This is a genomic window from Roseovarius confluentis (genome assembly GCF_002917925.1).
In the GTDB taxonomy this organism is placed as follows: Bacteria; Pseudomonadota; Alphaproteobacteria; order Rhodobacterales; family Rhodobacteraceae; genus Roseovarius; species Roseovarius confluentis.
The window spans coordinates 339,614-392,834 of the sequence record NZ_PPFE01000004.1 but is presented as its reverse complement, the minus strand read 5'-3'; the positions used below and the strand labels follow the sequence as shown (position 1 = coordinate 392,834).

Genomic DNA, 53,221 nt, shown 5'->3' with positions numbered 1-53,221 from the left:
GTTGCTTTCCATCGACAATTCCTCGTCAGCGACGACCTCGATACCCTTCTCCTCAAGAGCAGGGATCAGCGTCTCATGACGGTCACGACCCCATGCATCATGCTGGGCGACGACCGCGACAGAGGTCGCGCCGACATCAGCCAGGTATTGGGCCTGCAGCGCGCTTTCGAGATTCGAGGTCAGCATCGACGTGAAGATGTTGTCTTCTTTCGGCGCCGAAATCTTGTTCGAAGCGGCCGCGAAGTTGATGTAGGGAATCCCAGACTCGACAATGTCCTCTTTCGCTGCAAGCACGCCGTTGGAGCACGATCCGCCGACAATGGCGAAGACTTCTTCGTTGAAGATCAACCGCCGCACGGCGGAAATGGCCCCAGCCGGGTCGCACTGGTCATCGACGCGCACCAGTTCGATTTGACGGCCGTTGATGCCGCCAGCTTCATTCACGTCAGCAAACAGGGCCTCCATGCCGTTCATCGTAAGGCGGCCGAAGGCGAAATAGGGGCCCGTAATCGGGCCGTAGGTCCCGATCTTGATCGTGTCTTCGGTCACACCGGGGGCCTGAGCGGATCCTACCGTGGGCATTAGTGTAGACAGAAAGAGCCCCGCTAAAAATGCGAATTTCTTATTAATGATTAACCTCTCCTGGTTTCTTGGTCGCGCCATGCGCTGACATGTGCACAAAACACACATGCAAATCACAAACTGTCAACACTTTTGATAAATCTTCTCCCTTAAAGGTCCAAAAAATTAATATTTGCACTCTAATCTATCCAAAATCACCGGAGCACTTGCTTAAATTTTAGAACTGTCGTCACTCTTCCAGCGCCCCGAGCGCACTGAATCGGGCGCTGCGCAAGTGCTCCCGCATGGCGATCTCGGCGCGCTCCGGGTTGCGTGCATACAAGGCATCCACGATAGCGCGGTGCTCACTCAAGGCTGCGCGCGCACGCCCCGGTTGGGTGCCTGATCGCCTGCGATGAAGGCGAAGCTGAAAATAGACCTCGTCCATGAGGATACGCTTGAGCGTTCCGCAGCCCGACGCACTCACGATGGATACGTGAAAATCTTCATCCCCAATTCCCTGAAGATAGCCTCCCTGCGCATCCCCCTGGATCACCCGCTCATGCTGCTCGAGCAACCCCGTAAGTCGCTGAAGATCTGTGTTTGTGGAGTTTTCTGCAGCCAGCCTTGCCGCCATACCCTCCAAGGCCTCGCGCACGCGGAACAACTCTTCCAGCTTCTCGCGATCCATCTCGATCAGCCTCACGCCGAGGTTTGGACGACGCTCGACCACGCGGCCCTCCAGCCTCCCAAGCGCCTCGCGAATCGGTCCGCGGCTGACACCGAGCTGACGCGCGAGCTCCGACTCGCTAATCCTCTGGCCGGGCGCGAAATGCCCTGACGAAATCGTCTCGAGCAGGCGCGGCAGCAATCCATCCGGTGACTGCCCCGTCGCGCTATCTGTGTCCCGCTTACCTTCCGACATAAATCAACTCCCTGACTTTGCTGCTCCAACAGCCCTCACATTAAGCGACGACGACGCGGCGTTCCATAGAATTTTCTCAAAACTGTTGACAGTAATGTAATTCTGTAGACAGTTTGGGAAAATTTTGCGGGCCAGTCGTTCTGTGCCCGACAGCAAGGGACAATCCAATGACTACACGCAAGGCCCTCAAACAGCTCGCCTCGGAACGGCGCGCCATCGTTGTACCCGGGGCACCCAACGCGCTGTTCGCCCGCGCAATCGAGGACGCCGGGTTCCCGGTCATCTACGTAAGCGGCGCCGGTGTCGCCAATATGCAGCTCGGTCTACCCGACATCGGCCTCGGAACAGTGACCGAACTGGTGCAGACCGTTTCCGCCATCGCCGATACCGTGGACCGGCCGCTGATCGTGGATGCCGACACTGGGTTCGGCAATGCCATGAACATGTACCGCACGGTACGCCAACTGGAACGTGCCGGAGCCTCGGCGCTGCAGATCGAGGATCAGGTCTTTCCCAAGAAATGCGGCCATTTCGAAGGTAAGGCCACCATTCCAGCCGCCGAGATGATCGAGAAGATCAAGGCCGCGCTCGACGCGCGGCAGGACGAGAACCTCCAAATCATCGCGCGTACGGATGCCCGCGCCGTCGAGGGACTCGACGCAGCCATTGAACGGGCACAGATGTACCAGGAGGTGGGTGCCGACATGACGTTCGTCGAAGCACCACGCAATGTGGATGAACTCGGCCGCATTGCACGCGAGCTCAAAGCGCCTCAGGTGGCAAATATCGTATTCGGCGGGCATACACCCGATCCGGGACAGGCCGCTCTGGCGGAAATGGGGTTCGCCTTCACGCTCTACGCCAATGCCGCGCTGCAGGCGTCACTCTTGGCGACGCAGACAGTCCTCGGCTCGCTAAAGGATCACGGATCACTGCAAGAAGTCTCAAAGCTTCTCGCAGGCTTCAAGCAGCGGCAGGATGCGGTGAAAAAGCCGGAATGGGACGCGCGTGAAGCGCTCTATGCAACTAAATCGGAAGGGGCTCAAAAATGAGTGTGCCATGGGAAGGACTTATTCCAGAAGAGGAAATCCGCCGCTATGAGGCCGCGGGCTTTGGACGCAAGGCGCGCCCGGGAAAACGGCCGGGCCTGCTCATCATCGACGTTCAGTACCGAACCATCGGCACGGAGCCGAAGCCCTTTTGGGAAGCGGTCGAGGAATTCGCGACGTCGTGCGGACAGGTCGGCTGGGACGCGATGGCAAACATCCAGCGGCTTCTGAAAGTCTTCCGCGACAATGAATGGCCTGTGCTGTATCCGCATGTCGCACCCAAGGAAAAGTTCGACCAGGGTCGCTTGGCCGAAAAGAATCCCGCCCTGATGAAGGTCGCGGCCAAAGGTTATGAATTCCCGGAAGAGATTGCTCCGCAGCCAAACGATGTCTTGCTTCCCAAGAAGCACCCTTCCGCCTTTTTCGGAACACCGCTGACCAGCTACCTGATCGAGCGCGGCATCGACACTTTGGTCGTCACGGGCTGCACCACTTCGGGGTGTGTCCGAGGCTCCGTTGTCGATGCCTTTGCCAACAACTTCTCCGTACTGGTGCCTCATGACGCTGTTTACGACCGCTCGCAGGTCTCTCACGCCGTCAACCTGTTCGATATGTCCGAGAAATACGCCAACGTCGGCACCACTGACGAGGTGCTGGGAACTCTGAAGGATATCGAAAATGTATGATCTGCTGATTCGCAACGTGACCGCAATTTTGCCGGGACGAGGGCCCACGCAATGCTCCATCGCGGCCAGCGGCGGGAAAATTTCCGCCTTACTGGCGCCCGACGCCACGGACGCGGCGGCTGAAACGATCGAAGGCAAGGGGCTCCACGCCTTTCCCGGGGCCATTGACCCGCATCTGCACCTCGGCCACGGCAATAGCATCGCCGCTCCCGAAGAACCTGCGGACGCGGCGGCCGAAACCGCCGCCGCCGCTCTTGGCGGCATCACGACATTTATTCCATACCTGCTGTCGACCAAGCCATACAGCGGGGTCGCGCAGGACATCATCGACGTCACGCAAAAAGGCGCACGTATCGATTTCGGGTATCATTTCATCATTTCGACTGAGGATCAATTGACCGAGGTCCCTTCGTATGTGACCGATTTCGGTGTTTCCAGTTTCAAGATTTTTCTCAACAACCGAGGTGGCGAAGGATCCCGACTGGGTCTTCCGGACATTGACGATGGCTTCCTGTTCCGACTGTGTGAACTTGCGGCGAGCAAGGGGGCGGTCGTGAACCCGCATCCCGAGAATATCGAAATTGCCTGGGTCCTAAGGGACCGTGCGATGAAGGCTGACCCCGAGGGCACTGGTGGACTGGCCAGTTGGGACGACAGCCGTCCCGACTTCATCGAGGCCGAAGCGGTGAGCCGTGTCGCATATCTTGGCCAACAGACAGGTTCGCGTGTCTATGCTGTCCATATCTCTTCGGCAAAGGCACTTGAGGCCGGTCTCCTGCAACGCGGGGCCGGTGCGGCACTGACGATGGAAACCTGTCCGCATTACTTGACTCACGACGTCGAATGGGAGGGCGGTGAGATTGCAAAAATCAACCCGCCGGTCCGCAAGGCCGCCGATCGGGAACGGCTGTGGCAAGCCCTCGCGCGAGGCGAGATCGACACGATCGGCACTGACCATGTCCACCGCCCGCTCTCGTCCAAGGATGGCGGCATCTGGAAGGCATCACCGGGTTGCCCCGGTATGGAAACGATGCTGCCAATTCTACTGAGCGAGGGCCACCACAAACGCGGCCTCGGTCTGGAACGGATTGCAGAGCTGACTTCTGCCAACTCCGCCAGGGCGATGGGCCTTGCGCACCGAAAGGGCGCGATCTCGATCGGGCTTGATGCGGATATTGCCTTGATAGACCTCGACAGGGAATGGAGTCCGTCCAACGCAACGACAGCCTCTTCGGCGGGTTACACGATCTATGACGGTTGGACCCTGAAAGGCGCTGTGAACGACACCTTCCTGCGCGGAAACGCGATCGTCCGCGATAGCGAACTCGTCGCGAACACCGAGGGTCAAGGCCAATTCCTCAAGCGCCTTCCGCACTGACCACACCCAGGCAAGACAGGTCCGGTTCTTCGGCCATTCGCGGGCACCCGTGGCCAGGGACCGGGCCTAAGCATATTGCAATTCAGTGGTTTGCCGGTCCTTGGATCAAGTGCGCTACCAAGAATCCCATTTTGCGATCGGCCATGCTGCCTTTGACCTGATCATTTTCCACAGGGCACAAAAACCAACGGATCGAAAGCCAGGCCTGAGGGCTGAAACCAACCACCCGGCATTCTCGGCCGGAAACCTGCAGCCAAAGCGGTCAAGCCGACGGTAGCATGACCGCCCTTAAGCGGAAAATCGAAATCGCAAACGGCCGACAGCGCCCCGCCGCGCTCGGCGCCTCAGGTGTTGAACAGAAAGTGCAGCACGTCGCCATCCTTGACGACATAGCTCTTGCCCTCGGCCCGCATCTTGCCCGCTTCCTTCGCCGCCTGCTCGCCGCCCAGCCCGACGAAATCATCGTAGGCAATCGTCTCGGCCCGGATGAAACCCTTCTCGAAATCCCCGTGGATGACGCCCGCGGCCTGCGGTGCCGCCGTGCCGGTGCGGATCGTCCAGGCGCGCGCTTCCTTGGGGCCCACGGTGAAATAGGTCTCGAGGTGCAGAAGGTCATAGCCTGCCCGGATCAGCCGGTCCAACCCGGCCTCCTCCAGCCCCATCTCCTCGAGGAACATCTCGGCTTCCTCGGCATCCAGCTGGCTGATCTCTTCCTCGATCTGGGCCGAGATGATCACGTGCGCCGCTCCCTGCGCCTCGGCCATCTGCGCCACCGCCGCCGAATGATCGTTGCCATCCGCCGCGTTGGCCTCGTCCACGTTGCAGACATACAGAATCGGCTTCGAGGTCAGCAGCTGCAGGTTCTTCCAGGCCTTGGCGTCCTCGGCATCCACCTCGACCAGCCGCGCGGGCTTGCCCTCGTCCAGCATCGCCTGCGCCGCGGCCAGAAGACGGTCGGCCTGCACCGCCTCCTTGTCATTGCCCTTCAGCTTGCGCACCAGCCCCGCGCGGCGCTTCTCGATGCTTTCCAGGTCGGCCAGCATCAGCTCCGTCTCGATCACCTCGGCATCTTCCACCGGGTTCACGCGGCCCTCCACGTGGGTCACGTCGCCATCCTCGAAACAGCGCAGCACATGGGCGATCGCATCGACCTCACGGATATTGGCCAGGAACTGGTTGCCCAGCCCCTCGCCCTTGCTGGCGCCTTTCACGAGGCCCGCGATATCGACAAAGGTCATGCGCGTAGGGATGATGGATTTCGACTGCGCGATCGCCGCCAGCTTGTCCAGCCGCGCATCGGGCACCGCCACCTCGCCCACATTGGGTTCGATCGTGCAGAACGGAAAATTCGCCGCCTGCGCCGCCGCCGTCCGGGTCAGCGCGTTGAACAGCGTCGACTTGCCCACGTTGGGCAGCCCCACGATTCCCATCTTGAAGCCCATGATGCACCTCTTTGCTCTCGTTCCGGCGCCTTCTATGCCCAAGCCGCGCCCAGCGCAACGTCCCTGCTTTTTCTTGCTTCAAATACTCATTTCCGGCGCCCGCCGTATGCACATGCCATTGCATTTCCGCGCCGCATTCGCCAAACCATGCCGGAACATCACGACGGGAACGCGACATGACACGCATCGACGCCAAATTCGAAGAGCTTCGCAAGGCAGGCAAGAAGGCTTTCGTGGCCTACGTCATGGCCGGCGACCCCGATTTCGACACCTCGCTCGAGATGGTCAAGGGCTTGCCCGGCGCCGGTGTCGACATCATCGAACTGGGCCTGCCGTTCACCGATCCCATGGCCGATGGCCCGACGATCCAGCTTGCGGGCCAGCGCGCGCTCGAAGGCGGGATGACCCTGCAGCGCACGCTCGACATGGCCGCCGAGTTCCGCAAAGGCGACGACACCACGCCCATCGTGCTGATGGGCTACTACAACCCGATCTACAATCGCGGGGTCGAGACGTTTCTGAAGGACGCCAAAGAGGCCGGCATCGACGGTCTCATCGTGGTCGACCTGCCGCCCGAGGAAGATGACGAGCTTTGCGTCCCCGCGCAGAAGGCCGGGCTGAACTTCATCCGTCTCGCCACCCCCACCACCGATGACAAGCGCCTGCCCAAGGTGCTGACCAACACCTCGGGCTTCGTCTACTATGTCTCGATCACCGGCATCACCGGGGCGGCGGCGGCCGAGGCCGCCGATGTCGGCCCCGAGGTGAAACGCATCAAGTCGCATACCGACCTGCCCATCGTGGTCGGCTTCGGCATCCGCACGCCGGAAAGCAGCCGCGAGATCGCCTCGGTCGCCGATGGCTGCGTCGTGGGCTCGGCCATCGTGGGCAAGCTGGCCGACGGCGAAAGCCCGGCGCAGGTGCTCGACTTCGTCAAGGGCCTCGCCGACGGCGCGCATTCCGCCTGAGATCCACGCCGCCCGCGCGGCGCGTTAATCCTTTCGCGCAACACGATTGCCGCGCCGCGGCGGTGCACGCCCGGTGCATGCGGGGTGCACGCATGTCACCCCCCGTCTGCCACCCTCCCTTGCCGCGTTAACCCCTCCCCCGCAGGACCGTCCGCCGCATGGACAAGCGCACCCGATCCGGGCTAGTGGTCAGCAGACCTGACCAATGTCCGAGACGTCCGCCATGCCCGTCATCACCAATATCGACGACCTGAAAAAGATCTACCGCCGCCGCGTGCCCAAGATGTTCTACGACTACGCGGAATCGGGCAGCTGGACGGAGCAGACCTTCCGCGAGAACACCAGCGATTTCAGTGACATCTACCTGCGCCAGCGCATCGCCGTGGACATGTCCAACCGCTCGACGGCGACCCAGATGATCGGCCAGGACGTCTCGATGCCCGTGGCGCTTGCCCCCGTGGGCCTGACGGGCATGCAGCACGCCGATGGCGAGATAAAAGCCGCCCGCGCCGCCGAGAAATTCGGCGTGCCCTACACGCTGTCCACCATGTCGATCTGCTCGATCGAGGACGTGGCGGCCCACACGGAAAAGCCTTTCTGGATGCAGGTTTACACCCTGAAAGACCATGATTTCATGCAGCGGCTTTTCGACCGCGCCAAGGCCGCCAACTGCTCGGCGGCGGTCATCACCGTCGATCTGCAAGTGCTGGGCCAGCGCCACAAGGACCTCAAGAACGGCCTCAGCGCGCCGCCTAAACTAACTGTTAAGTCCATTGCCGACATGATGACCAAGGTGCAATGGGGCCTTGGTATGCTCGGCACCAAGCGGCGGTTCTTCGGCAATATCGTCGGACACGCCAAGGGCGTGACCGATCCGTCCTCGCTCAGTTCCTGGACGGCCGAGGCGTTCGACGAGGCACTCAACTGGGACCGCATCCGCGAGTTCCGCAAGATGTGGGACGGCCCGCTGATCATCAAGGGCATCATCGACCCGCGTGATGCCAAGGAGGCGCTGAATGTCGGCGCCGATGCCATCGTCGTGTCCAATCACGGCGGGCGGCAACTGGACGGTGCGCTTTCCGCCATCCGCGCCCTGCCCCAGATCATGGACGCCGTGGGCGACAAGATCGAAGTCCACCTCGACAGCGGCATCCGCTCGGGGCAGGACGTGCTCAAGGCGCTCGCCCTCGGGGCGAAAGGCACCTATATCGGCCGCGCCTATGTCTACGGCCTTGGCGCCATGGGGCAGGAAGGCGTCACCAAGGCGCTCCAGTGCATCCACAAGGAACTGGATGTCTCGATGGCCTTTTGTGGGCACACCGACATCAACCAGGTCGACCGTGATATCCTGATGGTGCCCCGGAACTTCTCGGGCGACTGGCAGTAACCCCGGAACATCGTCCCCCCCCCTGCGTTCGCCTGTCATGCAAACGTAGGAGTCCGGACATGCCCGATACCGTCCTTCAGACCGTCGTGGCGGTCGCCGTCATCATCCTGCTGGCACGGGTCAATGGTCTGCGCTCCTTCTCCAAGATGTCCAGCTTCGACTTCGCCCTGACGCTCGCCAGCGGCTCGGTCGTCGCCACGCTGATGACCACATCCAACCGATTCCTGCCGGGCATCCTCGCGCTCGCCGCGCTCTTTGCCCTGCGCTTCGCCATCTCGGCCCTGCGCGTGCGGTTCCGCGCGGTTGAACATCTTGTGGACACCCGGCCCATCATCCTGATGCACGAGGGCCGCATACTCGACGAGAACCTCAGCCTTGCCCGCGTCACCCGTGCCGACATCCGCGCCAAGCTGCGCGAGGCCAACGCGCTTGAGCCCGATCAGGTTCGCGCCGTTGTGATGGAAGCCACCGGCGACGTCAGCGTCCTGCACGGCGACCGGCTCGACCCGTCCCTGCTCGAAGGCGTCTCCTGGGGCCGTGTGACGCCGCCCGCCCAGACCGCGCGCACCTGACCCGCTGAATCCCGCAAAACCTTGCATATTTGGGCTTTTCAAGCCGCCCTTATTCCTCTAAAGCGACGGCTTCACGCGGGGCTACAGCCTTGGAGGAGCCCCGCCTTTGCATATGGAGAACACACATGGCTGGAGAAATTCCTGATCTTCACGCCCAGGAACGCACGGGGACGGGCAAGGGCGCCGCTCGTGCTGCACGCCGCGACGGCATGGTTCCGGGGATCGTATTCGGGGGCGACGTCGATCCGCTGCCCGTCAACATTCCGTTCAACGTCCTGTTGAAACGGCTGAAACAGGGCCGGTTCAAGTCCACCCTCTTCAACCTCAAGGTTGACGGGCACGACGACGTCCGCGTGATCTGCCGCGACGTTCAGCGCGACGTGGTCAAGGACCTTCCGACCCACTTCGACCTGATGCGCCTGCGCCGCACCACCAAGATCAACCTCTTCATCCCCGTCGAGTTCATCAACGAGGAAGAGTGCGAGGCACTGAAAACCGGTGTTCTGACCGTGATCCGCAACGAGATCGAGCTTGTCGTCACCGCCGGCGACATCCCCGAAAGCATCACCGTCGACCTCAGCCTGATGGAAAACATCGGCGACACGATCACCATCAGCCAGGTCGAACTGCCCGAAGGCGCGAAACCCACCATCGACCGTGACTTCGTGATCTGCAACATCGCGGCCCCGTCGGCCCTGAAATCCGACAGCGATGAAGAGGAAGACGAAGACGTCGCAGCCGATGAGGTCCCGGCAACCGAGCAAGAGGCCGGCCCGGACAGCGTCGAAGAGGCGGAAGGCGGCGAAGACTAAGCTCTTCCCCCACTTACGAAAAAACCAGCGCGAGGGCTCCGGCCCTCGCGTTTTTTTATGCGTGCCGCAAGCGTCGGAAGCACAGGATCCGTCCCCGCGACGGCCCCGGATCGTAGGTCAGGTTCGAATCCGACATGCAATCCACGATCTGCTTGATCACCGCGTCAGGATACTGGTTGGGGTGCAACTCCATCATCACCGCCCGCACATGCGCGGGCCAGGGCGCACCGAACAGATGCCGCTCGGCGCCTTCCACGTCCATGATCACCAGATGCGGGCGATACTCCTTCAGCAGCCCCGCCACCGGCAGCATCGGCACCGACACCAGCTTGTCGGGGTCGGTCTCCTCGTCGGCGATCCGCCCCGCCCAGAACACTTTCTTGGGATCGAACGCGATCTCGTCCGCATCGCCATCCCCGGTCACCGCCCCGTGGACAAGTCGCGTCGCCTGATGCCCGTTCCGATCAAGGTTGTCGCGGATCACCGGCAGCATTGCCGGGTTGGCCTCAACCGTGACCACGTTCGCAGCGCCGGCCACGCCCGCACAGATCGAGGCGATGTACCCCACACCCGCGCCCAGCTCCAGCACGCGCATCCCCTCGCGCAGGCGCATCTGCGCCGCATGGGCCTCGTGCGCCTCGTAGGTGCCGCTTGCCAGCTTGCCCGCGACCCGCTCGTTCAGCATCTCGTCGGGCACCACCAGCGTGACACCGTTCACCGCGTATTCGCCCATGTCCCCTGCCCGTCCTTGCCGCTCTCGTGTTGATTCAACGCGCCCCGCCGCGTAGACCATCCTCACCAAAGAACGGGTGATCGGCAATGCTGCTTTTCGTGGGCCTGGGAAATCCGGGCGGCAAATATGAGAAGAACCGCCACAATATCGGCTTCATGGCGCTCGATCGCATCGCCTCCGATCACGGCTTCGCGCCCTGGCGGTCGAAATTTCAGGGCCAGCTGACCGAAGGCAAGCTCGGCTCTGAAAAAGTCCTGTTGCTAAAGCCCGAAACCTTCATGAACAAGTCCGGCCAGTCGGTCGGCGAGGCCATGCGTTTTTACAAGCTGGAGCCTTCGGACGTCATCGTCTTCCACGACGAGTTGGACCTTGCCCCCGGCAAATGCCGCGTCAAACAGGGCGGCGGCCACGCGGGCCACAACGGCCTGCGCTCTATCCACGCCCATATCGGCGAGGATTACGGCCGCGTCCGCCTCGGCATCGGCCACCCGGGCCGCAAGGATCTGGTGTCGCATTACGTGCTTCAGGATTTCGCCAAGGCCGATGCCGACTGGCTCGACGACCTTCTGCGCGGCCTCTCCGACGGCGCACCCGAACTGGCCGCAGGCCATAACGACAAGTTTCTCAACGCCGTTTCCCTGCGCACCGCGCCCGCCCGCTCCTCGAAATCCACGCCGAAACCCCAAGCCGAAGCGAAACCGGCTGCAATGCCGGACGCGCCCCCCGATCCCTCCGACACCGAAGACCGCAGCCCGCTGCAAAAGCTGATGGACAAGTTCCGGTAACGCCGCGTTCTCCTTGCCGCCCGGCGCACCGGGTGCTTTCCTGCGCCAAAGGGAGGATTTCAACATGCGCGGCATCCTGAAATGGACGCTCCGGATAATCGGCGTCCTGGCGATCGTCGCCATCGGTATCGGCCTTTGGAAACGCGAGGAAATCGCGCGGCTCATGGCGGTCAACACGCTTTTCGAGTCCGAGCATATCGTCCAGAACTTCTCGAACATGGACAGCGCCTTCCTGCACACGCCCGTGCCGCGCGGCGACGCGCCTGTCATGCCCTTGCCCCCGGGGAATCCCATCACCCTGACCCAAGGCACACAGGATTGGATCGAAGATCGCGCCGTCACCTCGCTGCTGGTCCTGCACCAGGGCGAAGTCGTCCACGAAAGCTATCACCTCGGCACCGCACCGGATGATCGCCGCATAAGCTGGTCAGTGGCCAAGTCCTTCCTGTCCGCGCTGATGGGCGTCGTGGTGGACGAGGGCCAGATCGCCTCCCTCGAGGACCCGGTCACGCAATACGCGCCCGCGCTGAAAGACAGCGCCTATGACGGGGCCACGATCCGCAATGTCCTGCAAATGACCAGCGGCGTGCGCTTCGACGAGGATTACCTTGATTACGATTCCGACATAAACCGCATGGGCCGCGTGCTTGCTCTGGGCGGCACGATGGACGGTTTCGCCGCCGGGCTGGAGGCCCGCGACACGCCCCCGGGGCAGCGCTGGCAATACGTCTCCATCGACACGCATGTCCTTGGCATGATCATCCGCGGCGCCACGGGCCGCGACATCCCCTCGCTTCTGTCGGAAAAGATCATCGCGCCGCTCGGGCTCGAATCCGCGCCCTACTATATCACCGACGGCAAAGGCGTCGCCTTCGTGCTCGGCGGCCTCAACCTGACCACGCGCGACTATGCCCGCTTCGGCCTGATGATCGAACAGAACGGACAGTTGGGCGGCCAGCAGGTGGTGCCCGCCGACTGGATCGCCGCGTCCACGGAACCAAGCGCCCCGACCGAGCCGGGACAAATCGGCTACGGCTACCAATGGTGGATCCCCGAGGGCTCGGAGCCGGGCCAGTTCATGGCGCGCGGCATCTACGGGCAGTATATCTATATCGACCAGGCGCGCGACGTGGTCATCGTCACAACCGCCGCCGACCGCGCCTTTCGCGAGCCGGGCGTGAACGATGCCAACATCGACATGTTCCGCCGCATCGCGGGCGCGCTCTGACGCCGCGACACACCGCCTCCCTTGCCCCGCTTCCGCCGGGCGTGCAGGATGTGGCCAACCGGATCAGGGAGCATCGCATGGCAATCGAAATGGACACCTCCGTCAACGTGCTGGGCGGCAAGCTCGAAAGCTGCTCCACCGCGCCGATGACCGGCTTTTTCCGCGACGGGCATTGCAACACATGTTCCGAAGATCAGGGCAGCCACACGGTCTGCGCCCTGATGACCGCCGAGTTCCTCGCCTATTCGAAATACGTCGGCAACGATCTCTCCACGCCGCGCCCCGAATTCGGCTTTGACGGTCTCAAGCCCGGCGACCACTGGTGCCTCTGCGCCGGCCGCTTCCTGCAAGCCCATGACGAAGGCTGCGCGCCCAAGGTGCGGCTCGAGGCGACCCACGCCCGCGCGCTCGACATCGTGCCCATCGACGTGCTGAAGCAGCACGCCTCCGGCGAGACTTCGTAAGGCCCTCTCGCGCTACTTCAGATGCGCTTTCAGGGGTCCGCCTGCGATCCACACGGTGATCGAATGCTGCGAAAGCCTGCACGGCGTTCGGCAGAAATTCAGGAACTCACATCGCAACGACACGTTCTTTCTCCGGGACGTCAATACCGGAGGAGTGACGCCACACCCGTCCTCTCGACCGTTTGAAAAAACGAAAGGAGACATGACGATGAAAACCCTGACAACAACCATCCTGACTTCCGCCGCGCTGGCCACAGCCGCCCCCGCGCTGGCGCAACAGAGCGACGGCGAGACCGACATGTCCGCCTTCTGCGAAACCGCCTTCATGCCGGCCGACCAGAACAAGGACGGCTTCATGAGCGAACAGGAAATCAAGGACGCGCGCGACGCCGAATTCGCTGCGCTCGATCTCAACAAGGATGGGTCGGTCGACCGCGAGGAAATGGTCAACTGCATCGGCAAGGCCGAGCAGAACAACCGCGAAGCCATGACGCAGGCGGGCAACGACAAACCCGACTGGGCTGATCTCGACGCCGGCGACAAGACCGAACTCAGCGTCGAGGAATACCAGGACCTGACCAACAAGGCTTGGCGCACCGATGACAGCGACATGAAATCGGCCGTGTCCACCGACACCGACAATGCCGAGGAGTTCGCCAAGACCGCCGTCGGCCGCTTCAAGATGTATGACAGCGACGGCGACGGCATCATCACGCAGGCCGAATATGAAGGCGAAATCGACAAGGACTGGAGCGAGAAGGCCCTGCAAAAGCGCTTTGACGCGATGGATGCCGACGGCTCCGACTCGCTGTCGCCACAGGAATACCGCGGTGCCGGGACCAAGGCGCTCGACATGACCGCAGGCACGTCCGAAAGCAAAAACATGGACAGCGGCGACAGCGCCGATGCCTCGGACAGCAGTGACACCAGCGCGAGTGAAACGCAAAACGCCAGCGACGAGACCACCGTTCCCGTCGTGATCTACTACTACTCGCTCGTTTAGGCTGACGAAGATCTGCGATCCGAATGACGATGGAACGGCGCGCCGGACCTCACCCTCCGGCGCGTTTTCTATCTCGCGGCGCCAAGCGTCGTCGAGAGGACCTGTGTGATGTGGTTTCGCCCATGGCAACCTATCGCCAGAATCGCGTGCCCCGTTGGTGCTGACTTGCTCTGCATCCTCACGGCGCTACCTCTACGGCTTGTACTGCGCCAGTCGGCGCGTTCGTACCAGTAAGCGAAGGAATCCCGCATGCAACGCATTATTGCTTTCTCCGCTACCGCTATCCTGCTTTCCAGTGCGGCCATGGCCGACGATACTGTCGCTGACTCCAGTTCCGGGACCACGCCGGAACAGCTGGAACTCAACGCGGCTGGTTTTCTTTTCGACGACTCGATTCGCGAAGACGGCGAGGCCGATCCAGACGGCGACGAAGCCGCAGACGGCGATCGCGGCAACGATGAAGACAGCTCGGACGACAAAGACCAGGAAACCGAGGATGAAAAAGACGACGACTGACCGTCCTCACGCCTTGCCCGGGGGTGTGGCGCCCTAGTCGCCTTCACCCATCTCGAAGCCCAGGTGCCGCGCGACCGTGAAGATGTCCTTGTCGCCCCGTCCGCACATGTTCATGCACAGGATGTGATCCTTCGGCAGGTCAGGCGCGATCTTCATCACGTGGGCCAGCGCGTGGCACGGCTCCAGCGCCGGGATGATCCCTTCGGCCTCGCAGCACAGCTTGAACGCCTCCAGCGCTTCCTTGTCGGTGATCGACACGTATTTTGCGCGCCCGATCTCGTGCAGCCACGAATGCTCTGGCCCGATCCCCGGGTAATCGAGGCCCGCCGAAATCGAGTATCCCTCCAGGATCTGCCCGTCATCGTCCTGCAGCAGGTAGGTCCGGTTGCCATGCAGCACCCCGGGACGCCCGCCGGTCAGTGACGCGCAGTGTTCCATCTTCTCGTTCACGCCCTTGCCGCCGGCCTCGACGCCGATGATGTTGACCTCTTTGTCGTCAAGGAACGGGTAAAACAGCCCCATCGCGTTCGACCCGCCGCCGATGGCCGCGATGATCGTGTCGGGCAGACGGCCCTCGGCCTCCTGCAATTGTTCCTTGGCTTCCTTGCCGATGATCGACTGGAAGTCGCGCACCATCGCCGGATAGGGATGCGGCCCTGCCACCGTGCCGATGCAATAGAACGTGTCGCGCACGTTGGTCACCCAGTCGCGCAGCGCGTCGTTCATCGCGTCCTTCAGCGTGCCGCGACCGCTGGTCACCGGGATCACCTCTGCACCAAGCAGCTTCATGCGGAACACGTTGGGTCGCTGGCGTTCCACGTCATGCGCGCCCATGTAGACAACGCATTTCAGCCCGAACTTGGCACAGACCGTGGCGGTGGCGACCCCATGCTGGCCCGCGCCCGTCTCTGCGATGATCCGGGTCTTGCCCATGCGCCGCGCCAGCAGGATCTGCCCCAGCACGTTGTTGATCTTGTGTGCGCCGGTGTGGTTCAACTCGTCGCGCTTCATGTAGATCTTTGCGCCGCCCAGCCGCTCGGTCAGACCTTCGGCATGGTACATCGGGCTCGGCCGGCCGACGTAATGCTTCCACAGGAAATCCATCTCGTCCCAGAAGCTCTGGTCGGTCTTGGCGTTCTCGTACTGCTCTTCCAGTTCCAGGATCAGCGGCATCAGCGTCTCGGACACGAAGCGCCCGCCGAAATCTCCGAAACGGCCCTTCTCGTCCGGGCCGGTCATGAAGGAGTTGAAGAGATCGTTCATGGTCATCATCCCTGTTTGCTTGCGCCTCAATATGGCACGGGCCCACCGTTTTCCAGCGCATTCCTGTGCGACACGCGGCCCCGAGAATATTCGTACGAATATTCTCGGGCGCTCACCTCATCCGAACGACATAGCCCGTGCTCAGAAATTCCGGCTCGGCCAGCAGGAAGGGCCGGAACGACGGCGTGGTGTAAATCACCTCCCACGCGCCCGAGGCCGCAAGCTTGTCCAGAACCGGCGGAAAGCCCTGCTCCTCGTACGTCGCATCCAGCAGGTTGAACACGCCAATGCCCCCGGGCCGCGTCACCCGAGCCAGATGTTCCAGCGTCCCCGGCGGCGCATGGCCCGGCCCGAACGCCCCGACGCAGACGAACCCTGCAAAGGCATCATCGTCAAAGGGCAACCCGACGCCGGTATCGGCCACCTCCAGTTGCTCGTAGGCCCCGGTCCTGTCGGCAAACGTCAGCATATCCGGAGACAGGTCGCAGCCGACGACCCGGCCATATCCCATCAGCCGCAGCGTCTCGCCCACCAGCCCGGTGCCACAACACGCGTCCAGCACCGGCGCGTCCGTCTCGCCCAGATACCGGCCCAACAGCGCCGCGCCCAACCCGGGCAGGCGGAAGCCCTGGCTCAGGCAATCGGCATCATAGCCGGTCGACCAATTGTCATAAATCGCCCGCGATTCCTCGGGCGTCTTGGCTCCGTAAACATCGTCCAGATCCTGCTTGTCCATGCGTCTCTCCTTTGCTTCAACTTGGGCAAAGCGAACCGAAGCGTCAATCCAGTGTCAGCTTGAACCCGGTATGCGACGCCACGAAGCCAATGCGCTCGTAAAATCGGTTGGCATCGTTCCGGGTGGCGTTCATCGTCAGCTGCACCAACGTGCACCCCGCGGCCCTCGCCCGCGCCTTGACGTCCTCGAACATCGCCTCACCCACGCCCTGCCCACGCTTAACGCCCGCCACGCGCACGCTTTCCACCTGCGCCCGCCGCGCGGCGCGCAGCGACAGCCCGCTGATAAAGGTGATCTGGTAGGTGGCGACGATCCGGCCCGCTTCGTCCTCGCCCACGATCAGATGGTTGTTGCCCTCGTTTCGCATCCGCGCAAAGGCGGCCTCGTAAAGCGCGGGCTCGGCACCCTCGCGCCCCTGCCCCAGCATGTCATCGGTCAAAAGCGCCACCACGGCAGCGACATCCGCCTGTCCCGCCTCACGGAACCGGATCATGCCCGCGCCGCGTCGGCGAAGGCGCGCATCTTGCCGTGGTCCTTGACACCCGGCGCGCTTTCCAGCGCCGACGAAAGATCAAGCTGCCGCGCCCCCGTCACCCGAATCGCCTCGGCCACGTTGTCCACGGTCAGCCCCCCGGCCAGCATCCACGGCACGGACCACTCCCGCCCCGCGATCAGGCTCCAGTCAAAGCTCTCGGCATTGCCGCCCGGGCGGGTGGCGTCCTTCGGCGGCTTGGCATCTAGCAGGATCTGGTCCGCCACCGCCGCGTACCGGTCGATCGCCTCCAGATCCCCCGCCTCGCGCACGCCCACGGCTTTCATCACCGGCAGGCCATAGCGGGCCTTGATCTCGGCCACGCGTTCGGGGCTCTCCTGCCCATGCAATTGCAACATGTCCAGCGGTACGGCGTCCGTCAGCTCGTCCAGCAACGTGTCGTCCGCATCCACCACCAGCGCCACCTTGGCCACGCCGGGCGGCACCGCCAGCGCCATCTCGCGCGCGAGCTGGGGCGTCACGTATCGCGGCGATTTCGGGAAAAACACGAACCCTACATAGGCTGCCCCCGCCGCCACCGCGGCAGGGATATCCTCGGGCCGGGTCAGCCCGCACATCTTGATCCGAATGTCCTGCGCCATGACGCAGCGGGTTAGCTGGCCTCGTCCAGAAGCGCAAGCACCTCGTCCTGGTCCTTGTGCTTCTCGCCTTTCAGCCGCCGCACCTCGGCCCGCAGACGCGCCATCTCCCGCGCCTGCCGCGCGGCTGCCGCGCGCTCCTTGGCCTCGCGGATCCATTCCCAGATGAACCCGATTACCAGACCCGCAAGAATGCCGCCGAACATCACGATGAACAGAGGAAGCTCGTAGGACGGGTTCAGCGCCGCCATGCCGCCCAGTTCCTCGGGAAGGATCTGCACCTCGACAAACTGCCGGTTGGCCAGCGCGATCAGGATAAGCGCCAGTCCGAAGATGGCGATCGAAAGGTAACGGATATAACGCATCAGGATTTCCCGTTCAGCCGTTCACGCAACAGCTTGCCGGCCTTGAAGAACGGCACATGTTTTTCCTCGACCTGCACCGACTCGCCGGTGCGCGGGTTGCGCCCGGTCCGGGCATCGCGCTTCTTGACCGAGAACGCACCGAAGCCGCGCAGTTCGACACGGTTGCCTTCGGCCATGGCATTGGTGATTTCATTGAAAATCGTGTTCACGATGCGCTCGACGTCACGCTGATACAAATGTGGATTCTCGTCGGCGATCTTCTGGATTAATTCCGACCTTATCATCGGTTCCCCCCGGGCGTTGTTCTTGGTTCGCGCAGCGTATCGACTTTAACGACTATAGATAGAAAAAGCGCAATTAGGAACTGCAACCTACCGGATAAACTCGGAAATTCGCCGGGAAAAAGCGCGCGACGCTGCCGCGTGCAGTTCTTTGCCTACCCGAAAGACCGGCATCGTGGCCCCCTGGCGGCAGGGTCCGGCGCATATGGCCATGATTCGGGCGCGCCCGGAGGCCTCTTGTCGCTCGGGCGTGCCATCGGCTCGAATACGGTGCGCGGTGCGCGAAAACCGCCTCGGATCAAGGACCCGCCGGCAGACCGGAACAAGACGAAAAAAGGCCCCGCGCATTTGCGGGGCCCTTCCAATTTCCAAACCGTAGCCGGCTTACTTGTCGTCGTCGCCTTTCAGCGCGGCGCCAAGGATGTCGCCCAGCGAGGCGCCCGAATCCGAGCTGCCATACTGTTGCACGGCTTCTTTCTCTTCGGCGATCTCGCGTGCCTTGATCGACAGGCCCAGACGGCGGGTCTTGCTGTCGACGTTGGTCACGCGCACGTCGACCTTGTCACCGACCGAGAAACGCTCGGGGCGCTGTTCGGAACGGTCACGCGACAGGTCGGAGCGGCGGATGAAGGATTTCATGCCTTCGTATTCCACCTCGATGCCGCCATCCTCGATCGAGGTGACCTCGACGGTGATGATCGAGCCGCGCTTCACGCCGCCCACGGCCTCGGCGAACTTGTCGCCGCCCAGGTTCTTGATCGACAGCGAGATACGCTCTTTCTCCACGTCCACTTCGGAAACGACCGCCTGCACGACGTCGCCCTTCTTGTAGCTCTGGATCGCGTCTTCGCCGCGTTCGTCCCAGCTGAGGTCGCTGAGGTGGACCATGCCGTCGATGTCGCCTTCCAGGCCGATGAACAGGCCGAACTCGGTGATGTTCTTGACCTCGCCCTCGACCTCGGTGCCCTCGGGATGGGTTTCCGCGAACACTTCCCACGGGTTGCGCATGGTCTGCTTGAGGCCCAGCGACACGCGGCGCTTGGCCTGGTCGATCTCCAGCACCATGACCTCGACCTCCTGGGAGGTGGACACGATCTTGCCGGGATGCACGTTCTTCTTGGTCCAGGACATTTCCGAGACGTGCACCAGGCCCTCGACACCGGGTTCCAGCTCAACAAACGCACCGTAGTCGGTGATGTTCGTGACACGGCCGGTATGCACCGATTCCAGCGGGTACTTGGCAGCAACCAGATCCCACGGATCGTCCTGCAGCTGTTTCATGCCCAGGCTGATGCGGTGGGTTTCCTTGTTGATCTTGATCACCTGGACCTTGACGGTCTCGCCGATGTTCAGGATCTCGGAGGGGTGGTTCACACGGCGCCATGCCATGTCGGTCACGTGCAGCAGGCCGTCGACACCGCCCAGGTCCACGAAGGCCCCGTATTCGGTGATGTTCTTGACCACGCCGTCCACGGCCTGGCCTTCGGTCAGGTTGCCGATGACTTCCGCACGCTGCTCGGCGCGGCTCTCTTCCAGGATGGCACGGCGCGACACAACGATGTTGCCGCGGCGGCGGTCCATTTTCAGGATCTGGAAGGGCTGCTTGAGACCCATCAGCGGGCCGGCATCGCGCACGGGGCGCACATCGACCTGAGAACCGGGCAGGAACGCCACGGCGCCGCCCAGATCGACGGTGAAACCGCCCTTGACCCGGCCAAAGATCGCGCCTTCGACGCGCGCGTCGTCTGCGTATGCTTTTTCCAGGCGGTCCCAGGCTTCCTCGCGGCGGGCCATTTCACGGGAAATGACGGCTTCGCCACGGGCGTTCTCTGCCGAGCGCAGGAACACTTCGACCTCGTCGCCCACTTCGATTTCGGGCGCTTCACCGGGATTTGCGAATTCCTTGAGTTCGACGCGGCCTTCCATCTTGTAGCCGACGTCGATGATGGCTTGTCCCGCTTCAACCGCGATGACCTTGCCTTTGACAACCGATCCCTCTTGGGGCGTGTCCATTTCGAGGCTTTCATTAAGGAGGGCCTCGAATTCCTCCATCGATGCGTTTTGAGCCATGTGGCGTTTCAATCCTAACGTTTCGTTGTGTCCGGCCGCGCGGTTGTCTCCGCCGGTCTTCAGGGTTTCGTTGGTCAGACGGGCCGCCTCATATACGCAAAACAAAGAGGGCCGGTATTCCCGACCCTGCTCGCTCTCAATGCTCTGCGGCGGTTCCGCCTTGTCGACGAGGGGCGCTATAGCCCGCTCGGCCATGACAATCAAGGGGTTTCGTGCCCTTCGGCCTTCTCCAGCAGCCGCAGCTGCAGGTACGCGCCCGGCGTCCGGCGCATCACGCTTTGGCCTTTGAACGGCCCGTTGGGGTTAGACACCTCCACATGCACCTCGCCGCCCGCCGACAGGTCGACGTAAAGGATGTTGCTGGCACACCAGTCAATCGTGGCTCTCAGCGTATGCTGGGTCGCCGCCACCTCGACACTCAACTGGCTGTTGCCCTTGATGTGCCCGATCTCCTCGCCGGTCACGATCAGCCGGTAGGCCCGGAACCTGTCCATCCATCCGCCACCGCGGTGAAAGGTGATGGTCGCCGTCACAGCACCGCACGCACCCGCGCGACCTCGGCACAGGCCGCTTCGACCGCGCCTTCGATCGACAATGCCGTCGTGTCCAGCAATATCGCGTCAGATGCGGGCTTCAGCGGCGCCGTGGCCCGCGCCGAGTCGCGTTCGTCGCGCTGGCGCAGGTCGGCCAGAACCTCGTCATAGGTCGTCTCGGCCCCCTTGCTCACCAGTTCTTCCAGCCGCCGTTGTGCGCGCACGTCGTCGCTTGCCGTCACGAACAGCTTCACGTTGGCGTCGGGGCAGATCACCGTCCCGATATCGCGCCCGTCCAAGACCGCGCCGCCCGCCCGGGCCGCGAAGGCGCGCTGAAACTCCACCAGCGCGGCGCGCACTTCGGGCACCGCGGCCACCCGGCTGGCGGCCTGTCCCACCTCGGCAGAGCGCAGGTCGTCCGCTTCAAGGTCCTCGGCCGTCAACGCGCGCGCGGCATCCACCGGCTCGGTCCCGTCCAGCGTCCGCCGTCCCGTCGCGCGGTACAGCAGCCCTGTGTCCAGGTGCGCGAACCCGAACCGCTTGGCCACCGCACGCGCGACCGTGCCCTTGCCCGCCGCCGCCGGCCCGTCGATCGCAACCGTGAAACCCATCTTCTGCCCTGCCTTGTTCAGCCCGCCGCGCGCACGATACGCCCGCGAACACTCTGTTTCCGTATTCCGCCCGGCTTTATGGGTCAAAACACCCCAGTACGGCAAGAAAAAGGCAAATCCTCCCTATTCCTGGCGTCTTTCAAGCCCACATCGAGCCTATGAAAAGTGATGCTGCCAAAACCATGAGTAACGATCAATCAACGGATACACCCGCAATCCAGCTTGGACCTCCCGCACCGAGGCGACGCTCGCGCCCGTTCGTGCGCCGCGCCTGGGGCCAGGGGCTCTTGTCCGGCCTGCCCTTCGCCGAGGTGGTCCTGCTGGCGGGGTTCCTGATGTCCGCGGGCATGTTCCTGACCATCGACCACGAACATGCCACCACTGATGCCGGTGATGCCCAGCCGGACGCCCATACGCGCTAGTCCGCGCGCCGGTCATTCGCTGATCGTGTGGTGATGAGGCTTGGAGCGGGTAGCGGGAATCGAACCCGCGCGTTCAGCTTGGGAAGCTGACAGGCTACCATTACATCATACCCGCCTGCGCGACCGCTAGGTATGATGCCGGTTGTCCCCGGTCAAGACGGATTCGGCGCAGCACCGCCTCATTCGGCCGCCCGCACCCCTGTGTAGGTATAGGTTTCCACGTCCCCGTCCAACGTGCTGGCCACCAACAGGCCGACCCCCATTTCCGGCAGGTAATGATAGCGCTCGGTATAGGTCGGGTCGTCGTTGAAGGTCAGGTCGATCTCGAAGGCCGGATAGGCGCAAGCTCCCAGCTCGATCGTCGTCATCGGCCCCGATGTCGCTGTTCCCCCGCCGCTGCTGTCGTTGCGCCATTCCGCGTCGGGACGGGGTTCGTCCCACTCCTCCAGATCGGCGTAACTGGCGAAGACATCCTTCTGTCCGACCCTCACGACCCCGTCCTCGATCGGTGTCGAACTGGCCAGGTAAAGCCCGTGCCGCGTCTCCAGGACCGACCCCGAGCCGTCGGGAAACTCGGTCTGGATCAGGATTTGTTCCGGGGCAAAGCGCCGGTGCGTCTCGGTCATCCCGTCGCGGGTCTCGAACACCACGCCGGTTTCTAGCGCCTCGGCGCCCGGGCATGCCATCGCGGGCAGGGCCGTCGCTGCGGTTGCAAGGAAAAGGGGCAGCAAAAGGGATTTCGGTGTCATATCGGCCAGATCAATCAGTTGCGCCACGTCGGGCAGGAAAATGAGAAACACGCCGCCGCAGCGGACGCGCGGGGGCCATGGCCCTACTCTGCGCAATCACCCGCCGCCGCGCAATCCCTTGTCTGCCGTCGGCTCAGCCGCGCCGCCGCCGGCGCCGTCCGCCCTCTTCCCCGCCGCCGGTATTGAACGACGGGTTCGGCAAAGGCGCGACCTTGGCCAGTTCCGGGAACGGGTCGGTCTTGTGCGGAATGGCGTTCGCGGCCACGAAATGCTCCTGGAACTTGGGTTCGATGGCGGTCTCGACCTTGGTGATCTCGCGCACGACCCGCTCGATCTCGCGCCGCGCGCCCACGTTGCACAGCGCGATCCGTGCGCCCGTGCCTGCCGCGTTGCCCGCACTGGTCACCTTGTCCAGCGGCACATCGGGGATCATCCCCAGCACCATCGCGTGCTTGGCGCTGATATGCGCACCAAAGGCCCCGGCCAGCACCACGCGGTCCACCTTGTCCACGCCACGCTCGTCCATAAGCAACCGCGCCCCGGCATAGAGCGCCGACTTGGCCAGCTGGATCGCCCTGATGTCACCCTGCGTCACGGTGATGCGCGGGCCACCCTCGGCCGTGGCGTCATGGATGAGATACGAATGCGTCCGCCCCTCGGCCACCATCCGCGCGGTTCCGGTCGCCTCGGCCGATCCGATCAGCCCGCTTTCATCCATCAGCCCCGCCATGCGCAGCTCGGCCACCGCCTCGATGATGCCCGACCCGCAGATGCCGGTGATCCCGCCAGCGCCCACTTCCTCGGCAAAGCCGTCTTCGTCCGACCACTTCTCCGAGCCGATCACGCGGAACCGCGGCTCTTTTGTCTCCGGGTCGATCCGGATTGCCTCGATCGCGCCGGGCGCCGCCCGCTGCCCGCTGGAAATCTGCGCCCCTTCAAAGGCCGGGCCGGTGGGCGAGGAACAGGCCAGAACCCGGCTCTTGTCGCCCAAAAGGATCTCGGCATTGGTGCCCACATCCACGATCAGCGCCAGATCCTCGGATTTCCCCGGCTCCTCGCTCAGCGCCACGGCGGCACAATCCGCGCCCACGTGCCCCGCAATGCAGGGCAGTACGTAGACCCGCGCCCGCGTGTTGATCGCGCTCAACTCCAGTTCCCGTGCCTCCAGCGCCATGCTGTCCGACGTGGCCAGCGCAAACGGCGCCTGCCCCAACTCCACCGGGTCGATCCCCAGCAGAAGGTGATGCATCACCGGGTTGCAGACAAACACCGTCTCCACGATCAGGCTCGGATCGATCTCGGCTTCCTTGGCGATTTCCTCGGCCAGCGTGTTGATCGCCTCACGCACCGCGCGGGTCATCTCCTGGTCGCCGCCGGGGTTCATCATCGCATAGCTCACCCGGCTCATCAGGTCCTCGCCGAACCGGATCTGCGGGTTCATGATGCCGGAACTGGCCTTCACCTCGCCGCTTTCCAGATCGGTCAGATGCGCCGCCACCGTGGTCGATCCAAGGTCGATCGCCAGCCCGTAGAGTCCGCTTTCGTGCAGACCCGGCCAGATCTCGATCACCCGCGGCACGCTGTCCAGATGCGACTGGTGCAGCGCCACGGTCACCTGGAACTTGCCCTTGCGCAGCACCGGCTGCAACTTCGACAGCAGCGTCAGGTCGGCGGTGATCTCGGGGATCTCCCACTGTTCGCGCAGCGCCCGCTCCAGCCGCTCCAGGTCGCCCGTCGGCTCGTGCATGTCCGGCTCGTCCACCTCGACGAAATACAGCCGAGTCGCCGGGTCCATCTGGATCACGCGGGCCGAGGCCGCCTTGCGCACCACCTGCTTGTGCACCTGGCTTTCCGGCGGCACGTCGATCACGATGTCGCCCATCACCTGCGCCTGGCAGCCCAGCCGCCGCCCCGCCTTCAGCCCACGCTTCTGATCATAGCGCTCCTCGACCGCGTTCCACTCCGACAGCGCGCCCTGATGCACGGTCACGCCGTGCTTGGAAAACTCGCCATAGCCGGGCGTGATCTGGCACTTGGAGCATATCCCCCGCCCGCCACAGACCGAGTCGAGGTCGACACCCAACTGCCGGGCCGCGGTCAGCACCGGCGTGCCTTTCGGGAACCGCCCGCGCTTGCCCGAGGGCGTGAATACCACCAGTGGATCGGTCTCGTTCATCTTGCATCGCCTTTGGCCAAAGCACGTCCCAGCGGCACCATACCGCTTTCCCGCGCCGCCGAAAGCCTGCGACCGGCAGAATCTGGCACGCCCGCGACCCCGAAAATTCATACGAATTTTCGCCGCCAAAGATTATTCGTACGAATAATCTCCGGCTTCTGGCTCAGACGCGCCTGATCTTTGCCCCCAGCGCGGTCATCAGCGTCTCGAATACCGGAAAGGACGTGGCGATCGGCCCGCCATCATCAACGCTTACGGGCGCTTTGGACGCCAGCCCCAGCACCAGGAAAGACATGGCGATCCGGTGATCCAGGTGGCTGGCACAGGTCGCACCGCCCGGCACGCCACCCGCGCCCATGCCTTCGACGATCCACCAGTCCTCGCCCTCCTCGACCGTCACGCCACAGGCGCGCAGCCCCGCGGCCATCGCGTCGATCCGGTCGCTTTCCTTGACGCGCAGTTCCTTGACCCCGCGCATCACCGTCCGCCCCGTCGCGCAGGCCGCAACGACCGACAACACCGGGTATTCGTCGATCATGCTCGCCGCGCGCTCGGGCGGCACCTCGATGCCCTGCATGCCAGGCGAAAAGCGCGCCCGCAGGTCCGCCACCGGCTCGCCGCCTTCCTCGCGCTCATTCTCATAGGTCAGGTCCGCGCCCATCTCGCGCAGCGTGGTGAACAGCCCCGCCCGCGTCGGGTTCAGCCCGATATTGGGCACCAGCACGTCCGACCCTTCGGTGATAAACGCCGCACAAACCGGGAAAGCCGCGCTCGACGGGTCGCGCGGCACGACAATGGTCTGAGGCGTCAACTCGGGCTGCCCGGACAGTGTGATGACGCGGCCCTCCTCGGTGACCTCGGTCGAGATCTCGGCCCCGAACCCGGCCAGCATCCGCTCGGTATGATCACGCGTCGCCTCCGCCTCGATCACCACGGTCTGCCCCGGCGCGTTCAACCCCGCCAGCAGCACGGCCGATTTCACCTGCGCCGACGGCACCGGCACCGCGTAGCGCACCGGCACCGGCTCCCGCGCGCCCACAATCGTCATCGGCAGCCGCCCGCCCTCGCGTCCGACGGCGCGCGCACCGAACAGCGCCAGCGGGTCGGTCACCCGTGCCATGGGCCGGCCGTTCAGACTGGCATCCCCGGTGAACGTCGCGGTGATGGGCGAGGTCGCCATCGCCCCCATGATCAGCCGCACGCCGGTCCCCGAATTGCCACAGTCGATCACGTGGCCCGGTTCGGCAAAGCCGCCGACCCCCACCCCGTGCACGTGCCAGACGCCGTCCGCGTCTCGCTCCACATCCGCGCCCATCGCCCGCATGGCCTTGGCCGTGTCCAGCACGTCCTCACCCTCCAGCAGGCCGGTCACCACGGTCTCGCCCACGCTGAGCGCCCCAAGGATCAGGCTGCGATGCGAGATCGACTTGTCGCCGGGCACATGCGCCTCGCCTTTCAGGCCTGAGGACAGGCTGGATTGCATCGGAACGGGCGCGCCATGACCAGACATCGGACATCCTTCTTTCAACACTTGTCCCGCTGATAGCGCAGCCCCCGGTCAGCGTCCATCACGCCTTTCCTCTGGCCGTGAATATCCCGGGGGGGGGTTGGGGGCTGGCCCCCAATTAAACCTGTGTTTGGGGGTTGGCCCCCATTGGGTTCTGCGTTCGGGCTGGCCCCAATCAATCAAACCTGTGTGGCGCAGCCACTCCTTCAGGTCACTTGCCGTCGCGCTTGCGCACCGCCGCCGTCACCAGCAGTTCCACCTTCAGCTCGGGATGAGCCAGCTTGGCCTCGCCACAGGCCCGGGCGGGGGCGTGGCCTTCGGGCACCCAAGCATCCCACACATCGTTCATCTCGGCGAAATCGGCCATGTCGGCCAGCCAAATCGTGCATTGCAGGATCCGCGTCGCATCCGACCCGGCCTCGCCCAGAAGCGCCTCGACCTTTTCAAGGCAGGTGCGGGTCTGGTCGGCCACGCTGTCGCCGCGGTTGCCCACCTGCCCGGCCAGATAGATCGTGTCGCCGTGGATCACGATCTGGCTCATGCGGGCGGCGGTGTGACGGCGGGTGATATCGGTCATGACGGGGCTCCCTTCCGACGTGTTTACCCTGTCATAACGCGGCCCGCCCTACAGCACCAGATACGCGATGTCCTCCGACATCCACACCGGTTCGCTGCGCGGGGCGGCCGTTGGTTTCGGCTTCGACTTGACGAGGATCCAAAGCGCGTCACCGCCGCCGAAACCTTCCGTGGTCACGCCGCCGCCCGCGCCGGTTGACAGACCGGCTCAGATATTACCGTCTTCCAGGTGCAGCTTCATATCGATCAGAACCTGCTGCAACGCTGTGGTTTCCTTCAGCAGGCGCTTGGCCTCGTTCACCGTGATCACCCCGTCCTGGATCGACTGGTGATACTCTGTCATCAGCATGGCGAACCGTTGCGACAAAGCGATCACGTCCGAGTTCACCCCGCCCGATCCGCCGTCATTCTGTCGCCGGTCGTCGAAATTCAACTGCGTGCCGTTCAGCTCCGCCAGCGCGGCCGTCACGTGCGGATAGGACGCCGCCGCCTCCAGAGCCGCCACCGCGTCGACCGGCATGAACCGGTCGGCATGTTCTTCGTGGTCCGAATAATACCGCCCCAGCGTCGCCTTGGACTTGCCGGTCAGCTCGCACGCAGGCTCAACGCCCACATCCTTGACCAGCGCCTCGGTGTGTTTCTTGAGGTATGATCCAGCTTTCGACATCGCACGCATTTCCTTGGTCGCGCCGTTATCCGGGTTGCCCCCCGGTGCCGCAATGGTGGAAAACCTTACGACTCCGGGCGTCGCTTGCCCGGCGGCAGGCTTGATCCCACGCCTGTCATGCGGATAACTCCGCCCATGGCCAAGCTCTACTTCCACTACTCCACGATGAACGCCGGCAAGTCGACCCTGCTGTTGCAGGCCAGCCACAACTACCGCGAACGTGGCATGAACACCCACCTGCTGACCGCCGCACTCGATGATCGCGCCGGACCCGCGCGCATCGGCTCGCGTATCGGCATCGGGGCCGAAGCGGACACCTTCACCGCCGACGATGATCTGTTTGCCCGCCTCGAAGCGGTTCTGGCCACAGGTCCGCTGGCCTGCATCTTCGTCGACGAGGCGCAGTTCCTGACCGAGGCGCAGGTCTGGCAACTGGCCCGGGTGGTCGACGACCTGGGCGTGCCGGTCATGTGCTACGGCCTGCGCGTCGATTTCCAGGGCCACCTCTTCCCCGGTTCCGCCACCCTGCTGGCGCTGGCCGACGAGATGCGCGAGGTGCGCACCATCTGCCATTGCGGCAAGAAGGCCACCATGGTCATCCGCCGCGACGCGCAGGGAAACGTGGTGACCGACGGCGCCCAGATCCAGGTCGGCGGGAACGAGACCTACGAAAGCCTCTGCCGCCGCCACTGGCGAGAGGTCACGGGCGATGCCGTGCCCACGGAAAGCCCCTTTGCCTAAGGCGCTGAAATACACCGTTCTCGGCCTCTTTCTGTGCGTGGCCGCGATTGTCGCGGTCGCCCTCTATGCCATCAACACCGTCGACTTTTCCGTCGACATGGCCGGCTGCGCCGTCGACTGGTCCTACGCCTCCGGCCCCGGCTCCACCTGCGCCGAGTGACGCGCACAGCGGTTCGCTCAAGGAACCCGGCCCTCCGCTCCTGCGTTTCCCTTGCGTAATGGAAAGGAGACCGACATGGACCGCCTATCCCTCTACCTCACGCTTCTCAGCGGCAGCTTCATCACCGGCGCCATCGTGATCGCCGGGTTTTCTCTGGGCTATTATACCGTTTGGACCATCGTGACCGGCGCCGTCGCAGGCTTCCTGCTGGCCTGGCCCACCAGCTACATGATCTCGCAGCGGATCAAGCGGCAGGATCCCGAGTGGACGCCCGAGGCCGATCCCGACGAGCAGCCCGCGATCCCGCGGCCTAACGCGCCCGAAGTCTAGGCGCGCTCCACCAGTACCGAGCCGACGGAGTAGCCTGCCCCGAACGAACAGATCAGCCCGGTATCGCCCGGCTGCAAGTCGTCGGAATATTTCGAGAAGGCAATGATCGACCCTGCCGACGACGTGTTGGCATAATCCTGCAGGATATTCGGCTGCTCGGCCGCCTCGGGCACCCGCCCCATCACCTTGCGCCCGATGAAATCATTCATCGTCTTGTTGGCCTGATGCAGCCACAAACGCTTTAGCTGATCCGCGTTTACACCCTCATCCGCCATGTGCTGCGCGATATGCGAACTGACCAGCGGCAGCACTTCCTTGAACACTTTCCGGCCCTCCTGCACGAACTGCATGTCGCGCCGGTCTTGCAGTTCCGGGTCCCGCGTGCGCCGCAGAAAGCCGTTGTTGTTGCGAATGTTGTTGGAAAACTGCGTGGCACAGCGCGTCGAATGCACCAGGAAATGCGCACCCTTGGCATCCTCCGCCCGCTCGATCACCAGCGCCGTGCACACGTCCCCGAAAATGAAATGACAATCCCGGTCGCGCCACTCCAGGTGGCCTGAACAGATCTCGGGGCTCACCACCATCGCACAGCGCACGCTGCCCGCACGCACCATGTCGGCCGCCGCCTGGATACCGAACGTGGCCGAGGAGCACGCCACGTTCATGTCAAAGGCGAACCCGTTCGCGCCCAGCAACTGCTGGATTTCGATCGCCACCGCCGGATAGGGCCGCTCATGGTTGCTGGCCGCACAGATGATCAGGTCGACCTCACCCGCGTCCCGCCCCGCCTGCGCCAGTGCCTTGCCGCAGGCATCCAGCGCCATCTCCGCCATGATCCCCGGCTCGTCATTGGACCGTGCCCGCAGCCTTGGATGCATGATCTCGGGGTCCAGAACGCCTGACTTGTCCATGACGTAGCGCTGCTCTATCCCCGAGGCATTGACGATGAACTCGGTCGAAGACGGTTCTTTCGCCGCCACCTCTCCCGCCGCGATGGCGTCCGCGTTCTCCTTGTTGAACCGCTTGGCATAGGCGTTGAAGGCCATGACCAGCTCGTCGTTGGTGATGGTCTCTTGCGGGGTGAAAACACCCGTGCCGGTGATCGCAGGCTTGAACATGTCTCTCTCCCTCGACGTGGCGGCCACCACGCCAGAACCCTGCCCCGAGGTCAAGTGAAACGCGGCGGCAAACCCTGCGTCGCGGGGAACCGCTCTCAACGTGGCGGCGTTCTACAACCTGACGCGCGGCGCGTCATCAAGGCCCAAGATCAATCCGTGAAAGACGACATGGCGCATCCCGAGACTTCATCAAAACCCATCACCGCCATTATCGACCGGCTGGAGGACACCACCGACAGGGATCAGGTGACGCTGCGCTGCATGATCGAGGCGTTCGGCAAGAGCTCTTTCACCACCGCGATGTGCGTACCCGCCCTGCTGGTGGCCTCGCCGCTCAGCGGAATTCCCCTGTTCTCCAGCGCCTGCGGCCTCCTCATCGCTTCCATCGCCGCGCAAATGCTGGTGGGCCGCGATCACCTCTGGCTGCCCGCCTTCGTGATGAACCGAAGCATTGGCAACGGCAAGATGCTGGCCGCGCTCCGGCGCCTGCACCGGATAGGCGAAAGGATCGACGCGATCACCCGCCCGCGCCTCAGGCCCCTGATGACCAGGCCCTTCCGCAAGCTCTACCAGGCGCTCTGCGTGCTCTGTGGCGTTCTGATGGTCTTCCTCGAGATCGTACCGTTCTCGTCCTCGGTCCTCGGCATGGCAACGATCTTCTTTGCCACGGCGATCATCGTGCGCGACGGGGTGCTGGCCTGCCTCGGGGTCGCCATCATGTGCCTCGGCGCCAGCCTGCCGATCTTCGCGCTTCAGGCCATGTAGGGTGGGGTTTCACCCCACCGCCCTTCGCCTCCACTCTTGGCGCCCGTAGGGTGGGGTTTCACCCCACCGCCATGCCCCGTCAATTCACCAGGTTCGGCGGTGTCTCCCCGGCCAGTGCCGCGCGCAGGTTCTCCACCGCCACGCGCCCCATCTTCTCGCGCACTTCCAATGTCGAGGTGCCCATATGCGGCAGCAGCACCACGTTCTCCAGCGCCTTCAGCGTCTCCGGCACCTCCGGCTCATTCTCGAACACGTCCAGCCCCGCGCCCCTGATCCGCCCTTCCTGCAAGGCGTTGATCAGCGCGGCCTCGTCCACGATGTCGCCCCGCGCGATGTTGATCAGATGCGCGTGCCTCGGCATCAATGCAATCGCCTCCGCATCGATCAGGTGACGCGTCTCCGGGCTGACCGGCACCGACACCACCGCGAAATCCGCGCGGGCCAACAGGTCTTGCAACTCCACGCGCTCGCATGGAAATCCCGGATCCTTGTCGCTGCGCGCGGTATAGATCACGTCCATCCCGAACCCGTGGTGACAGCGCTGCGCAATCGCCCCGCCGATCCGGCCCATCCCGATGATCCCCACGGTCTTGCCGGTGACATGCGTGCCCAGCAGTTGCGTCGGGTTCCAGCCGGGCCATTTGCCCGCCCGCACCATCCGCTCGCCTTCTCCGGCGCGCCGCGCGCTCATCATGATCAGCGTCATGCCGATATCCGCCGTGGCATCGGTGACGGCCCCCGGCACGTTGGTCACATGCACCCCCGCCGACCGCGCCGCGGCCAGGTCGATATGGTTGATCCCCACGCCATAATTCGCCAGCACCTTGCAACGCGGGTTCTGCGCCTCGCGGAACACCTCGGACGAGAACGTGTCACCGAACATCATCAGCACGCCATCATACAGATTCAGCGCCGCGCGCATCTGCCCGATCTTCAGGGGCGTGTTTTCCTCGCGCATCTCCACGTCGAAATGCTCGCGTGCCATGTCTGCCACGCTTTCGGGCAGGGGCCGCGTGAAATAAACCCGTTTCAATGCATCCGCCCTCCGACAGGCACATCCAGATCCGGCGACAGCAGAACGATCCCGCCCTCTTCATCGCTCACGCCCAGGACCAGCACCTCGGACATCACCGGCCCGATCTGGCGCGGCGGAAAGTTCACCACCGCCATCACCTGCTTACCCACCAGGCCCTCGGGGTCGTAGTGCTTGGTGATCTGCGCCGAGCTTTTCTTCTCGCCCAGCTCCTCTCCGAAATCGACCCACAGCTTGATCGCGGGCTTCTTCGCCTCGGGAAACGGCTCCGCACGGGTGATCTTGCCCACCCGGATGTCCACCTTCAGGAAGTCGTCGAACGTGATCTCGTCAGCCACGGCGCAACTCCTTCGAACGGTCAGCGGCAGCCTTCACCGTCGCGGCCATCAGCGGCGGCAGGCCGGTGTCTTCGTCCATCAGCACTTCCAGCCCCGCCTGCGTCGTGCCGTTGGGGCTGGTGACGTTCTCGCGCAACTGCGCCGGCGTCTCGTCCGCCGACTCGGCCAGCGCGCCCGCGCCCGCCACCGTTGCCTGCGCCAACTGCATCGCCAATTCCGGAGCCAGGCCCTCGGCCTCGCCCGCCCTGGCCATGCATTCGATCATGTGAAACACGTAAGCCGGGCCAGATCCCGACACGCCCGTGACCGCGTCCATCTGGTGCTCGCCCTCCAGCCGCACCACCTGCCCCACGGCTTTCAGCAACGCCTCGGCCAGGTCCATCTGGACGCCGCTCACCTCGTCATTGCCGACGATAGCGGTGATGCCCCGGCCCACGGCGGCGGGGGTGTTGGGCATGGCGCGGATGATCGGGCTGTCACTGCCGAACGCCGCCTCGAACGCCTCGATCGGCGTGCCCGCCGCGACCGACACGAACAGCGTCCCGCCCCCGCCCATCGCCGCGATGGTGGGCAGCGCCTCGCCCATCATCTGCGGCTTGACGGCGATCAGCACGATGGCCGGATGCTCGGGCAACTCCGCGTTCAGGTGCACGCCCGTCCCCTTCAGCCAGTCCGACGGCTTGGGGTCGATCACCCAGACGGACCCGGGCGGCAAGTCGCGCTCCAGCCACCCGGCCAGCATCGCCGACCCCATCTTGCCACAGCCCAACAGGACCAGGCCCTTGTCGGCCACGTGCTGCATATCCATCCCGGTGCGTCCCTTCATTCCTTGTCTTTACCCGGGTTGATAGTCCGCACATTGCGTCCCTGCAATACGCCAGCGCCAACCTCGGCCGCACCTCGCGCAAAAGAAAAAGGGCGCGCCACCCGGCACGCCCCGTTCGCCTTAAAATTGTGCACCGTCAGGCCCGACCATACGCCTCGCCGATGGCAATCTGCAGCGCCTCTTTCGGGCTTCGGTCGCCCCAAACCACCAGTTGCAGCGCCGGGTAGAACCGCTCGGCGCTCATCACCGCCGCGCCGATCAGCGTGTCGATCTGCTCGGGGCTGATTGCCTGCGCGCCCGTCATCACCAACCCGTAGCGGTAGACCATCAACTGCTGCTCGGCCCAGAAGGTAAAGGCGCCTGCCCAGCACTGGTCATTCACGTCGTTCAGCACGTGGTAAAGCGCCGGCAGCTTGTGCTCCGGCGGCTCCATCTCGAAGGTACAGACCATGCGCAGCGTCTCGTCATAGGCCGACCAGGCCAGCGTGATCGAATAGGTCCGCCACTGTCCTTCCACCGCCATGGCGATCTGGTCGTCGCCGATCCGGTCGAAATCCCAGTCGTGATGCTCGGCCAGGTGTTCGACGATGTCGATGGGATGAAGGTCTTCTGAAAAGTATTGCTCGGAAAGTGCCATGGCGCCACCTCGTGTGTTGTAGCGGGGGCTGGCAGCGCCCCAAACGCTAGCTGCCTGCTCTAGGAAAGGGGTTCATTCCCGCTTTTCCTACAAGATATGGTGAGGGGGGATTTGCGACCTGTAAAGCTATTTCTTGGGGATAACCGCAATAAGTTGTGGATGACATGAAAATTTCATCAAGCGATGGGTGCGTATGAGCCTGCTTCACCCCGCCGCCGTCCCGGACTTGATCCGGGACCTCTTATACCGATGGCCCTTGCGCTTGCGCCCGCGGTCTACCGCGATCAAAAGCGGGCTCGTCAAAATGAAAATGGCTGCCAGAAGGCAGCCATTTCCGTGAATTCCTCTCTATATCGCAGGTCTTAGCCGCCCGAGGTCGTGCTCGCCTGCGCCTTCAGCGCGGTCTCGAACTCGGCCTTGGTCATGTTGACGGTCACGCCGCCGTCGTTACCGACCATCAGGGCGTTCAGCGGAATGCCAGCCCGTTCGACGGCCCGGTCATCTGCGCCTTCCATCTCGCCGTCTAGGTCGACGACTGCGATGCTGCCTTGCGAGTCCGCATCGTTATACGTGCCGATCAGCTCACCATCGGTGGTATAAACCTTCGCGTCGCCGGTCAGGGCTGCGTCGAGTTCCGCCGAAACGTCGCTTGCGGCGTCATAGGCGTCTTCGGCCACGCCACCAACGGCATCGACCCCGGCCTGTGCCGTGTCGGTCGCGCTCTCACCGATCGCATAGACCGTATCGCCAGCTTGTTCCGTCACGCTTGCTTCGTTTTCCGTCTCGACCTTGTTCGCCTCGTCGCTCGCGGCGAAGGTCATGACAGGTGCGGTTGCCAAGGCCAGAATGGCCAGCGTGGAAGTAAGGGTCGTTTTCATCTCGGATCCTCCTTTTCAGTTTTGCGGACGGTCGGCCCGCGTGGATCTGAGGGGAAATGCAGCCACCGCGCCACGTGTTCCATATCGATTTCCCGAAGACGCCGAACCGCGGCCCGTCAGCAGCATCGTGCCGAAATCCTGCCAGCCGAGGCGCGGAAACTTACCGGCAATCAAGCTTTCCGGAACCGCGTAGGGTGGGTGAAAACCCACCTCTGCCCGCGTCTCCGCGTCCAGCCCCATCTCCTTGCAATAGGCGTCAATCTCGGCGCCGACCTTTGCGGTCCACGCCTTGAACTGCCGGTTCAGGAACCCGCCATCGACCTCCATCGCCAGCGCATGCGCCGTCAGCATCTCCGCGCAGACACCTTATGCTCCCAAGCCATATCCGGAACCTTGAATCCGCTTTCCCCACCGCCCGGCGAAGTTGTCCCACCCACACGAAAAAGCGCGGCTCGTTGCCGAACCGCGCCACATGTTCCAGCCTTTCAAAGAGGCCTTACTTCGCGCCTTTCTCCAGCGCGTCCAGCCGCGCCTTGAGCGCCTCGTTCTCCTCGCGGGCCTTCTGCGCCATGGCGCGCACCGCGTCGAACTCCTCGCGGGTGACGAAATCGCGGTCGGCCAGCCAGCGGTCCACCATCGACGACATCGCCGTCTCGGCCTCCTGCTTGGCGCCCTGCGCCACGCCCATGGCGTTCGTCATCAGCTGGCTGATATCGTCCAGAACCTTGTTGCGCGTCTGCATATCGCTCTACCTTCCGTTACACTTGACCTCTATATGGGCACCAAACCGCGTCGGGGCAAGGTTGACTTCGCCGCGACCCAACAGCAGAACGGCGCCCATGAAAGCAGCGATCCCCTTCCCCGACATCTCGTCCGAGCTTTTCTCGTTCACCGTCTTCGGGTTCGAGATCGCCCTGCGCTGGTACGCCCTGTCCTACATCGCGGGCATCCTGTTCGGCTGGCGGCTGGTCGTGATGGCCGTGAACCGCCCCCACCTGTGGAAGGACAACGTGGCGCCCATGACCGTGAAACAGGTCGAGGATCTGGCCACGTGGGTCATCTTCGGCGTCATCCTGGGCGGGCGGCTGGGCTTCGTGCTCTTTTACCAGCCGATGTATTACCTGCAGAACCCGGCCGAGATCCTGCTGATCTGGCAGGGCGGCATGTCGTTCCACGGCGGGCTTCTGGGCGTCATCATCGCCTGCATCACCTATTCCAAGCTGCAGGGCATCCGCTGGCTGACCGTGGCCGATATCCTCTGTGCGGTCACCCCCGTCGGCCTGCTGCTGGGCCGTATCGCCAACTTCATCAACGCCGAGCTGTGGGGCCGCCCCACCGACCTGCCCTGGGGCGTGATCTTCCCCGGTGCGGCCGCGCAGGACTGCGCCGGTGTGGCCGTCGGCATCTGCGCCCGCCACCCCTCGCAGCTCTACGAGGCCGCGCTCGAAGGGCTGATCCTCGGCGCGATCCTGCTCTACCTCGTGTTCCGCCGCGGCCTGCTGAAGCGCGTGGGTGCCGCCACCGGCATCTTCTTTGCCGGCTACGGCATCGGGCGCTTCATCGTCGAATTCGTCCGCCAGCCCGACGCGCAGTTCGTCAGCCCCGGCAATCCGCTGGGCCTGGCGTGGCACGTGAACGGCTACGGCCTGACGATGGGCCAGATCCTTTGCATCCCGATGATCGCGATGGGACTCATCACGCTGGTTCTGGCCTACCGCAAGCACGCCCGTTCCACCGCCACCGGATGACCGCGCTCGCGGACATCCTCCAAGCCGAAATCACGGCAAGCGGCCCCATGCGCCTCGACGCGTTCATGGCCGCCTGCCTGATGCACCCCGAACATGGATACTACGCCACCCGCGATCCGTTCGGTGAACAGGGCGACTTCATCACCGCCCCCGAGATCAGCCAGATGTTCGGCGAACTCGTCGGCCTCTGCCTCGCCCAGACATGGCTCGATCAGGGGGCACCCAACCCCGTCGCCCTGGTCGAACTCGGCCCCGGCCGTGGCACCCTGATGGCCGACGCCCTGCGCGCCACGCGCGGCGTCCCGGGCTTTCACGACGCCCTGCAATTGCACCTGGTGGAAACGTCCCCCGCCCTGCGCGCCCACCAGTCCGAAACCCTTTCCGCCCATGCCCCAACCTGGCATGACAGCGCCGACACCCTGCCCGCCCTTCCCACGCTCTCGATCGCCAACGAATTCTTCGACGCGCTGCCCGTCCGCCAGTTCCAGCGGCAGGGCGACGGCTGGTGCGAGCGTGTCGTCGGGCTGGCCGAGGGCACCCTTTCCCTCGGCCTCAGCCCGAAACGCATCGAACCGGCCCTCGCCCACAGGCTCGAAGACACATCCCAGGGCGACATCGTCGAGACCTGCCCCGCGGCCGCCTCGGTCATCGACGCGCTGGCCCGCCGCATCGGGGCGCATGGCGGCGCGGCGCTCGTCATCGACTACGGCGACTGGCGCTCGCTCGGCGACACGTTGCAAGCCGTGCAAGGCCACGACCGCGCCGACATCCTCGCCGCGCCGGGCATGGCCGACCTCTCGGCCCACGTCGATTTCGAGGCGCTGGCCGACGCCGCCCGCGGCACCTGCAAGACCACGCGCCTCGCGCCACAGGCGCTCTTTCTCTCGCGCCTCGGCATCACCCAACGGGCCGAGGCCCTTGCCGCGCAAATGAGCGGCCCTATGCTCCAGGCACATCATGCCGCGTTTCACCGCTTGACCGGGCGGGATGAAATGGGGACGCTCTTCAAGGTGATGGCGCTCTATCCCGAGGGTGCCGCACCCCCACCCGGACTGGACCCATGACGCTGGAAATCCTCACCGACGACAGCCTCGCACCTGTCACCCACGGCTTCTTCACCCGCAAGGGTGGGGCATCTTCCGGCGTGTTCCACGGGCTGAACTGCGGCCAAGGCTCGTCAGACCAGTCCGAGATCGTGACGATCAACCGGGCCCGCGTCGCCCATGCGATGGGCGTGCCCGAGGATCACCTCGTCACCGCCAACCAGACCCATTCCACCGATGTGCATCTCGCCACCGGCCCCTCCGACACCCGGCCAAAGGCCGACGCCATCGTCACCGCCACGCCGGGCCTTGCGCTGGCGATCCTTACCGCCGATTGCCAGCCGGTGCTCTTTGCCGACCGCAAGGCCGGGGTGATCGGCGCGGCCCATGCCGGCTGGCGCGGGGCCTTCGACGGAATCCTTGAATCCACCCTCGACGCGATGGAAACCCTCGGTGCCGACCGCGCCAGGACCACCGCCGTCATCGGCCCCTCGATCAGCCAGCCCGCCTACGAGGTGGGCACCGAATTCTTCGAACGCTTCGCCGACGACAACCCCGACAACACCCGCTTTTTCACCAATGGCAAGCCCGGCAAGTACCAGTTCGACCTGCCCGGCTTCGGCCTGCACCGCCTGCGTTCCGCAGGCGTGGGTGACGCCAGCTGGACACGGCACTGCACCTACAGCGACGCCGACCGCTTCTTTTCCTTTCGCCGCGCCACGCACAAGGGCGAGGCCGACTACGGCCGCCTGATCTCCGCCATCCGCCTTTAGGCTTTGGTCATACCCGAGCCGGCCCAATTCTGTCGCGATCTGGGCAAGTGCGCCCACAAGATTGCCTCAATTCTGGAAACAATCGACCCGATACACCCCGGATTGATGACGCAGGCCTCGCGAATAGCCTTGTTTCACTGAACCTGCACGATTGGGACGGGTCGACCACATTCCAGCCCGCGCCACCCCAAAAATTTTAAAAATTTTTGTCGCGACGCCCAACCATGGCCCCAAACCGGGGGGAATATGAGGGCATCAGAACAACACGCCCCAAAAGGCGGCGAGGCAGAAAAAGTTGAGAGGAAAGACCATGAAGAAGCGCTGGATGAAATCCCTGATCGAAACAAGCCAGCAGGACACCCCGGACCTGCCGTTCTCGCGCCGGGTGCGCTACGCCAACCGCGTGGCCCCCAAGCCGTCTGCGCTTCGGATCGCCTGATCCACACCACGCCCCGATCCCCGGACACCGCCGATGGCCGCCTCTTTCCAAGGGGTGGCCATTGTTGATTCGAACCACTCCCTGGATTGAATTGTGGCGGGTCGGTCCCGCCCCTGCAGACAATATCGCCGGGTTTCGGGAAATTGTTCGGTCACGTCTGACAATACCCGCCCAAATTTGACTACAATTCGCTGTTTCCGCCTTTATTGAGCCCATAACGCACATGACGGACCATCCCTCTGTCGTTGTCGGTGGGGGCCGACGCGGTTGTGATGATCCTAAAAAGGATCGCACCATGGGCACCCCGACAATCGCCGCCCCTCTCTCGGTGGCGCGCAACACAGATGGCACCCCCGGTCGCACCGGCCCGGCGCACGTCCCTCCCGCCGCCAGGTCGCCGCGCCAGATGCGCAAGTTCCAGATGGCCTACCTGCGCCCGGACGGATCGCCCTGTTGGACCGAACAGATCGCGCCGGCCGCTCCGATCTTCGACAGCGCGTTCTCCGCCTTTTCCCATGGCACGCTGCTGCAGACGCCCTCCGGACAAGTCGCCGTGCAGGATCTCGAACCGGGCATGAGCGTGTCCACCGCCGATCACGGTCCTTCCCGCGTGCTCTGGATCGGGTCGATGACCCTTGTTCCCGCCGCGCTCGGCGTCGACCAGACCGCCTGCCGCCTGACCCGGATCATGCCCGACTCCTTCGGGCTGGGCCGGCCCGAGGCAAACCTCACCGCCGGCCCCGGCGCCCGCATCCTCGCCCGCCCGCCCGGCCTGCGCGACAGCTTCGGCCGCGAACGCGTGCTGACACCGGCCAGCGACCTCGTCGACGGCATGAACGTGATCGAACTTGTGCCGCCCCGGCCCGTGACGGTCTATCACCTCTGCCTGCGTCGCCATGCCATCCTGCGCGCCTCGGGCATCGAGGTCGAAAGCTTCCATCCCGGCCCCGGGTTCGAGCGCGCCATGGGCCCCAACATGCTGGCGCTCTTCCTGTCGCTCTTTCCGCATGTGAAGAAACCGTCGGATTTCGGCAGCACCAGCCACCCGCGCCTGCCGCTTCAGGGGCTGCCCGTCTGACCTGGTCCGCTCAGGACCGGCCCCAGCCGATTCCGGCCCAGACCCGTTCGTGCAGAAAGAAAGTGACGAAACCGATCGTCGCCGTGATCATTGCATAGGCGCCGCCCTCGGCCACCGATCCTGTCATGAAAAACCCGATCAACGTCATCACCAACAGGCCCAGCGCCTGCCAGGTTGTCGCCTTGGCCAGCGTGCGTTTTTTCGTGTCCATATCCCAAGCTCCCTTGCCGCGTCACGTTTCTCGTCTGCCCTTCAACTAGCATCGCAGCGCCTTGTGCTGTATTCTGCCTTTGCTTAACAAACCTGGCAGGCGTCCATAAAACTGGACAAGAAGCACCTATATGAACAAACAGACCCGCGCCACGATCTTCCGCGACCGGCTTACCGGCGCCATGACGATGACCGGCACCAATCTCAGCGCGCTGGCGCGCCAGACCGGCGTCAGCCGCTCCACCGTGTCGCAATTGCTCGATACCGAAGCCGCCCGCATGCCCAACGCTCATCTCGCCGCCGGCTGCGCCGAGGCGCTCGGGGTCAGTTCCGACTGGCTGCTCGGACTCACCGATCGCCCCGAACGCCCCGGTGACGTGATCGAGGCCGCCCTCAGCATGACCGAGGCCGACCGCACATCCGCCGACGCCCAGCTGCTCGACTGGCACCGAGAGGCCAGCGGGTACAAGATCCGCCACGTCCCGGCCACCCTGCCCGACATGCTCAAGACCGAGGCGGTGATGCGCTGGGAATATGCCGCCTTTCTCGGCAAGACGCCGGGCCAGGCCGTGCGCGCCATGCAGGACAATCTCGACTGGCTTCGGCGCGAGGCGACCGAGTACGAAATCGCCATGCCCCGGCACGAGCTCGAGGCCTTCGCCCGCGGCACCGGCTACTGGCAGGGACTCGACCGCGACGCGCGTCGCGAACAGATCCTGCATCTCGTTGAACAAGCCGAAACGTTCTTTCCGTCCCTGCGCCTCAACCTCTTCGACGCGCACAACCTGTTTTCGGCGCCCGTTACCCTCTTCGGCCCGCTCATGGGCGTGATCTACGTGGGCCGCTTCTACCTCGCCTTCCGCGAACCGTCGCGATTGAAGCTGCTGTCGGGCCACATGGACTGGCTGATCCGCGAGGCCGTGGTCGATGCCCGCGACGCCCCGGGCTGGATCGCCGGACTGACGAAACACCTCTGACCCCGCGTCGGACGCGCCCCCGTTGCGCCGATGCGCGCAACATCGCTATCGTGACGGCACGCCCTGACCGCCCGTTCCATTTCCAGAAGAAAGTCTTTGCCCATGCCCCGCCTGTTCGCGATCAGCCTCACCACCTGCCTCGCCCTCGCCGCTGCCCTGATTGTGACCCTCCCGGCCAAGGCCCAGGACAATCCCGTCATCGCCCGCATGACAGCCTTCGTCGCCACCTACAACGCGCAGGACGCCGAAAGCCTCGCCGGCTTCTACGCCCCCGACGCGGCCCTCCTGCCACCCGGCGAAGCCTCGATCCTCGGGCGCGAAGCCATCACCCAGCACTACGCCCAAGCCTTCGCCGCCGGCGCGCGCGACCTGCAGTTCAAGACCTTCGACATCCGCGCCTTCGACACCAGCGCGGTCGAAATCGGCGAAACCGTCGTCATGGTGGGCGAACAGCGCATCGTCGGCCGCTACATGCACCTGTGGGAGGTGATCGACGGTCAGCTCCTGCTGACGCGCGACATGTACCACGTACTCAAGATCGAATAGGCGCGGGCCTGCCCGCTTGCAGCGACTCGGCAAACGGCGCAAACTCCGCTCATTGAGCCAAAACGGATTTCCAAATGCGCCATTTTCACCTGACCTGCCTTGCCATCTTTGTCCTGGCCCAGACCGCCGCCGCAAACGACCGCCCCCCGCCGCGCGAAAACGATCCCGACGATTTCGTCCGCTACATTTTCGAGGTGAACGCCTGCGTCCTGACCGAGGCGCAGCTGCTGCAAATCTATCAGGATGCCGGCTATGGCCTGATGGGCGCCAACAATGCCGTCATCGCAGTGTCGAACCGCGAGGATATCGAGGTGCTCGACCGCAACCCGTTCCGCTATCGCTATTACGGCTCCGACTACTGCGGCTTCTGAGCGCCGCTCAGGCCGACCGGCTCAGCCGCTCTTCCAGGATCTCGAAGGGCACGCCCGGCTCGTCCTTGGCACAGCGAATGACCAGCGAGGTCTTCACCGACGCGACGTTCTCGGCTGCGGTCAATTCACCGGTCAGGAAGCTCTGGAACGTGCTCAAGTCGGGCGCCACGCATTTCAGGATGAAATCCACCTCACCGTTCAGCATGTGACACTCGCGCACCAGCGGCCACTCCCGGCACCGCGACTCGAACGCGCTCAGGTCTGCCTCCGCCTGGCTCACCAGCCCGACACTGGCAAAGACCTGCACCTCGAATCCCAACTCGCGCGCGTCCACGTCGGCGTGGTAGCCCTTGATGTACCCCTGCTCCTCCAGCGTGCGCACCCGGCGCAGGCAGGGCGGCGCCGAAATGCCCACCCGGCGGGCCAGTTCGACGTTGGTCATGCGTCCATCCGCCTGCAATTCGGCCAGGATCATGCGGTCGATGTCGTCAAGGCGGGTCGCAGGCATCTCATCCTCCCGTGAGTTTCGCGATTGTTATAGCACCGCCACCGCCACACGCAATATTGTTTCGCAATAGCGCAATATCCTTTCGAGACAGAAAATGTCGTCCCGATTCCCGCATACCGGCCTTGCGGGGCTACACACCCCCGCCCGGCCCCGTTATATCTGGCCAGACTCAGACGGGGCGTCGCATGCCCCGCTTCACGGATCAAGGGGGATCGGACATGGCCGAAACACGTCACACCAGGGTTTTGATCATCGGCTCGGGGCCCGCGGGCTATACCGCCGGTGTCTATGCCAGCCGCGCCATGCTGGAACCCATACTCGTTCAGGGCATCGAACCCGGCGGCCAGCTGACCACCACCACCGAGGTCGAGAACTGGCCCGGCGACACCGAGGTACAGGGCCCCGACCTGATGGTTCGCATGGAAGCCCACGCCAAGGCCATGGGCTGCGAGATCGTGGGCGACATCATCTCGTCGCTCGACGTCGATGCGCACCCCTTCGTCGCCAAGGGCGACAGCGGCAACACCTACACCGCCGACGCCGTGATCCTCGCCACCGGCGCGCGCGCCAAGTGGCTCGGCCTGCCGTCCGAGGACGCGTTCAAGGGCTTCGGCGTGTCGGCCTGCGCCACCTGCGACGGCTTCTTCTACCGCGGCGACGAGATCGTCGTGGTTGGCGGCGGCAACACCGCCGTCGAAGAGGCGCTGTTCCTGACCAATTTCGCCTCCAAGGTCACGCTCATCCACCGCCGCGACGAACTGCGCGCCGAAAAGATCCTGCAGGACCGTCTGCTCAAACACCCCAAGATCGAGCCCCTGTGGTTCCACGAACTCGACGAGGTGCTGGGGGACGACAATCCCAAGGGCGTCACCGGCGTGCGCGTCAAGCACACCAAGACCGGCGAGACGCAGGAAATTCCCTGCAAGGGCGTTTTCATCGCCATCGGCCACGCCCCGGCAAACGAGCTGGTCAAGGGCAAGGTCGAGATGCATCACGGCGACTACGTCAAGGTCGAGGCCGGCTCCACCCGCACCTCGATCCCCGGCCTGTTCGCCGCGGGGGACCTGACCGATCATATCTACCGCCAGGCCGTGACGTCTGCCGGTATGGGGTGCATGGCCGCGCTGGATGCCGAGAAGTTCATCGCCGAACTCCCCGAGGACGCGCCCGCCCCCGAGGCCTACGTCCCGCAAGCCTGAGCTACCCAATAGCGGGACGTCCCGGGCTCACCCCGGGACGTCCCCACTCAATGCCCCGCACCGTAGGGTGGGTGAAAACCCACGTGACACTCACTCCGGGTGAATGTCACGCGGCGTGCATCCCGCCTTCAGGACCACCGCGACCCAATTCACATCCGGCTCCAGCCCCAAGGCATTCAGCCATGCCTGCTGCGCCCGGTAGGCCGGCAACTCCTGCGCCCCCGGGCAATACCAATGCCCATGCGCCGCCTGCCGGTGATGCACCAGCTCGTGCAACAGGACGCTCACGTCATACGGGTTCTTCGCACTCCACGGCCGCACCAGCCAGATCGTCTCGCTATCTGGATCGTAAAGCCCGCGTGTACGCGATGATTCCGAGGCCGCCCGCATCGGCGCCAGCCGCGCCACCGTGGCCTGCGACGTCAGGCGGATCTCTGGCGCCACCGCCCGCCGTGGCAAATCCGTATGCCGGTCCAGCCAGACTTCCATATGCTCCACCAGTTCCGGCATCGCTTTCGCCTCGCGCCAGGCCAGCAGATCCGCCGCCCAAGCGACGCCGCAAAACGCGTTGAGAACAAGACAGAAAAGGCCGGTACGCGCCGACCATGGGCCGGCTCGGGACAGGATGCGCATGGCAACCTCCTCTCGGGATTTGGATTGATGTCCCTAAAATGCTAAGCTGCGGTCGCGCCCCGGCGCAAAAGGCCATTTTTCATGTGCCCGTGAAGGAAATTCATCTGCCATGGGACGGCACCTGCCCCCCTTCGCCGCGGTCAAGGCGTTCGAGGCCGCCGCGCGCCACAAAAGCTTCAAGCACGCAGCCGAAGAGCTGTGCCTGTCGCCTTCTGCCGTCAGCCACCAGATCCGCGCACTTGAAGAGTATCTCGACACCGCGCTGTTCGAACGCAGCGGCAACCAAATGGACCTGACGCTGACCGGTCGGGCCTATGCCGGCAAGCTCACCGGCCTTCTGGACCTGCTCGACGACAGCACCCGCTCGGTGCGCGAGGCCGGGGACAAACCGTTGCGCGTGCTCTGCACGCCCGGCTTCGCCGCCCGCTGGCTGGTGCCACGCCTCGGCGGGCTCTCCTTCGGCGACCGGATCCGCCTGCGCGTTTCGACCGGCGCGCCCGACACGGATTTCTCGTCCAATGACAGCGACGTGGTGATCCAGTGGCGCGACGCGCACCATCCCGGCGTTCGCACCGAACCGTTGATGACCTCCAGCCGCTATCCGGTGATCCGCCCCGACCTCAAGGAACGGGAAAACATCCGCAGCCCGCAGGATCTGCTGCGACTGCGCCTGATGTATGACGAAACCGACGACTCCTGGGCAGAGTGGTTCGCCGCCACAGGCCTCCGCTCGCCCGACCTGCCGGCCGGCCCCACCTTTCCCAATTGCGAACTGGCCACCACCGCCGCCGAACAGGGCCACGGCGTGGCCATGGCATTCGACGCGATGGTGCAGGGCACGCTGGCCTCGGGACGCCTGGTGCGGCTCTTCGACACCGACACCATGCCCGACGTGATCTATTCCGTGGCCTGCGCCGAGGCGCGCGCGAACGATCCGATGATCCAAACCTTCCGGTCATGGCTGCACGATGAGGTCCGGCAGGCCCGGGCCGCCACCGCACCGATGTCCGCTGCGGAGTAAAACCGGCGGCGCTTCGCGCAACATATCCGCAACTTTAGTGTTTTCGGCCCGAAAGGGGTTCACAACGCAGGTCGCCTGCCATATGTGTTCACGCGTGAACACACTTTGAGTCGTCGCATGACCGCGCATGATGCAAAACAAGGCCTTCCCGACCGGGACCTCCTCTTCCGCCTCCTGCGGCAGCTGGACAGGTCGTCCGAGGCCTCGCAGCGCTCACTCGCGGCGGCGCTCGACGTGTCCCTTGGCCGCCTTAACGCCCTGCTCCGCCAGGCGACAGAGGCCGGCTTCGTCAAGATCGGCGACCGCTCCGGCCCCGACAAGCGCCAGCGTTTCGCCTATGCGCTCACCTCCCGCGGCGCGGCGGAAATGCTGCGCCTCACCGACGACTTCCTCGCCCGGAAATTCGCCGAATACGACGCGCTTCATGCCGAACTGACCGGCACGCGAAGCGGGCTCGACCCCCTCAAACACAGGACCAGACTAGTGCAGAACAACCTCGCCCCCATTCCCGAGCTTTTCGTCTCCTACGAAAGCGCCCAGAAACTGAAGGTCGAAGCGGCCGATCTCGTCAGCTGGGATCTCTCCCCGCGCCAGATCTGCGACCTCGAACTGCTGATGAACGGCGGTTTCAGCCCGCTCAAGGGCTTCCTGACCGAGGAAGATTATAACTCCGTGGTCGACACGATGCGCCTGGCCGACGGCACGCTCTGGCCCATGCCCATCACGCTCGACGTCTCCCAGGATTTCGCCGACAGCATCGAGCCCGGCCAGGACATCGCCCTGCGCGACCAGGAAGGCGTGATTCTCGCCACCATGACCATCACCGACCGCTGGTCGCCCGACAAATCGCACGAGGCCGAAAAGGTCTTCGGCGCCGACGATTCCGCCCACCCGGCGGTCAACTACCTGCACAACACCGCGGGCCCCGTCTATCTCGGCGGTCCGGTCACCGGCATCCAGCAACCCGTGCATTACGATTTCCGCGCCCGCCGCGACACGCCCAATGAACTGCGCGCCTTCTTCCGCAAGATGGGCTGGCGCAAGGTCGTCGCCTTCCAGACCCGCAACCCCCTGCACCGGGCGCACCAGGAACTCACCTTCCGCGCCGCGAAAGAGGCACAGGCCAACCTGCTCATTCACCCCATCGTCGGCATGACCAAGCCGGGCGACGTCGATCACTTCACCCGCGTCCGCTGCTACGAGGCCGTGCTCGACAAGTACCCCGCCTCCACCACCAACATGTCGCTGCTGAACCTCGCCATGCGCATGGCCGGCCCACGCGAGGCCGTCTGGCACGGCCTGATCCGCAAGAACCACGGCTGCACCCACTTCATCGTCGGCCGCGACCACGCCGGCCCCGGCAAGAACTCGGCCGGCGAGGATTTCTACGGCCCCTACGACGCCCAGGACCTCTTCCGCGAGCACCAGGACGAGATCGGCATCGAGATGGTCGACTTCAAGCACATGGTCTACGTGCAGGAACGCGCCCAGTACGAGCCGATGGACGAGATCGAGGACAAGGACGACGTGACCATCCTGAACATCTCGGGCACCGAACTGCGCCGCCGCCTGCAGGAAGGCCTGGAAATCCCCGAATGGTTCTCATTCCCCGAGGTCGTGACCGAACTGCGCCGCACCCGCCCGCCGCGGGCCAAGCAGGGCTTCACCGTGTTCTTCACCGGCTTCTCCGGCTCGGGCAAGTCGACCATCGCCAACGCGCTGATGGTCAAGCTGATGGAAATGGGCGGCCGCCCGGTGACGCTTCTGGATGGCGATATCGTCCGCAAGAACCTCAGCTCGGAACTCGGCTTCTCGAAAGAGCACCGTGACCTCAACATCCGCCGCATCGGGTATGTCGCCTCCGAGATCACCAAGAACGGCGGCATCGCCATCTGCGCCCCCATCGCGCCCTATGCTGCCACGCGCCGCGCGGTGCGCGAAGACGTCGAAAACTTCGGCGCCTTCGTCGAGATCCACGTCGCCACCTCGATCGAGGAATGCGAGCGCCGCGACCGCAAAGGCCTCTACAAGCTGGCCCGCGAAGGCAAGATCAAGGAGTTTACCGGCATTTCAGACCCCTACGACGTACCCGAAAATCCCGAACTGCGCGTCGAGACCGAAAATGTCGATGTCGACAACTGCGCCCACCAGGTGGTGCTGAAGCTCGAACAGATGGGCCTCATCGCGGGCTGATCTGCCGGGCGTTTGAAAAACCGGGCCGTCCCTTGTTGGGGCGGCCCGTACTGGTTGGCGCGCCAGTGTCGGCTATTCGAACTTTGCTGCTGGTCACGACGAAGGCGAGCGTCAGTCCCTGGGGTGGCGACCGCCCCCGCCTCGACCGCGACGGCATAGGGCCGGAACCTCAGTCCCCCACAACCGCCCGCGCCGCGCGCTCATACAACTCGCCATAGATCTCCGCCTTCGGCATCGCTGCCTCCAGCCTGGGCAACAGCGCAGCATAACGCTCTTCCGACAGGTCCTGCATCGCTGCCTTCAATTCCGCCTCGCTCTCGCAAACGATCATGCCCGAGGTGTCGATGAAGTCCGCGATATTCGGACAACCCCAGTAGATCGGCACGCATTTGCACAGCACCGCGTCGATCAGCTTTTCGGTGAAGTAATTCACCTCCCGCACGTTCTCGATCACCAGCGAAAAGCGATAGGGCGCCAGCCCGTCGGCCTTGCGCTCGAACGGCTGATACCCGCCGCCCATCACGTCCACGTCCAGACCTTCGGCGCGGACGTAATCCACCATCGTATGGCGCAGCGCATGTCCCTCCTGCGACCGCTTGGCCGACGCGATCAGGCTGCAGGCCTTCGTTTTCGTCAGGTCCAGCTTCGTCCGGTCCCCGACCCAGGTAATGCCCTGCGGAAAAAGCACCCCGTTGGGGATCGCGGCCAGCAGGTCGGCATTGGCAGTTAGCACCTTGTGAAACCGCGCGTACTGGCGGCGCAGCTTCTGCATGTGGTCGCCATGAATGGCTTCCGGCTCAAGTATCATCACCGACACCTTCGCCCGCGTGCCAAGCCAGGGCCGGCGATAGAGCAGGCTCGACGTGAAGACCACCAGGTGATCGTCCGGCCCAAGATCGCGCACCGTCCGCTCCGCACCCGCCAGCCTTTCGGGCCGCCCCATCGGCCAGAGAAGCGCGTCAAGGCGCACCCGCCCCGGCCGCAGGCCCGGCCGGACGTCATAAGGCATGATCGCAATGGCATTGGAGGTCTCGTTCATGGCCGCCCTGATACGGCGAAAGCGGCCTCAGCGCAATTGCTCCCGACGACGGCGTCCGCCATTGACATCCCGGCCGGAGATGCCAGCTTATGGAACACTCGGAACAGGACGGGTTCCGGCCAGAAGGACATACCATGACCACCGCGCGCGACGCATTCATAGGGGCCATGCGACAGGTGGCCGCCACGGTCACCGTCGTCACCACCGACGGCCCCTCGGGGCGTGCCGGCGCGACGGTCAGCGCCTTCACGTCGCTGTCCGCCGACCCCCCGTCGGTGCTGGTGTGCCTCAAGGCGGACAGCACCATCGCCCGCGCGGTTTCGGCCAACGGCGCTTTCTGTGTCAACATCCTGCCAGAGGATGCCGACGACCTCGCCCGGCGTTTCGCAGGCTCGTTCGATGCCGAACGCCCGGACCGGTTCGAAGGGGTCGAAGTGTTCGATACCGAATACGGCCCCCTTCTGCCCCGCGCCACGGCGTTTTCCTGCAGCCTGACGCACCGCCACGTCCATGGCAGCCACGCGATCTGCATCGGCGACGTCACAGGCATCTCCGACGCCGGGGAGAAACCGCTCACCTACATGAGCGGCAGCTTTCATATCGTGCGCCCCAAGGCCCGCGTCTGACCTGTCACGCTCAGTTCTGTCGCCACGCGCGGCGCCACAACCTTCGCGCGATTGTGTTTGCTCAGGCTGCGACGTCGCCCGCCAGCCTTGCACGAGTCCCCGGAGGCACAAGCCGTGCCGCGGAAATACGGGGAATATCCATCTCGGAAATAACCGGCTCTTCGCCAAATAGCGCGACATACTCTGCATAATTGTCAAAAGACTGCCGCGTGGCGTAGTCGATGAATGTCTCCGAGGCAGCACCATTGGCGAGGATGATCTCGTGCCCCTCGGTCTCGATATGGTAATAGACAAATGTCTCGGGCATCTCGGCGAGCGGTACGGAACGGTTGGTCACGCCATTGACCAGCGCCCCCGCATTGATCACCAAGCCGTCCAAGATCAATCCGTGATCGGCAGTCAGAAACAGGTCACCATGGGGAAGACCACCACCCAAGCCGCCGGCAGAGACACAGACCGGCGCGCGCGTTTCCGATGTGAACATGCTGTTGTGGATTTTCTGGTAACCAACCCATTTGACAGACACCACCTGACCCGAGGCGGTCATGATCGGGTCGCCACGTCGCAGGGTTTCGACAGGGACCTCGCCCTTGGGGGTCGCGATCAACGTACCAGCAAGAAAGCAGAACGTGTAGTCAGCCGTTTGGTTGACGCTGATCGTGTCCCCGATGCTCAAACTGGAGTCATTGGTCGAATAGAGAATTTCCCCTGAGAAGCCAGTTTGCGTCAGGACACCGGCGCCCGGAACCGTGCCCAGAGGCGGCAAAATTGCATTAACTTGCCCGCTGTACAAGCTATATCCGCGTCGAGCGGCGTATGTGGTCGCGCAGACGGTTGCATGTGTGCGGATGAGGCCGGGAAGCGGTCGCGTCGTAACTTGGCGTCGGCGTTTTTTTTTGCACAGGCACACACCTCTGTCTTGCCGATTTCATGCAGATTGGGCCCGGAACATCTTTACGCGCATTCCGGTGGCGCTCGTGGGCGTCGGATGGCCGCGGGGATGGCGCGGACCATCGGGCCCGTGGCCGCCACCTCGGCCAGCCTCGTCAGCGACCAGATTGCCATCGCGTGCAGCTGCGCCTTGTTTTCGCGGAACCTTCGGCAAGACAACCGCAGCGAAAGCTCGCTATGTCCCGCACAGCAGACCTCCGGGACAATACATTCCTCCCGCGGATGTCTACGGGAGGGTATGTACACATGGTGCGAGCCGCACGCTTTTTCAGGCCGTGCCCGAGGCTTCAACACTGCCAAAAAAAGGGCCGCCCCAACGGGACGGCCCCTCTTTTTCCTTGCGGCACCCGTCAGACATCAGGCTTTCGCCAAACGCCCGCCGGGCATCGGTTTTCGCAGATGCGAAAACCTTACATCATGCCGCCCATGCCGCCCATGTCGGGCATGCCGCCGCCAGCACCGCCGCCGGCGCCTTCTTTCTGCGGCTTGTCGGCAACCATCGCTTCGGTCGTGATCAGCAGACCTGCGATCGAAGAGGCGTCTTCCAGAGCGGTGCGCACGACTTTCGCGGGGTCGATCACGCCGAACTTGAACATGTCGCCATATTCTTCGGTCTGCGCGTTGAAGCCGAACTTCAGGTCGTCCGATTCACGGATCTTGCCCGCAACAACCGAACCGTCGACGCCCGCGTTCTCCGCGATCTGGCGCAGCGGGGCTTCAAGCGCCTTGCGAACGATGGCGATACCGTTGTTCTGGTCGCTGTTGGCACCCTCGACGCCGTCCAGCGCCTTCGCACCTTGGACAAGCGCGACACCGCCGCCCACGACGATACCTTCCTGAACGGCCGCGCGGGTCGCGTTCAGCGCGTCATCGACACGGTCCTTGCGCTCTTTCACTTCGACCTCGGTCATGCCGCCCACGCGGATGACGGCAACGCCGCCAGCCAGCTTGGCAACACGCTCTTGCAGCTTCTCGCGGTCGTAGTCGCTGGTGGTTTCCTCGATCTGCGTGCGGATCTGGCTGACCCGTGCTTCGATCTCGGCCTTCTCGCCAGCACCGTCGACGATGGTGGTTTCGTCCTTGGTGATCGACACTTTCTTGGCCTGGCCAAGCATGTCCATCGTGACGTTGTCCAGCTTCATGCCCAGGTCTTCGGAAATCACCTGACCGCCCGTCAGGATCGCGATGTCCTGCAGCATGGCCTTGCGACGGTCACCAAAGCCCGGCGCCTTGACAGCGGCGATCTTCAGGCCACCGCGCAGCTTGTTGACCACGAGGGTCGCCAGCGCTTCGCCTTCCACGTCTTCCGCGATGATCAGCAGCGGTTTCTGCGACTGGATGACTTGCTCCAGCAGCGGCACCATCGGCTGCAGCGACGAGAGTTTCTTCTCGTGCAGCAGGATCATGCAGTCTTCCAGCTCGGTGGTCATCTTGTCGGCGTTGGTCACGAAGTACGGGCTCAGGTAGCCACGGTCGAACTGCATGCCTTCGACGACGTCGGTCTCGGTGACGAGGCCTTTGTTTTCCTCGACGGTGATAACACCCTCGTTGCCGACCTTCTGCATCGCGTCCGCGATCATCTGGCCGATCTCGGCTTCGCCGTTGGCCGACACGGTGCCGACTTGCGCCACTTCGGCCGAGTCGTTGACTTCGCGTGCGGCGGACTTGATCGCGTCGACGACTTTGCTGGTGGCAAGGTCGATGCCGCGCTTGAGGTCCATCGGGTTCATGCCCGCGGCCACGGCCTTCATGCCTTCTTTGACGATGGCTTGGGCCAGCACGGTCGCGGTGGTGGTGCCGTCGCCGGCTTCGTCATTGGTGCGGCTGGCGACTTCTTTCACCATTTGCGCGCCCATGTTCTCGAACTTGTCTTCCAGTTCGATTTCCTTGGCAACCGACACACCGTCCTTGGTGATGCGCGGCGCGCCGAAGGATTTGTCCAGAACCACGTTACGGCCTTTGGGGCCAAGGGTCACCTTGACCGCATCGGCCAGGACGTTGACGCCGCGCAGCATCTTGTTGCGGGCATCGGTATCGAATTTCACGTCTTTTGCAGACATATAAGTCGCTCCTGATGTCTTAATTGGTTGGTCAGCTTAGGATACGATCCGTGGCGTTCAGGCGGCTTGCGCGGCCTTCGCGTCGGTCGTCACACCCAGGATGTCGCTCTCTTTCATGATCAGCAGCTCTTCGCCGTCGATCGTGATTTCCGTGCCCGACCATTTGCCGAACAGGATGCGGTCGCCGACGGAAACGGCCATCTCGATCAGCTCGCCGTTATCCTTGCGGGCGCCATCGCCAACAGCAACGACTTCACCTTCGCTGGGTTTTTCCTTGGCACTGTCGGGGATAATCAGCCCACCAGCGGTTTTTTCTTCGCTCTCAACGCGGCGTACAAGCACGCGGTCATGCAGCGGTTTGAATGCCATAGCTTTTGCTCCTTGGCTATCAAGTTTCCCTCAGGCCCCCCTGCGGAGACCGTTATCACTCACCGTAGTCGAGTGCTAACGGCGCATAGCTAAGGAGCGATCACTAAGCTGTCAACATGAGTCTGGGAAAATTTTGCGTCGTCAGGCGCGGGGCGTTGTTGCGCACCTCGCCCTGCCCCTCTACATCTTGTTTCAAGCACGTAAAACAAGGGGTCAGATGATGAAAACTTTGCGCACCTCGCTGCTGGCCCCCTTGTGTTTCTCGCTCGGCCTCTCCCTGCCCGCCGCCGCGCAAGACACCCCGGGCGACACCTGCGGCGGCGCCGACCTGATCGACGCGCTGCCCGCCGAAACCCTCGAAACCCTTCGCAAAGAAGCAGATGCAATGCCCCATGCCGAGGGGCTTTTGTGGCAGGCCACGCGCGGCGACACGGTGATCGACATTTTCGGCACCTACCACTTCAAGCACCGCCTGACCGACGCCCATCTCGACCGCCTGGCGCCGATGATCGAGGACGCCGACAAGATCTACCTGGAAATCTCCAACGATGACCAGATGGCGATGCAGCGGGCGATGGCCGAAAACCCGTCGCTCATGTTCATCACCGAGGGCCCCACCCTGCCCGACCTTCTGGGCGAGGAAGACTGGCAGCATTACCGCGCCGAGATGCAGGCCCGGATGATCCCCGGCTTCATGGCCGCCAAGTTCAAGCCGCTCTGGGCCGGGATGATGCTCGGCATCGGCCCCTGCGAGGCGCAGTCCGGCGCGTTCGAGGCCAAGGGCATCGACATGCTGGTCGGCGACCGCGCCGCCGAGGCCGGCAACCCCACCCGCTCGCTCGAGGATTTCGACGACCTGCTGACCCTGCTCGACAGCTTCCCGATGGACGACCAGATCGAGATGATCCGCATGTCGCTCGCCTGGCCCGGCGACATGAACGATCTGTCCTATACGATCCGCGAACGCTACCTTGCAGAAGAGATCGCCCTGACGCTGGTGTTCTCGCGCTACGTG

64 protein-coding genes, 1 tRNA gene and 1 pseudogene (2 of these 66 cut by a window edge) are annotated in these 53,221 nt (G+C 64.0%); 30 read left to right on the top strand and 36 right to left on the bottom strand.

The genetic code is table 11. The annotated features are described in order from the left end of the window. A protein-coding gene (locus C2I35_RS12420) for an ABC transporter substrate-binding protein (protein WP_170067198.1) crosses the window boundary here: on the bottom strand, nucleotides 1-549 show its 5' portion. Its footprint begins 537 nt before the window's first position; 549 of the gene's 1,086 nt are visible here — the first part of the coding sequence; it begins with the start codon at nucleotides 547-549; its stop codon lies beyond the left edge, outside the window. A gap of 262 nt (nucleotides 550-811) precedes the next feature. After that, on the bottom strand, nucleotides 812-1,486 hold the full coding sequence (locus C2I35_RS12415; RefSeq protein WP_103763347.1) for a GntR family transcriptional regulator: 675 nt from the start codon (nucleotides 1,484-1,486) through the stop codon (nucleotides 812-814). A gap of 167 nt (nucleotides 1,487-1,653) precedes the next feature. Here C2I35_RS12415 and C2I35_RS12410 point away from each other — a divergent pair, with 167 nt between their 5' ends. From C2I35_RS12410 to C2I35_RS12400, 3 genes are read left to right on the top strand one after another with little or no spacing between them, the layout of a single operon-like run. Next, entirely contained in the window at nucleotides 1,654-2,538 is an 885-nt protein-coding gene (locus C2I35_RS12410) for an isocitrate lyase/PEP mutase family protein (RefSeq protein WP_103763346.1), read from the top strand. Further along, entirely contained in the window at nucleotides 2,535-3,221 is a 687-nt protein-coding gene (locus C2I35_RS12405; RefSeq protein WP_103763345.1) for an isochorismatase family protein, read from the top strand. Before C2I35_RS12410 ends, C2I35_RS12405 begins: the two co-directional genes overlap by 4 nt. Continuing rightward, entirely contained in the window at nucleotides 3,214-4,599 is a 1,386-nt protein-coding gene (locus C2I35_RS12400) for a dihydroorotase (RefSeq protein ID WP_211286138.1), read from the top strand. Before C2I35_RS12405 ends, C2I35_RS12400 begins: the two co-directional genes overlap by 8 nt. Nucleotides 4,600-4,943: 344 nt before the next feature. Here C2I35_RS12400 and ychF read toward each other — a convergent pair whose 3' ends face one another. Next, nucleotides 4,944-6,041 carry a redox-regulated ATPase YchF gene (gene ychF / locus C2I35_RS12395; RefSeq protein WP_103763343.1) on the bottom strand — a complete coding sequence of 366 codons (1,098 nt, stop codon included), beginning with the start codon at nucleotides 6,039-6,041 and terminating at the stop codon, nucleotides 4,944-4,946. Between the two features lie 176 nt (nucleotides 6,042-6,217). Here ychF and trpA point away from each other — a divergent pair, with 176 nt between their 5' ends. The 4 genes from trpA (at nucleotide 6,218) to C2I35_RS12375 (ending at nucleotide 9,780) form a co-directional block, all read left to right on the top strand. After that, on the top strand, nucleotides 6,218-7,009 hold the full coding sequence (trpA, locus tag C2I35_RS12390) for a tryptophan synthase subunit alpha (RefSeq protein WP_103763342.1): 792 nt from the start codon (nucleotides 6,218-6,220) through the stop codon (nucleotides 7,007-7,009). 223 nt (nucleotides 7,010-7,232) lie between these two features. Continuing rightward, on the top strand, nucleotides 7,233-8,396 hold the full coding sequence (locus C2I35_RS12385) for an alpha-hydroxy acid oxidase (RefSeq protein ID WP_103763458.1): 1,164 nt from the start codon (nucleotides 7,233-7,235) through the stop codon (nucleotides 8,394-8,396). A 59-nt stretch (nucleotides 8,397-8,455) separates the two neighbouring features. Next, nucleotides 8,456-8,968: a DUF421 domain-containing protein gene (locus C2I35_RS12380; protein WP_103763341.1), complete on the top strand. Its 513-nt coding sequence runs from the start codon at nucleotides 8,456-8,458 to the stop codon at nucleotides 8,966-8,968. 125 nt (nucleotides 8,969-9,093) lie between these two features. Further along, nucleotides 9,094-9,780: a 50S ribosomal protein L25/general stress protein Ctc gene (locus tag C2I35_RS12375; RefSeq protein WP_103763340.1), complete on the top strand. Its 687-nt coding sequence runs from the start codon at nucleotides 9,094-9,096 to the stop codon at nucleotides 9,778-9,780. A gap of 55 nt (nucleotides 9,781-9,835) precedes the next feature. Here the strand turns inward: C2I35_RS12375 and C2I35_RS12370 are convergent, their stop codons facing one another. After that, entirely contained in the window at nucleotides 9,836-10,513 is a 678-nt protein-coding gene (locus tag C2I35_RS12370; RefSeq protein ID WP_103763339.1) for an FkbM family methyltransferase, read from the bottom strand. A gap of 86 nt (nucleotides 10,514-10,599) precedes the next feature. Between C2I35_RS12370 and pth the strand changes: the two genes are divergently transcribed. The 5 genes from pth (at nucleotide 10,600) to C2I35_RS12345 (ending at nucleotide 14,509) form a co-directional block, all read left to right on the top strand. Beyond that, nucleotides 10,600-11,298: an aminoacyl-tRNA hydrolase gene (gene pth / locus C2I35_RS12365; RefSeq protein WP_103763338.1), complete on the top strand. Its 699-nt coding sequence runs from the start codon at nucleotides 10,600-10,602 to the stop codon at nucleotides 11,296-11,298. Between the two features lie 64 nt (nucleotides 11,299-11,362). Further along, a complete protein-coding gene (locus C2I35_RS12360) occupies nucleotides 11,363-12,526 on the top strand; it encodes a serine hydrolase domain-containing protein (protein WP_103763337.1) in 1,164 nt (387 codons plus the stop codon). A 77-nt stretch (nucleotides 12,527-12,603) separates the two neighbouring features. Next, nucleotides 12,604-12,990, top strand: coding sequence for a DUF2237 family protein (locus tag C2I35_RS12355; protein ID WP_103763457.1), 387 nt, complete (start codon nucleotides 12,604-12,606; stop codon nucleotides 12,988-12,990). Between the two features lie 208 nt (nucleotides 12,991-13,198). Further along, a complete protein-coding gene (locus C2I35_RS12350; RefSeq protein WP_170067197.1) occupies nucleotides 13,199-13,993 on the top strand; it encodes an EF-hand domain-containing protein in 795 nt (264 codons plus the stop codon). 249 nt (nucleotides 13,994-14,242) lie between these two features. Then, a complete protein-coding gene (locus C2I35_RS12345; protein WP_146050028.1) occupies nucleotides 14,243-14,509 on the top strand; it encodes a hypothetical protein in 267 nt (88 codons plus the stop codon). Between the two features lie 33 nt (nucleotides 14,510-14,542). On the opposite strand, the gene trpB is transcribed toward C2I35_RS12345, so the two are convergent. The 9 genes from trpB to cmk all read right to left on the bottom strand — a co-directional run bounded on the left by trpB (nucleotide 14,543) and on the right by cmk (nucleotide 21,499). After that, complete coding sequence (gene trpB, locus C2I35_RS12340; protein ID WP_103763456.1) at nucleotides 14,543-15,772, bottom strand: tryptophan synthase subunit beta; 1,230 nt, start codon at nucleotides 15,770-15,772, stop codon at nucleotides 14,543-14,545. A 112-nt stretch (nucleotides 15,773-15,884) separates the two neighbouring features. Continuing rightward, nucleotides 15,885-16,508, bottom strand: coding sequence for a class I SAM-dependent DNA methyltransferase (locus C2I35_RS12335; RefSeq protein WP_103763334.1), 624 nt, complete (start codon nucleotides 16,506-16,508; stop codon nucleotides 15,885-15,887). A 43-nt stretch (nucleotides 16,509-16,551) separates the two neighbouring features. After that, complete coding sequence (locus C2I35_RS12330) at nucleotides 16,552-17,001, bottom strand: GNAT family N-acetyltransferase (protein ID WP_103763333.1); 450 nt, start codon at nucleotides 16,999-17,001, stop codon at nucleotides 16,552-16,554. Then, nucleotides 16,998-17,642: a phosphoribosylanthranilate isomerase gene (locus tag C2I35_RS12325; protein ID WP_103763332.1), complete on the bottom strand. Its 645-nt coding sequence runs from the start codon at nucleotides 17,640-17,642 to the stop codon at nucleotides 16,998-17,000. The genes C2I35_RS12330 and C2I35_RS12325 overlap by 4 nt, the downstream gene beginning before the upstream one ends. Before the next feature lie 11 nt (nucleotides 17,643-17,653). Further along, nucleotides 17,654-18,004 (bottom strand): lipopolysaccharide assembly protein LapA domain-containing protein, encoded by a 351-nt coding sequence (locus C2I35_RS12320; RefSeq protein WP_103763331.1) that lies wholly within the window; start codon nucleotides 18,002-18,004, stop codon nucleotides 17,654-17,656. Next, entirely contained in the window at nucleotides 18,004-18,288 is a 285-nt protein-coding gene (ihfB, locus tag C2I35_RS12315; protein WP_057792171.1) for an integration host factor subunit beta, read from the bottom strand. The genes C2I35_RS12320 and ihfB overlap by 1 nt, the downstream gene beginning before the upstream one ends. Nucleotides 18,289-18,669: 381 nt before the next feature. Continuing rightward, nucleotides 18,670-20,355: a 30S ribosomal protein S1 gene (rpsA, locus tag C2I35_RS12310; RefSeq protein ID WP_103763455.1), complete on the bottom strand. Its 1,686-nt coding sequence runs from the start codon at nucleotides 20,353-20,355 to the stop codon at nucleotides 18,670-18,672. Between the two features lie 200 nt (nucleotides 20,356-20,555). Beyond that, entirely contained in the window at nucleotides 20,556-20,888 is a 333-nt protein-coding gene (locus C2I35_RS12305) for a hypothetical protein (RefSeq protein WP_146050027.1), read from the bottom strand. Then, nucleotides 20,885-21,499 carry a (d)CMP kinase gene (cmk, locus tag C2I35_RS12300; protein WP_103763454.1) on the bottom strand — a complete coding sequence of 205 codons (615 nt, stop codon included), beginning with the start codon at nucleotides 21,497-21,499 and terminating at the stop codon, nucleotides 20,885-20,887. The genes C2I35_RS12305 and cmk overlap by 4 nt, the downstream gene beginning before the upstream one ends. A gap of 182 nt (nucleotides 21,500-21,681) precedes the next feature. Here cmk and C2I35_RS21895 point away from each other — a divergent pair, with 182 nt between their 5' ends. Next, nucleotides 21,682-21,921, top strand: a complete 240-nt coding sequence (locus tag C2I35_RS21895; protein WP_146050026.1) for a hypothetical protein — start codon at nucleotides 21,682-21,684, stop codon at nucleotides 21,919-21,921. A gap of 41 nt (nucleotides 21,922-21,962) precedes the next feature. Here C2I35_RS21895 and C2I35_RS12295 read toward each other — a convergent pair. The 7 genes from C2I35_RS12295 to C2I35_RS12270 form a co-directional block, all read right to left on the bottom strand. Next, nucleotides 21,963-22,036, bottom strand: a tRNA-Gly gene (locus tag C2I35_RS12295). A gap of 64 nt (nucleotides 22,037-22,100) precedes the next feature. Beyond that, nucleotides 22,101-22,721 carry a hypothetical protein gene (locus tag C2I35_RS12290; RefSeq protein ID WP_103763329.1) on the bottom strand — a complete coding sequence of 207 codons (621 nt, stop codon included), beginning with the start codon at nucleotides 22,719-22,721 and terminating at the stop codon, nucleotides 22,101-22,103. Nucleotides 22,722-22,803: 82 nt separating this feature from the next. Further along, on the bottom strand, nucleotides 22,804-24,846 hold the full coding sequence (locus C2I35_RS12285) for an ASKHA domain-containing protein (RefSeq protein WP_103763328.1): 2,043 nt from the start codon (nucleotides 24,844-24,846) through the stop codon (nucleotides 22,804-22,806). 163 nt (nucleotides 24,847-25,009) lie between these two features. Further along, nucleotides 25,010-26,356: a 3-phosphoshikimate 1-carboxyvinyltransferase gene (gene aroA / locus C2I35_RS12280; protein ID WP_103763327.1), complete on the bottom strand. Its 1,347-nt coding sequence runs from the start codon at nucleotides 26,354-26,356 to the stop codon at nucleotides 25,010-25,012. 208 nt (nucleotides 26,357-26,564) lie between these two features. Further along, nucleotides 26,565-26,930, bottom strand: a complete 366-nt coding sequence (locus tag C2I35_RS12275) for a RidA family protein (protein ID WP_103763326.1) — start codon at nucleotides 26,928-26,930, stop codon at nucleotides 26,565-26,567. 48 nt (nucleotides 26,931-26,978) lie between these two features. Next, nucleotides 26,979-27,107 (bottom strand): hypothetical protein, encoded by a 129-nt coding sequence (locus C2I35_RS22635; RefSeq protein ID WP_281255063.1) that lies wholly within the window; start codon nucleotides 27,105-27,107, stop codon nucleotides 26,979-26,981. 30 nt (nucleotides 27,108-27,137) lie between these two features. Beyond that, nucleotides 27,138-27,596 (bottom strand): hypothetical protein, encoded by a 459-nt coding sequence (locus tag C2I35_RS12270; protein WP_103763325.1) that lies wholly within the window; start codon nucleotides 27,594-27,596, stop codon nucleotides 27,138-27,140. 135 nt (nucleotides 27,597-27,731) lie between these two features. Here C2I35_RS12270 and C2I35_RS12265 point away from each other — a divergent pair, with 135 nt between their 5' ends. From C2I35_RS12265 to C2I35_RS12260, 3 genes are all read left to right on the top strand, one after another. Continuing rightward, nucleotides 27,732-28,337 (top strand): thymidine kinase, encoded by a 606-nt coding sequence (locus C2I35_RS12265; protein WP_103763324.1) that lies wholly within the window; start codon nucleotides 27,732-27,734, stop codon nucleotides 28,335-28,337. Then, entirely contained in the window at nucleotides 28,330-28,497 is a 168-nt protein-coding gene (locus tag C2I35_RS22160; RefSeq protein WP_170067196.1) for a hypothetical protein, read from the top strand. The genes C2I35_RS12265 and C2I35_RS22160 overlap by 8 nt, the downstream gene beginning before the upstream one ends. 75 nt (nucleotides 28,498-28,572) lie before the next feature. Then, nucleotides 28,573-28,827: a hypothetical protein gene (locus C2I35_RS12260; protein ID WP_103763323.1), complete on the top strand. Its 255-nt coding sequence runs from the start codon at nucleotides 28,573-28,575 to the stop codon at nucleotides 28,825-28,827. On the opposite strand, the gene C2I35_RS12255 is transcribed toward C2I35_RS12260, so the two are convergent. After that, nucleotides 28,824-29,945, bottom strand: a complete 1,122-nt coding sequence (locus C2I35_RS12255) for a beta-ketoacyl-ACP synthase III (protein ID WP_103763322.1) — start codon at nucleotides 29,943-29,945, stop codon at nucleotides 28,824-28,826. The genes C2I35_RS12260 and C2I35_RS12255 overlap by 4 nt on opposite strands. Nucleotides 29,946-30,101: 156 nt before the next feature. Here C2I35_RS12255 and C2I35_RS12250 point away from each other — a divergent pair, with 156 nt between their 5' ends. Then, complete coding sequence (locus C2I35_RS12250) at nucleotides 30,102-30,710, top strand: exopolysaccharide biosynthesis protein (RefSeq protein WP_245890478.1); 609 nt, start codon at nucleotides 30,102-30,104, stop codon at nucleotides 30,708-30,710. Nucleotides 30,711-30,789: 79 nt separating this feature from the next. Here C2I35_RS12250 and C2I35_RS12245 read toward each other — a convergent pair whose 3' ends face one another. From C2I35_RS12245 to C2I35_RS12215, 7 genes are all read right to left on the bottom strand, one after another. Next, nucleotides 30,790-31,743 carry a 2-hydroxyacid dehydrogenase gene (locus tag C2I35_RS12245; protein WP_103763321.1) on the bottom strand — a complete coding sequence of 318 codons (954 nt, stop codon included), beginning with the start codon at nucleotides 31,741-31,743 and terminating at the stop codon, nucleotides 30,790-30,792. Next, nucleotides 31,740-32,081 carry a tRNA-binding protein gene (locus C2I35_RS12240; protein WP_103763320.1) on the bottom strand — a complete coding sequence of 114 codons (342 nt, stop codon included), beginning with the start codon at nucleotides 32,079-32,081 and terminating at the stop codon, nucleotides 31,740-31,742. The genes C2I35_RS12245 and C2I35_RS12240 overlap by 4 nt, the downstream gene beginning before the upstream one ends. Further along, nucleotides 32,074-32,889 (bottom strand): pyrroline-5-carboxylate reductase, encoded by an 816-nt coding sequence (gene proC, locus C2I35_RS12235; RefSeq protein ID WP_103763452.1) that lies wholly within the window; start codon nucleotides 32,887-32,889, stop codon nucleotides 32,074-32,076. The genes C2I35_RS12240 and proC overlap by 8 nt, the downstream gene beginning before the upstream one ends. A 154-nt stretch (nucleotides 32,890-33,043) precedes the next feature. Further along, a complete protein-coding gene (locus tag C2I35_RS12230; protein WP_103763319.1) occupies nucleotides 33,044-33,544 on the bottom strand; it encodes a type III secretion system chaperone family protein in 501 nt (166 codons plus the stop codon). A 362-nt stretch (nucleotides 33,545-33,906) separates the two neighbouring features. Beyond that, a complete protein-coding gene (locus tag C2I35_RS12225; protein WP_146050025.1) occupies nucleotides 33,907-34,422 on the bottom strand; it encodes a hypothetical protein in 516 nt (171 codons plus the stop codon). A 15-nt stretch (nucleotides 34,423-34,437) separates the two neighbouring features. Next, nucleotides 34,438-34,773, bottom strand: coding sequence for a hypothetical protein (locus tag C2I35_RS12220; RefSeq protein WP_103763317.1), 336 nt, complete (start codon nucleotides 34,771-34,773; stop codon nucleotides 34,438-34,440). 145 nt (nucleotides 34,774-34,918) lie between these two features. Then, a complete protein-coding gene (locus C2I35_RS12215; RefSeq protein ID WP_103763316.1) occupies nucleotides 34,919-35,164 on the bottom strand; it encodes an accessory factor UbiK family protein in 246 nt (81 codons plus the stop codon). A gap of 97 nt (nucleotides 35,165-35,261) precedes the next feature. Here C2I35_RS12215 and lgt point away from each other — a divergent pair, with 97 nt between their 5' ends. The 5 genes from lgt (at nucleotide 35,262) to C2I35_RS12195 (ending at nucleotide 39,503) form a co-directional block, all read left to right on the top strand. Then, nucleotides 35,262-36,170: a prolipoprotein diacylglyceryl transferase gene (gene lgt / locus C2I35_RS12210; protein WP_103763315.1), complete on the top strand. Its 909-nt coding sequence runs from the start codon at nucleotides 35,262-35,264 to the stop codon at nucleotides 36,168-36,170. Next, nucleotides 36,167-37,234, top strand: a complete 1,068-nt coding sequence (locus tag C2I35_RS12205) for a class I SAM-dependent methyltransferase (RefSeq protein ID WP_103763314.1) — start codon at nucleotides 36,167-36,169, stop codon at nucleotides 37,232-37,234. Before lgt ends, C2I35_RS12205 begins: the two co-directional genes overlap by 4 nt. Beyond that, entirely contained in the window at nucleotides 37,231-37,986 is a 756-nt protein-coding gene (gene pgeF / locus C2I35_RS12200; protein WP_103763313.1) for a peptidoglycan editing factor PgeF, read from the top strand. Before C2I35_RS12205 ends, pgeF begins: the two co-directional genes overlap by 4 nt. Before the next feature lie 310 nt (nucleotides 37,987-38,296). Beyond that, a complete protein-coding gene (locus C2I35_RS22630) occupies nucleotides 38,297-38,425 on the top strand; it encodes a hypothetical protein (protein ID WP_281255062.1) in 129 nt (42 codons plus the stop codon). Between the two features lie 295 nt (nucleotides 38,426-38,720). Further along, nucleotides 38,721-39,503, top strand: coding sequence for a Hint domain-containing protein (locus C2I35_RS12195; RefSeq protein WP_103763312.1), 783 nt, complete (start codon nucleotides 38,721-38,723; stop codon nucleotides 39,501-39,503). A gap of 10 nt (nucleotides 39,504-39,513) precedes the next feature. On the opposite strand, the gene C2I35_RS12190 is transcribed toward C2I35_RS12195, so the two are convergent. Then, nucleotides 39,514-39,714 (bottom strand): DUF2061 domain-containing protein, encoded by a 201-nt coding sequence (locus C2I35_RS12190; protein WP_103763311.1) that lies wholly within the window; start codon nucleotides 39,712-39,714, stop codon nucleotides 39,514-39,516. Between the two features lie 130 nt (nucleotides 39,715-39,844). Between C2I35_RS12190 and C2I35_RS12185 the strand changes: the two genes are divergently transcribed. The 3 genes from C2I35_RS12185 to C2I35_RS12175 all read left to right on the top strand — a co-directional run bounded on the left by C2I35_RS12185 (nucleotide 39,845) and on the right by C2I35_RS12175 (nucleotide 41,607). Next, entirely contained in the window at nucleotides 39,845-40,690 is an 846-nt protein-coding gene (locus C2I35_RS12185; protein WP_103763310.1) for a helix-turn-helix domain-containing protein, read from the top strand. Nucleotides 40,691-40,792: 102 nt separating this feature from the next. Then, on the top strand, nucleotides 40,793-41,236 hold the full coding sequence (locus C2I35_RS12180) for a YybH family protein (RefSeq protein WP_103763309.1): 444 nt from the start codon (nucleotides 40,793-40,795) through the stop codon (nucleotides 41,234-41,236). 74 nt (nucleotides 41,237-41,310) lie between these two features. Further along, nucleotides 41,311-41,607, top strand: a complete 297-nt coding sequence (locus C2I35_RS12175) for a hypothetical protein (protein ID WP_103763308.1) — start codon at nucleotides 41,311-41,313, stop codon at nucleotides 41,605-41,607. Nucleotides 41,608-41,614: 7 nt separating this feature from the next. On the opposite strand, the gene C2I35_RS12170 is transcribed toward C2I35_RS12175, so the two are convergent. Beyond that, nucleotides 41,615-42,115, bottom strand: a complete 501-nt coding sequence (locus tag C2I35_RS12170; protein ID WP_103763307.1) for an Lrp/AsnC family transcriptional regulator — start codon at nucleotides 42,113-42,115, stop codon at nucleotides 41,615-41,617. A 218-nt stretch (nucleotides 42,116-42,333) separates the two neighbouring features. Between C2I35_RS12170 and trxB the strand changes: the two genes are divergently transcribed. Further along, entirely contained in the window at nucleotides 42,334-43,314 is a 981-nt protein-coding gene (trxB, locus tag C2I35_RS12165) for a thioredoxin-disulfide reductase (RefSeq protein ID WP_103763451.1), read from the top strand. 90 nt (nucleotides 43,315-43,404) lie between these two features. Here trxB and C2I35_RS12160 read toward each other — a convergent pair whose 3' ends face one another. Beyond that, complete coding sequence (locus C2I35_RS12160) at nucleotides 43,405-43,947, bottom strand: DUF6647 family protein (protein WP_103763306.1); 543 nt, start codon at nucleotides 43,945-43,947, stop codon at nucleotides 43,405-43,407. Nucleotides 43,948-44,056: 109 nt separating this feature from the next. On the opposite strand from C2I35_RS12160, the gene C2I35_RS12155 reads away from it, so the two are divergent. Further along, complete coding sequence (locus C2I35_RS12155; RefSeq protein WP_103763305.1) at nucleotides 44,057-44,968, top strand: LysR substrate-binding domain-containing protein; 912 nt, start codon at nucleotides 44,057-44,059, stop codon at nucleotides 44,966-44,968. 117 nt (nucleotides 44,969-45,085) lie between these two features. After that, the gene (locus C2I35_RS12150) at nucleotides 45,086-47,161 is read left to right on the top strand and encodes a bifunctional sulfate adenylyltransferase/adenylylsulfate kinase (protein WP_103763304.1); all 2,076 of its coding nucleotides are present in this window, start codon (nucleotides 45,086-45,088) and stop codon (nucleotides 47,159-47,161) included. A 169-nt stretch (nucleotides 47,162-47,330) separates the two neighbouring features. Here the strand turns inward: C2I35_RS12150 and C2I35_RS12145 are convergent, their stop codons facing one another. Further along, entirely contained in the window at nucleotides 47,331-48,200 is an 870-nt protein-coding gene (locus C2I35_RS12145; RefSeq protein WP_103763303.1) for a glycosyltransferase family 10 domain-containing protein, read from the bottom strand. 134 nt (nucleotides 48,201-48,334) lie between these two features. Between C2I35_RS12145 and C2I35_RS12140 the strand changes: the two genes are divergently transcribed. Beyond that, on the top strand, nucleotides 48,335-48,826 hold the full coding sequence (locus C2I35_RS12140) for a flavin reductase family protein (RefSeq protein WP_103763450.1): 492 nt from the start codon (nucleotides 48,335-48,337) through the stop codon (nucleotides 48,824-48,826). A 61-nt stretch (nucleotides 48,827-48,887) separates the two neighbouring features. On the opposite strand, the gene C2I35_RS12135 is transcribed toward C2I35_RS12140, so the two are convergent. From C2I35_RS12135 to groES, 4 genes and pseudogenes are all read right to left on the bottom strand, one after another. Beyond that, entirely contained in the window at nucleotides 48,888-49,619 is a 732-nt protein-coding gene (locus C2I35_RS12135; RefSeq protein WP_170067195.1) for a Hint domain-containing protein, read from the bottom strand. A gap of 161 nt (nucleotides 49,620-49,780) precedes the next feature. Further along, nucleotides 49,781-49,939: pseudogene (locus C2I35_RS12130) on the bottom strand (IS1380 family transposase); the annotation flags it as partial. A gap of 248 nt (nucleotides 49,940-50,187) precedes the next feature. Beyond that, entirely contained in the window at nucleotides 50,188-51,837 is a 1,650-nt protein-coding gene (groL, locus tag C2I35_RS12125; RefSeq protein WP_103763301.1) for a chaperonin GroEL, read from the bottom strand. A gap of 57 nt (nucleotides 51,838-51,894) precedes the next feature. Next, nucleotides 51,895-52,206 (bottom strand): co-chaperone GroES, encoded by a 312-nt coding sequence (gene groES, locus C2I35_RS12120; protein ID WP_103763300.1) that lies wholly within the window; start codon nucleotides 52,204-52,206, stop codon nucleotides 51,895-51,897. Between the two features lie 220 nt (nucleotides 52,207-52,426). Between groES and C2I35_RS12115 the strand changes: the two genes are divergently transcribed. Then, nucleotides 52,427-53,221, top strand: the 5' portion of a protein-coding gene (locus tag C2I35_RS12115; RefSeq protein WP_245890477.1) for a TraB/GumN family protein. The gene runs 222 nt beyond the window's last position; 795 of the gene's 1,017 nt are visible here — the first part of the coding sequence; it begins with the start codon at nucleotides 52,427-52,429; the stop codon falls past the right edge of the window.

Bases quoted from the DNA above. Each gene is read 5' to 3' on its own strand.
- C2I35_RS12270 (WP_103763325.1), bottom strand. From the start codon at position 27,596: ATGTCGAAAGCTGGATCATACCTCAAGAAACACACCGAGGCGCTGGTC.
- C2I35_RS12375 (WP_103763340.1), top strand. From the start codon at position 9,094: ATGGCTGGAGAAATTCCTGATCTTCACGCCCAGGAACGCACGGGGACG.
- C2I35_RS12265 (WP_103763324.1), top strand. From the start codon at position 27,732: ATGGCCAAGCTCTACTTCCACTACTCCACGATGAACGCCGGCAAGTCG.
- C2I35_RS12170 (WP_103763307.1), bottom strand. From the start codon at position 42,115: ATGCCTGCGACCCGCCTTGACGACATCGACCGCATGATCCTGGCCGAA.
- C2I35_RS12145 (WP_103763303.1), bottom strand. From the start codon at position 48,200: ATGAACGAGACCTCCAATGCCATTGCGATCATGCCTTATGACGTCCGG.
- C2I35_RS12320 (WP_103763331.1), bottom strand. From the start codon at position 18,004: ATGCGTTATATCCGTTACCTTTCGATCGCCATCTTCGGACTGGCGCTT.
- C2I35_RS12150 (WP_103763304.1), top strand. From the start codon at position 45,086: ATGACCGCGCATGATGCAAAACAAGGCCTTCCCGACCGGGACCTCCTC.
- ihfB (WP_057792171.1), bottom strand. From the start codon at position 18,288: ATGATAAGGTCGGAATTAATCCAGAAGATCGCCGACGAGAATCCACAT.
- C2I35_RS12330 (WP_103763333.1), bottom strand. From the start codon at position 17,001: ATGATCCGGTTCCGTGAGGCGGGACAGGCGGATGTCGCTGCCGTGGTG.
- trpB (WP_103763456.1), bottom strand. From the start codon at position 15,772: ATGAACGATCTCTTCAACTCCTTCATGACCGGCCCGGACGAGAAGGGC.
- C2I35_RS12260 (WP_103763323.1), top strand. From the start codon at position 28,573: ATGGACCGCCTATCCCTCTACCTCACGCTTCTCAGCGGCAGCTTCATC.
- C2I35_RS12360 (WP_103763337.1), top strand. From the start codon at position 11,363: ATGCGCGGCATCCTGAAATGGACGCTCCGGATAATCGGCGTCCTGGCG.
- rpsA (WP_103763455.1), bottom strand. From the start codon at position 20,355: ATGGCTCAAAACGCATCGATGGAGGAATTCGAGGCCCTCCTTAATGAA.
- C2I35_RS12255 (WP_103763322.1), bottom strand. From the start codon at position 29,945: ATGTTCAAGCCTGCGATCACCGGCACGGGTGTTTTCACCCCGCAAGAG.
- trxB (WP_103763451.1), top strand. From the start codon at position 42,334: ATGGCCGAAACACGTCACACCAGGGTTTTGATCATCGGCTCGGGGCCC.
- C2I35_RS12220 (WP_103763317.1), bottom strand. From the start codon at position 34,773: ATGCTGACGGCGCATGCGCTGGCGATGGAGGTCGATGGCGGGTTCCTG.
- C2I35_RS12410 (WP_103763346.1), top strand. From the start codon at position 1,654: ATGACTACACGCAAGGCCCTCAAACAGCTCGCCTCGGAACGGCGCGCC.
- pth (WP_103763338.1), top strand. From the start codon at position 10,600: ATGCTGCTTTTCGTGGGCCTGGGAAATCCGGGCGGCAAATATGAGAAG.
- C2I35_RS12175 (WP_103763308.1), top strand. From the start codon at position 41,311: ATGCGCCATTTTCACCTGACCTGCCTTGCCATCTTTGTCCTGGCCCAG.
- C2I35_RS12415 (WP_103763347.1), bottom strand. From the start codon at position 1,486: ATGTCGGAAGGTAAGCGGGACACAGATAGCGCGACGGGGCAGTCACCG.
- C2I35_RS12225 (WP_146050025.1), bottom strand. From the start codon at position 34,422: ATGAAAACGACCCTTACTTCCACGCTGGCCATTCTGGCCTTGGCAACC.
- C2I35_RS12275 (WP_103763326.1), bottom strand. From the start codon at position 26,930: ATGACCGATATCACCCGCCGTCACACCGCCGCCCGCATGAGCCAGATC.
- C2I35_RS12180 (WP_103763309.1), top strand. From the start codon at position 40,793: ATGCCCCGCCTGTTCGCGATCAGCCTCACCACCTGCCTCGCCCTCGCC.
- proC (WP_103763452.1), bottom strand. From the start codon at position 32,889: ATGGATATGCAGCACGTGGCCGACAAGGGCCTGGTCCTGTTGGGCTGT.
- C2I35_RS12190 (WP_103763311.1), bottom strand. From the start codon at position 39,714: ATGGACACGAAAAAACGCACGCTGGCCAAGGCGACAACCTGGCAGGCG.
- C2I35_RS12380 (WP_103763341.1), top strand. From the start codon at position 8,456: ATGCCCGATACCGTCCTTCAGACCGTCGTGGCGGTCGCCGTCATCATC.
- groL (WP_103763301.1), bottom strand. From the start codon at position 51,837: ATGTCTGCAAAAGACGTGAAATTCGATACCGATGCCCGCAACAAGATG.
- C2I35_RS12160 (WP_103763306.1), bottom strand. From the start codon at position 43,947: ATGCGCATCCTGTCCCGAGCCGGCCCATGGTCGGCGCGTACCGGCCTT.
- C2I35_RS12285 (WP_103763328.1), bottom strand. From the start codon at position 24,846: ATGAACGAGACCGATCCACTGGTGGTATTCACGCCCTCGGGCAAGCGC.
- C2I35_RS12335 (WP_103763334.1), bottom strand. From the start codon at position 16,508: ATGGACAAGCAGGATCTGGACGATGTTTACGGAGCCAAGACGCCCGAG.
- C2I35_RS12400 (WP_211286138.1), top strand. From the start codon at position 3,214: ATGTATGATCTGCTGATTCGCAACGTGACCGCAATTTTGCCGGGACGA.
- C2I35_RS22630 (WP_281255062.1), top strand. From the start codon at position 38,297: ATGAAGAAGCGCTGGATGAAATCCCTGATCGAAACAAGCCAGCAGGAC.
- C2I35_RS12355 (WP_103763457.1), top strand. From the start codon at position 12,604: ATGGCAATCGAAATGGACACCTCCGTCAACGTGCTGGGCGGCAAGCTC.
- C2I35_RS21895 (WP_146050026.1), top strand. From the start codon at position 21,682: ATGAGTAACGATCAATCAACGGATACACCCGCAATCCAGCTTGGACCT.
- groES (WP_103763300.1), bottom strand. From the start codon at position 52,206: ATGGCATTCAAACCGCTGCATGACCGCGTGCTTGTACGCCGCGTTGAG.
- C2I35_RS12140 (WP_103763450.1), top strand. From the start codon at position 48,335: ATGACCACCGCGCGCGACGCATTCATAGGGGCCATGCGACAGGTGGCC.
- C2I35_RS12205 (WP_103763314.1), top strand. From the start codon at position 36,167: ATGACCGCGCTCGCGGACATCCTCCAAGCCGAAATCACGGCAAGCGGC.
- C2I35_RS12230 (WP_103763319.1), bottom strand. From the start codon at position 33,544: ATGGCACTTTCCGAGCAATACTTTTCAGAAGACCTTCATCCCATCGAC.
- C2I35_RS12370 (WP_103763339.1), bottom strand. From the start codon at position 10,513: ATGGGCGAATACGCGGTGAACGGTGTCACGCTGGTGGTGCCCGACGAG.
- C2I35_RS12325 (WP_103763332.1), bottom strand. From the start codon at position 17,642: ATGGCGCAGGACATTCGGATCAAGATGTGCGGGCTGACCCGGCCCGAG.
- C2I35_RS12215 (WP_103763316.1), bottom strand. From the start codon at position 35,164: ATGCAGACGCGCAACAAGGTTCTGGACGATATCAGCCAGCTGATGACG.
- cmk (WP_103763454.1), bottom strand. From the start codon at position 21,499: ATGGGTTTCACGGTTGCGATCGACGGGCCGGCGGCGGCGGGCAAGGGC.
- C2I35_RS12350 (WP_170067197.1), top strand. From the start codon at position 13,199: ATGAAAACCCTGACAACAACCATCCTGACTTCCGCCGCGCTGGCCACA.
- C2I35_RS12345 (WP_146050028.1), top strand. From the start codon at position 14,243: ATGCAACGCATTATTGCTTTCTCCGCTACCGCTATCCTGCTTTCCAGT.
- trpA (WP_103763342.1), top strand. From the start codon at position 6,218: ATGACACGCATCGACGCCAAATTCGAAGAGCTTCGCAAGGCAGGCAAG.
- ychF (WP_103763343.1), bottom strand. From the start codon at position 6,041: ATGGGCTTCAAGATGGGAATCGTGGGGCTGCCCAACGTGGGCAAGTCG.
- C2I35_RS12195 (WP_103763312.1), top strand. From the start codon at position 38,721: ATGGGCACCCCGACAATCGCCGCCCCTCTCTCGGTGGCGCGCAACACA.
- aroA (WP_103763327.1), bottom strand. From the start codon at position 26,356: ATGTCTGGTCATGGCGCGCCCGTTCCGATGCAATCCAGCCTGTCCTCA.
- lgt (WP_103763315.1), top strand. From the start codon at position 35,262: ATGAAAGCAGCGATCCCCTTCCCCGACATCTCGTCCGAGCTTTTCTCG.
- C2I35_RS12385 (WP_103763458.1), top strand. From the start codon at position 7,233: ATGCCCGTCATCACCAATATCGACGACCTGAAAAAGATCTACCGCCGC.
- C2I35_RS12185 (WP_103763310.1), top strand. From the start codon at position 39,845: ATGAACAAACAGACCCGCGCCACGATCTTCCGCGACCGGCTTACCGGC.
- C2I35_RS12405 (WP_103763345.1), top strand. From the start codon at position 2,535: ATGAGTGTGCCATGGGAAGGACTTATTCCAGAAGAGGAAATCCGCCGC.
- C2I35_RS12155 (WP_103763305.1), top strand. From the start codon at position 44,057: ATGGGACGGCACCTGCCCCCCTTCGCCGCGGTCAAGGCGTTCGAGGCC.
- pgeF (WP_103763313.1), top strand. From the start codon at position 37,231: ATGACGCTGGAAATCCTCACCGACGACAGCCTCGCACCTGTCACCCAC.